At 70.3% G+C, this 56,269-nt stretch carries 59 protein-coding genes (1 of these 59 cut by a window edge); 41 read left to right on the top strand and 18 right to left on the bottom strand.

From position 1 onward, the window contains the following. The 3 genes from ACWDU4_RS18575 to ACWDU4_RS18565 form a co-directional block, all read left to right on the top strand. Positions 1–175 carry the end of an HIT family protein gene (locus ACWDU4_RS18575; RefSeq protein WP_450115388.1) on the top strand. It extends 278 nt beyond the left edge of the window, so the window shows 175 of its 453 coding nt (coding positions 279–453); the start codon falls outside the window, past its left edge; the stop codon is at positions 173–175. A gap of 58 nt (positions 176–233) precedes the next feature. Beyond that, entirely contained in the window at positions 234–914 is a 681-nt protein-coding gene (locus tag ACWDU4_RS18570; RefSeq protein WP_450115387.1) for a PaaI family thioesterase, read from the top strand. A gap of 101 nt (positions 915–1,015) precedes the next feature. Next, a complete protein-coding gene (locus ACWDU4_RS18565) occupies positions 1,016–2,005 on the top strand; it encodes a pyridoxal-phosphate dependent enzyme (protein ID WP_450115386.1) in 990 nt (329 codons plus the stop codon). 10 nt (positions 2,006–2,015) lie between these two features. Here the strand turns inward: ACWDU4_RS18565 and ACWDU4_RS18560 are convergent, their stop codons facing one another. Together ACWDU4_RS18560 and ACWDU4_RS18555 are read right to left on the bottom strand one after the other, a co-directional pair. Next, positions 2,016–2,360, bottom strand: a complete 345-nt coding sequence (locus ACWDU4_RS18560; protein ID WP_450115385.1) for a SelT/SelW/SelH family protein — start codon at positions 2,358–2,360, stop codon at positions 2,016–2,018. 5 nt (positions 2,361–2,365) lie between these two features. Continuing rightward, the gene (locus tag ACWDU4_RS18555) at positions 2,366–3,787 is read right to left on the bottom strand and encodes an MDR family MFS transporter (RefSeq protein WP_450115384.1); all 1,422 of its coding nucleotides are present in this window, start codon (positions 3,785–3,787) and stop codon (positions 2,366–2,368) included. A 37-nt stretch (positions 3,788–3,824) separates the two neighbouring features. On the opposite strand from ACWDU4_RS18555, the gene ACWDU4_RS18550 reads away from it, so the two are divergent. The 6 genes from ACWDU4_RS18550 (at position 3,825) to ACWDU4_RS18525 (ending at position 9,391) form a co-directional block, all read left to right on the top strand. Further along, positions 3,825–4,706 carry a phosphoribosylaminoimidazolesuccinocarboxamide synthase gene (locus tag ACWDU4_RS18550; RefSeq protein ID WP_450115383.1) on the top strand — a complete coding sequence of 294 codons (882 nt, stop codon included), beginning with the start codon at positions 3,825–3,827 and terminating at the stop codon, positions 4,704–4,706. A 78-nt stretch (positions 4,707–4,784) separates the two neighbouring features. Beyond that, positions 4,785–6,905 carry a S9 family peptidase gene (locus ACWDU4_RS18545; protein WP_450115382.1) on the top strand — a complete coding sequence of 707 codons (2,121 nt, stop codon included), beginning with the start codon at positions 4,785–4,787 and terminating at the stop codon, positions 6,903–6,905. Between the two features lie 61 nt (positions 6,906–6,966). Then, positions 6,967–7,932, top strand: a complete 966-nt coding sequence (gene nrdF / locus ACWDU4_RS18540) for a class 1b ribonucleoside-diphosphate reductase subunit beta (RefSeq protein WP_450115381.1) — start codon at positions 6,967–6,969, stop codon at positions 7,930–7,932. Then, positions 7,929–8,081 carry a hypothetical protein gene (locus tag ACWDU4_RS18535; RefSeq protein ID WP_450115380.1) on the top strand — a complete coding sequence of 51 codons (153 nt, stop codon included), beginning with the start codon at positions 7,929–7,931 and terminating at the stop codon, positions 8,079–8,081. The genes nrdF and ACWDU4_RS18535 overlap by 4 nt, the downstream gene beginning before the upstream one ends. 20 nt (positions 8,082–8,101) lie before the next feature. Beyond that, a complete protein-coding gene (locus ACWDU4_RS18530) occupies positions 8,102–8,587 on the top strand; it encodes a glutathione peroxidase (protein ID WP_450115379.1) in 486 nt (161 codons plus the stop codon). Positions 8,588–8,686: 99 nt separating this feature from the next. Beyond that, entirely contained in the window at positions 8,687–9,391 is a 705-nt protein-coding gene (locus tag ACWDU4_RS18525) for a DUF2334 domain-containing protein (RefSeq protein WP_450115378.1), read from the top strand. Between the two features lie 6 nt (positions 9,392–9,397). On the opposite strand, the gene ACWDU4_RS18520 is transcribed toward ACWDU4_RS18525, so the two are convergent. Together ACWDU4_RS18520 and ACWDU4_RS18515 are read right to left on the bottom strand one after the other, a co-directional pair. Next, entirely contained in the window at positions 9,398–9,985 is a 588-nt protein-coding gene (locus ACWDU4_RS18520; protein WP_450115377.1) for a TetR/AcrR family transcriptional regulator, read from the bottom strand. Positions 9,986–10,104: 119 nt separating this feature from the next. Continuing rightward, on the bottom strand, positions 10,105–10,836 hold the full coding sequence (locus ACWDU4_RS18515) for a TetR/AcrR family transcriptional regulator (RefSeq protein WP_450115376.1): 732 nt from the start codon (positions 10,834–10,836) through the stop codon (positions 10,105–10,107). An 80-nt stretch (positions 10,837–10,916) separates the two neighbouring features. On the opposite strand from ACWDU4_RS18515, the gene ACWDU4_RS18510 reads away from it, so the two are divergent. After that, complete coding sequence (locus tag ACWDU4_RS18510; RefSeq protein ID WP_450115375.1) at positions 10,917–11,294, top strand: VOC family protein; 378 nt, start codon at positions 10,917–10,919, stop codon at positions 11,292–11,294. Positions 11,295–11,319: 25 nt separating this feature from the next. Here the strand turns inward: ACWDU4_RS18510 and ACWDU4_RS18505 are convergent, their stop codons facing one another. Continuing rightward, on the bottom strand, positions 11,320–11,967 hold the full coding sequence (locus ACWDU4_RS18505) for an MBL fold metallo-hydrolase (RefSeq protein WP_450115374.1): 648 nt from the start codon (positions 11,965–11,967) through the stop codon (positions 11,320–11,322). A gap of 206 nt (positions 11,968–12,173) precedes the next feature. Here ACWDU4_RS18505 and purS point away from each other — a divergent pair, with 206 nt between their 5' ends. From purS to ACWDU4_RS18480, 5 genes are all read left to right on the top strand, one after another. Then, entirely contained in the window at positions 12,174–12,419 is a 246-nt protein-coding gene (gene purS / locus ACWDU4_RS18500; RefSeq protein ID WP_007529998.1) for a phosphoribosylformylglycinamidine synthase subunit PurS, read from the top strand. Then, positions 12,416–13,093: a phosphoribosylformylglycinamidine synthase subunit PurQ gene (gene purQ, locus ACWDU4_RS18495; RefSeq protein WP_450115373.1), complete on the top strand. Its 678-nt coding sequence runs from the start codon at positions 12,416–12,418 to the stop codon at positions 13,091–13,093. The genes purS and purQ overlap by 4 nt, the downstream gene beginning before the upstream one ends. A 216-nt stretch (positions 13,094–13,309) precedes the next feature. Further along, positions 13,310–14,341: an NAD(P)H-dependent amine dehydrogenase family protein gene (locus tag ACWDU4_RS18490; RefSeq protein ID WP_450115372.1), complete on the top strand. Its 1,032-nt coding sequence runs from the start codon at positions 13,310–13,312 to the stop codon at positions 14,339–14,341. Positions 14,342–14,383: 42 nt separating this feature from the next. After that, positions 14,384–15,493 (top strand): NAD(P)H-dependent amine dehydrogenase family protein, encoded by a 1,110-nt coding sequence (locus tag ACWDU4_RS18485; protein WP_450115371.1) that lies wholly within the window; start codon positions 14,384–14,386, stop codon positions 15,491–15,493. Next, positions 15,490–15,969, top strand: coding sequence for a carboxymuconolactone decarboxylase family protein (locus ACWDU4_RS18480; RefSeq protein ID WP_450115370.1), 480 nt, complete (start codon positions 15,490–15,492; stop codon positions 15,967–15,969). The genes ACWDU4_RS18485 and ACWDU4_RS18480 overlap by 4 nt, the downstream gene beginning before the upstream one ends. 69 nt (positions 15,970–16,038) lie before the next feature. Here the strand turns inward: ACWDU4_RS18480 and ACWDU4_RS18475 are convergent, their stop codons facing one another. Further along, a complete protein-coding gene (locus ACWDU4_RS18475) occupies positions 16,039–17,007 on the bottom strand; it encodes a Dyp-type peroxidase (protein WP_450115369.1) in 969 nt (322 codons plus the stop codon). A gap of 112 nt (positions 17,008–17,119) precedes the next feature. Between ACWDU4_RS18475 and ACWDU4_RS18470 the strand changes: the two genes are divergently transcribed. After that, complete coding sequence (locus ACWDU4_RS18470; RefSeq protein WP_450115368.1) at positions 17,120–17,473, top strand: VOC family protein; 354 nt, start codon at positions 17,120–17,122, stop codon at positions 17,471–17,473. A 52-nt stretch (positions 17,474–17,525) separates the two neighbouring features. Here ACWDU4_RS18470 and ACWDU4_RS18465 read toward each other — a convergent pair whose 3' ends face one another. Continuing rightward, a complete protein-coding gene (locus ACWDU4_RS18465; RefSeq protein WP_450115367.1) occupies positions 17,526–18,470 on the bottom strand; it encodes a helix-turn-helix transcriptional regulator in 945 nt (314 codons plus the stop codon). A 92-nt stretch (positions 18,471–18,562) separates the two neighbouring features. Between ACWDU4_RS18465 and ACWDU4_RS18460 the strand changes: the two genes are divergently transcribed. The 5 genes from ACWDU4_RS18460 (at position 18,563) to ACWDU4_RS18440 (ending at position 23,430) form a co-directional block, all read left to right on the top strand. Beyond that, positions 18,563–18,940 (top strand): VOC family protein, encoded by a 378-nt coding sequence (locus tag ACWDU4_RS18460; RefSeq protein ID WP_450115366.1) that lies wholly within the window; start codon positions 18,563–18,565, stop codon positions 18,938–18,940. Next, entirely contained in the window at positions 18,937–19,089 is a 153-nt protein-coding gene (locus ACWDU4_RS18455) for a hypothetical protein (protein ID WP_450115365.1), read from the top strand. Before ACWDU4_RS18460 ends, ACWDU4_RS18455 begins: the two co-directional genes overlap by 4 nt. 271 nt (positions 19,090–19,360) lie before the next feature. Further along, on the top strand, positions 19,361–20,647 hold the full coding sequence (locus ACWDU4_RS18450) for a M18 family aminopeptidase (protein ID WP_450115364.1): 1,287 nt from the start codon (positions 19,361–19,363) through the stop codon (positions 20,645–20,647). 221 nt (positions 20,648–20,868) lie between these two features. Then, the gene (locus tag ACWDU4_RS18445) at positions 20,869–22,224 is read left to right on the top strand and encodes a DUF4185 domain-containing protein (protein WP_450115363.1); all 1,356 of its coding nucleotides are present in this window, start codon (positions 20,869–20,871) and stop codon (positions 22,222–22,224) included. A 108-nt stretch (positions 22,225–22,332) separates the two neighbouring features. Continuing rightward, positions 22,333–23,430: an inorganic phosphate transporter gene (locus ACWDU4_RS18440; RefSeq protein WP_450115362.1), complete on the top strand. Its 1,098-nt coding sequence runs from the start codon at positions 22,333–22,335 to the stop codon at positions 23,428–23,430. 86 nt (positions 23,431–23,516) lie between these two features. Here the strand turns inward: ACWDU4_RS18440 and ACWDU4_RS18435 are convergent, their stop codons facing one another. After that, entirely contained in the window at positions 23,517–23,735 is a 219-nt protein-coding gene (locus ACWDU4_RS18435) for a S4 domain-containing protein (RefSeq protein ID WP_450115361.1), read from the bottom strand. 356 nt (positions 23,736–24,091) lie between these two features. Between ACWDU4_RS18435 and ACWDU4_RS18430 the strand changes: the two genes are divergently transcribed. The 7 genes from ACWDU4_RS18430 (at position 24,092) to purM (ending at position 33,451) form a co-directional block, all read left to right on the top strand. Continuing rightward, positions 24,092–25,111 (top strand): hypothetical protein, encoded by a 1,020-nt coding sequence (locus tag ACWDU4_RS18430; protein ID WP_450115360.1) that lies wholly within the window; start codon positions 24,092–24,094, stop codon positions 25,109–25,111. A gap of 183 nt (positions 25,112–25,294) precedes the next feature. Continuing rightward, positions 25,295–27,574, top strand: coding sequence for a phosphoribosylformylglycinamidine synthase subunit PurL (gene purL, locus ACWDU4_RS18425; RefSeq protein ID WP_450115359.1), 2,280 nt, complete (start codon positions 25,295–25,297; stop codon positions 27,572–27,574). Between the two features lie 115 nt (positions 27,575–27,689). Continuing rightward, complete coding sequence (locus tag ACWDU4_RS18420; RefSeq protein WP_450115406.1) at positions 27,690–29,426, top strand: alpha/beta hydrolase; 1,737 nt, start codon at positions 27,690–27,692, stop codon at positions 29,424–29,426. 77 nt (positions 29,427–29,503) lie between these two features. Then, positions 29,504–30,118 (top strand): CPBP family intramembrane glutamic endopeptidase, encoded by a 615-nt coding sequence (locus ACWDU4_RS18415; protein WP_450115358.1) that lies wholly within the window; start codon positions 29,504–29,506, stop codon positions 30,116–30,118. Positions 30,119–30,149: 31 nt separating this feature from the next. Then, complete coding sequence (locus ACWDU4_RS18410) at positions 30,150–30,536, top strand: sterol carrier family protein (RefSeq protein ID WP_450115357.1); 387 nt, start codon at positions 30,150–30,152, stop codon at positions 30,534–30,536. A gap of 136 nt (positions 30,537–30,672) precedes the next feature. Further along, positions 30,673–32,262 carry an amidophosphoribosyltransferase gene (gene purF / locus ACWDU4_RS18405; RefSeq protein WP_450115356.1) on the top strand — a complete coding sequence of 530 codons (1,590 nt, stop codon included), beginning with the start codon at positions 30,673–30,675 and terminating at the stop codon, positions 32,260–32,262. Positions 32,263–32,365: 103 nt separating this feature from the next. Then, complete coding sequence (gene purM, locus ACWDU4_RS18400; protein ID WP_450115355.1) at positions 32,366–33,451, top strand: phosphoribosylformylglycinamidine cyclo-ligase; 1,086 nt, start codon at positions 32,366–32,368, stop codon at positions 33,449–33,451. 165 nt (positions 33,452–33,616) lie between these two features. Here the strand turns inward: purM and ACWDU4_RS18395 are convergent, their stop codons facing one another. From ACWDU4_RS18395 to ygfZ, 4 genes are all read right to left on the bottom strand, one after another. Then, entirely contained in the window at positions 33,617–33,823 is a 207-nt protein-coding gene (locus tag ACWDU4_RS18395) for a DUF3073 domain-containing protein (protein WP_450115354.1), read from the bottom strand. A 139-nt stretch (positions 33,824–33,962) separates the two neighbouring features. Beyond that, entirely contained in the window at positions 33,963–34,919 is a 957-nt protein-coding gene (locus tag ACWDU4_RS18390) for an asparaginase (RefSeq protein WP_450115353.1), read from the bottom strand. Continuing rightward, complete coding sequence (locus ACWDU4_RS18385; RefSeq protein WP_450115352.1) at positions 34,916–35,569, bottom strand: MOSC domain-containing protein; 654 nt, start codon at positions 35,567–35,569, stop codon at positions 34,916–34,918. Before ACWDU4_RS18385 ends, ACWDU4_RS18390 begins: the two co-directional genes overlap by 4 nt. Beyond that, positions 35,566–36,693, bottom strand: coding sequence for a CAF17-like 4Fe-4S cluster assembly/insertion protein YgfZ (ygfZ, locus tag ACWDU4_RS18380; RefSeq protein WP_450115351.1), 1,128 nt, complete (start codon positions 36,691–36,693; stop codon positions 35,566–35,568). Before ygfZ ends, ACWDU4_RS18385 begins: the two co-directional genes overlap by 4 nt. 66 nt (positions 36,694–36,759) lie before the next feature. Here ygfZ and ACWDU4_RS18375 point away from each other — a divergent pair, with 66 nt between their 5' ends. From ACWDU4_RS18375 to ACWDU4_RS18350, 6 genes are all read left to right on the top strand, one after another. Next, positions 36,760–37,632, top strand: a complete 873-nt coding sequence (locus ACWDU4_RS18375; protein ID WP_450115350.1) for an aminodeoxychorismate lyase — start codon at positions 36,760–36,762, stop codon at positions 37,630–37,632. 192 nt (positions 37,633–37,824) lie between these two features. After that, positions 37,825–39,318 carry a cytochrome ubiquinol oxidase subunit I gene (locus tag ACWDU4_RS18370; RefSeq protein ID WP_450115349.1) on the top strand — a complete coding sequence of 498 codons (1,494 nt, stop codon included), beginning with the start codon at positions 37,825–37,827 and terminating at the stop codon, positions 39,316–39,318. A 10-nt stretch (positions 39,319–39,328) separates the two neighbouring features. After that, on the top strand, positions 39,329–40,372 hold the full coding sequence (gene cydB, locus ACWDU4_RS18365; protein WP_450115348.1) for a cytochrome d ubiquinol oxidase subunit II: 1,044 nt from the start codon (positions 39,329–39,331) through the stop codon (positions 40,370–40,372). Next, positions 40,373–42,079 carry a thiol reductant ABC exporter subunit CydD gene (cydD, locus tag ACWDU4_RS18360; protein WP_450115347.1) on the top strand — a complete coding sequence of 569 codons (1,707 nt, stop codon included), beginning with the start codon at positions 40,373–40,375 and terminating at the stop codon, positions 42,077–42,079. It abuts the gene before it with no gap. Positions 42,080–42,123: 44 nt separating this feature from the next. After that, complete coding sequence (cydC, locus tag ACWDU4_RS18355) at positions 42,124–43,839, top strand: thiol reductant ABC exporter subunit CydC (RefSeq protein WP_450115405.1); 1,716 nt, start codon at positions 42,124–42,126, stop codon at positions 43,837–43,839. An 89-nt stretch (positions 43,840–43,928) separates the two neighbouring features. After that, positions 43,929–45,146 (top strand): lipase family protein, encoded by a 1,218-nt coding sequence (locus ACWDU4_RS18350; protein WP_450115346.1) that lies wholly within the window; start codon positions 43,929–43,931, stop codon positions 45,144–45,146. 274 nt (positions 45,147–45,420) lie between these two features. Here ACWDU4_RS18350 and ACWDU4_RS18345 read toward each other — a convergent pair whose 3' ends face one another. The 6 genes from ACWDU4_RS18345 to ACWDU4_RS18320 all read right to left on the bottom strand — a co-directional run bounded on the left by ACWDU4_RS18345 (position 45,421) and on the right by ACWDU4_RS18320 (position 49,528). Next, a complete protein-coding gene (locus ACWDU4_RS18345; protein WP_450115404.1) occupies positions 45,421–46,062 on the bottom strand; it encodes an FABP family protein in 642 nt (213 codons plus the stop codon). A 314-nt stretch (positions 46,063–46,376) separates the two neighbouring features. Continuing rightward, positions 46,377–46,682, bottom strand: a complete 306-nt coding sequence (locus ACWDU4_RS18340; RefSeq protein WP_450115345.1) for a DUF1416 domain-containing protein — start codon at positions 46,680–46,682, stop codon at positions 46,377–46,379. Between the two features lie 5 nt (positions 46,683–46,687). Then, positions 46,688–47,521: a sulfurtransferase gene (locus ACWDU4_RS18335; RefSeq protein ID WP_450115344.1), complete on the bottom strand. Its 834-nt coding sequence runs from the start codon at positions 47,519–47,521 to the stop codon at positions 46,688–46,690. Between the two features lie 46 nt (positions 47,522–47,567). Further along, the gene (locus tag ACWDU4_RS18330; protein ID WP_450115343.1) at positions 47,568–48,059 is read right to left on the bottom strand and encodes a DUF4395 domain-containing protein; all 492 of its coding nucleotides are present in this window, start codon (positions 48,057–48,059) and stop codon (positions 47,568–47,570) included. A 213-nt stretch (positions 48,060–48,272) separates the two neighbouring features. Next, positions 48,273–48,752, bottom strand: coding sequence for a thioredoxin family protein (locus ACWDU4_RS18325; RefSeq protein WP_450115342.1), 480 nt, complete (start codon positions 48,750–48,752; stop codon positions 48,273–48,275). Continuing rightward, complete coding sequence (locus tag ACWDU4_RS18320; protein WP_450115341.1) at positions 48,749–49,528, bottom strand: LmeA family phospholipid-binding protein; 780 nt, start codon at positions 49,526–49,528, stop codon at positions 48,749–48,751. The genes ACWDU4_RS18325 and ACWDU4_RS18320 overlap by 4 nt, the downstream gene beginning before the upstream one ends. A 149-nt stretch (positions 49,529–49,677) precedes the next feature. Between ACWDU4_RS18320 and ACWDU4_RS18315 the strand changes: the two genes are divergently transcribed. From ACWDU4_RS18315 to pstB, 7 genes are all read left to right on the top strand, one after another. After that, positions 49,678–50,442 carry a winged helix-turn-helix transcriptional regulator gene (locus tag ACWDU4_RS18315; RefSeq protein ID WP_450115340.1) on the top strand — a complete coding sequence of 255 codons (765 nt, stop codon included), beginning with the start codon at positions 49,678–49,680 and terminating at the stop codon, positions 50,440–50,442. Next, a complete protein-coding gene (gene mshD / locus ACWDU4_RS18310) occupies positions 50,443–51,357 on the top strand; it encodes a mycothiol synthase (RefSeq protein WP_450115339.1) in 915 nt (304 codons plus the stop codon). It abuts the gene before it with no gap. A gap of 2 nt (positions 51,358–51,359) precedes the next feature. Continuing rightward, the gene (locus ACWDU4_RS18305) at positions 51,360–52,085 is read left to right on the top strand and encodes a lysophospholipid acyltransferase family protein (RefSeq protein WP_450115338.1); all 726 of its coding nucleotides are present in this window, start codon (positions 51,360–51,362) and stop codon (positions 52,083–52,085) included. Positions 52,086–52,267: 182 nt separating this feature from the next. Further along, entirely contained in the window at positions 52,268–53,392 is a 1,125-nt protein-coding gene (gene pstS / locus ACWDU4_RS18300) for a phosphate ABC transporter substrate-binding protein PstS (RefSeq protein WP_450115337.1), read from the top strand. Between the two features lie 55 nt (positions 53,393–53,447). Continuing rightward, positions 53,448–54,497: a phosphate ABC transporter permease subunit PstC gene (pstC, locus tag ACWDU4_RS18295; RefSeq protein WP_450115336.1), complete on the top strand. Its 1,050-nt coding sequence runs from the start codon at positions 53,448–53,450 to the stop codon at positions 54,495–54,497. 1 nt (position 54,498) lies between these two features. Next, positions 54,499–55,401 carry a phosphate ABC transporter permease PstA gene (pstA, locus tag ACWDU4_RS18290; RefSeq protein ID WP_450115335.1) on the top strand — a complete coding sequence of 301 codons (903 nt, stop codon included), beginning with the start codon at positions 54,499–54,501 and terminating at the stop codon, positions 55,399–55,401. A gap of 48 nt (positions 55,402–55,449) precedes the next feature. Next, positions 55,450–56,226 (top strand): phosphate ABC transporter ATP-binding protein PstB, encoded by a 777-nt coding sequence (gene pstB / locus ACWDU4_RS18285; protein WP_450115334.1) that lies wholly within the window; start codon positions 55,450–55,452, stop codon positions 56,224–56,226. Positions 56,227–56,269: the final 43 nt, after the last annotated feature.

Genomic DNA, 56,269 nt, shown 5'->3' with positions numbered 1-56,269 from the left:
CCTCTTCCTCGCCGACGGCGTCGCCGCGGGGCAGGAGGTGTTCCACGTGCACCTGCACGTCATCCCGCGCAGCGGCGGTGACGGCTTCGGGTTGCGGGGTCGCCCGACGATGCCGCGCCGCGACGACCTCGACTATCTCGCCGGCACCATCCGGCGACGCCTCGCGGACGGTTGACGATCCGCACGTATGTAGCATGCACATTGCGTGTAGTGCGGAACCAGAGCGAGGCAACGTGACCGAATCGATTCCCGACCAGCGACTTCTCTACGTCAGCGACAACCTGTCCGACGAGGAGATCCAGCGCCAGGTCGACCTCTACGGTCCGCTGACCGACAGTGTCCGCGCCCTGATCGCGGCCACCGTGCAAACCGAGGTCGACGACCCGGACGTCCGGCGCGCCCGCGAACTCGTCGAGGAGGCCACGGCGCTGTTGCGCCGCAAGGCGATCCCCGGCCCCTACGGCGTCCGCTGGGGCGCCTCGGGCTGGAAGCGGGGCTGGGGCAACGCCGCCGACGGCCTGCGTAACCCCGTCGCGCCGCCGCTCGAACTCCACTACGACGCGGACGGCCGCGTCTGGGCCGACTTCCGCCTCGGACCGCAGTACGAGGGCCCGGCCGGGCTCACCCACGGCGGCGTCAGCGCGCTGATCCTCGACCAGCTCCTCGGGGACACCGCGGTCGCCGCAGGCCGCCCCGGCATGACCGGGACACTCACGCTGCGTTACCGGCGCCCGACACCACTGGGCGACCTGCACGCCGAGGCCCGCTTCGATCGGATCGAAGGCGTCAAGGCGTTCGTGAGGGGACACATCGCCGACGCCGAGGGCGTCACCGTCGAGGCCGAGGGCATCTTCATCCTGCCGCGCTGGGCGCGCGAGGCGGTTACGGATCAGACCGCGTCGACCGCAGGCTGAACCGCCGACGTCGGCGCGGCGGGTTGCGTAATCTGCGCGGATGCACGGACCGCGAATGCTCGGACCTCGAATGCACGGACGACGAGAAGCGCGCCGACGTCATGGGTGACGCTCGCCCCGAACTGCATCGCCGCTACCCGGAGCTCGCCGCGACGCTGCCGCACCTGCGGCTCGGATCGCGGCCGACACCGCTGACCCGGCTGGACGGTCTCGGTGACCGAAACCGCTTGTGGTGCAAGGACGACAGTGGGTTCGGCGACGGCGGCTGGGGCGGCAACAAGATACGCAAGCTGGAATGGATCCTGCCCGACGTCGCGGCCCGGGGTTCGCGCCGGATCCTCACCGTCGGGGCGCTGGGCACCAACTGGGGGCTCGCGACGGCGCTGTACGCGCGCGAGCAGGGCGTCGACACCGCGCTGGCCCTCGTCGACCAGCCGGTGGACGAGCACGTTCGGGCACAGCTCGCGCGTCTGCACGCCTCCGGGGCGACGGTGCACCGGACCCACACCAAGGCCCGCACGATCGCGGCCGCCCCCTGGCTGTTCGCCCGGAACGGGCTCCCGTACTACCTGCCCGCCGGCGGATCGACCCCGATCGGGACCCTGGGCTACGTCGACGCCGCGCTGGAACTGGTCGCGCAGGTCGACCGCGGCGAGATGCCGGAGCCCGCGGCCGTGGTCACCGCGGTCGGGTCCGGTGGCACCGCGGCCGGGTTGCTGCTTGGCCTGCGGCTCGCCGGCCTGCACACCCGGGTGGTCGCGGTCGTGGTCAATGACACCCTGCCGCTGGCGGAGGGCAATCTGATCGGGCTCGCGCGCCGCACCGAGCGGCTGCTGCGCAGCCGCGGCGCCCGGCTCGGTGCGGTCGACTTCGCGCCCGGATCGTTGGTCGTCACCCGGCGTTGGCTCGGGCCGGGATACGGCCACCCGACGGTCGAGGCTGCCGCCGCCGAGCGGGCCGCGGCCGCGGCCGGGCTCACACTCGATCCGGTGTACACCGCCAAGGCCTTCGCCGCCGCGATCGCCCTCGACCGGCACCCGATGTTCGGGGACGCGCCGATCGTGTTCGTCGACACGTACGGACCGCGCTGAGCGTCGTCGCTCAGCCCTGCGGGTCCGGCAGTCCCGTCGCGGCGCGACCCGTGCGCGGGTCCCGCGGGCGGTCGGCGTGGCCGAGGTCCCGGCCCGGATCGATGACGTCACGGACCCGCTGCTTGAGGACCTTCGCCTCCGGGAAGCCGCCGTCGCGGGACCGGTCCCACACGACGGCGCCGTCGACCTCGACCAGGAAGACGCCGCCCGTGCCGGGGACCAGGGCCACCTCGCCGAGGTCGGCGCCGAACGTGCTCAGCAGTTCCTGCGCCATCCACGCCGCCCGCAGCAGCCACTGGCACTGCGTGCAGTACGTGATGCGCACCCTCGCCCGATGTGCCTCCGGGGATCCCATGACCCTCAGCCTGCCAAATCGGGGGAGCGCACACGACTCGGCATGAACGCCGCCGCCACCAGAATCACCGCCGCGGTCGCGGTCACGGCCAGGAACACCAGGTGCAGTGCGCCCGACAACTGTTCCGGTGCCGGGGTGTCGGTTCCGTCCAGCCGGGCGTTGACGATCGCGCCGAACGCCGCCACCCCGACCGCGCTGCCGATCGACCGGGCGAACATGTTCGTCGAGGTGACGACACCGCGCTGCGACCAGTCCACGCTGGACTGCGCGGCGATCAGCGTCGGGCTCGACACCAGGCCCATGCCCGCGCCGATCACGAAGCAGATCACCGCCACCTCCCATACCCGCGACCCGGCGTCCAGGCCGGTCGTCAGCGCCATACCCGCGACTGCCGCGGCCGCGCCGATCAGCGCGGTGACGCGGAAACCGACGCGCAGATACAGCCGGCCTGCGAGTGAGGCGGAGATGGGCCAGCCGATCGTCAGGGTGGCGAGCGCGAATCCGGCGACCAGCGCGCCGGTACCGAGCACACCCTGCACGAACGTCGGCACGTACGACGTCAGGCCCATGATGATCGCGCCGACCGCGGCCGAGATCGTGCTGCTGACCACCAGCACCCGGCGGGTGAGCACCCACGGCGGCAGGATCGGGTCCGCGGCGCGCCGCTCGACCACCGCGAACGCCACCAGCAGCGCCGCACCGCTCCCGAACACCGCGATCGACGCCGGCGCCCCCCACGCCCACGCCTGCCCGCCCTCGAGCAGGCCGAGGATCACCAGGGCCGCGCCGCCGGTCAGCAGCACCGCGCCGAGATAGTCGATCCGGGGCCGGTCGCGGCGCGGCTGCTCGGAGAAGTGCCGCTGCAGCGCCCACGCGGCGACCGCGCACAGCGGCACGTTGACCAGGAAAATCCACCGCCACGACAGGTACTCGGAGAACACCCCGCCGAGCGTCGGCCCGACCACCGCGGAGATGCCCCACACACTGGCGAGGTAGCCCTGGGCCTTCGCGCGTTCGGCGAGGGTGTAGATGTCGCCGGCGATGGTCAGGCTCATCGGCTGCACCGCGCCGGCGCCGAGACCCTGGATCGCCCGGAACGCGATCAGCGCCGGCATCGACCACGCCAGGCCGCACAGCACCGAACCCAGGCAGAACGACGCGATGCCGAACAGCATCACCGGCTTGCGGCCGAACAGGTCGGCGAGCTTGCCGTAGATCGGCACCGAGACCGCCTGCGCGAGCAGATAGATCGAGAACAGCCACGGGAACTGGCCGAAGCCGCCGAGGTCGCGGACGATGGTCAGCACCGCGGTCGCGATGACCGTGGAGTCCAGCGCGACCAGCGCGGTGGTCAGCATCAGCGACGCCAGGACGGGGCCGCGTTCCGAACGCAGCCCGATGTCGCGTCTGTCGATCTCGATTGCCATCTGATCGAGTATCGGGCAGACCCGATAGGGTTGGCCCGTGCGCCCCTCACTCTCCGACTACACCCACCTGGCCGGCGGCAAGGTCCGCGACCTCTACACCATCGACGACGAGCACCTGCTGCTCGTCGCCAGCGACCGGATCTCCGCCTACGACCACATCCTGAGCACCCCGATCCCCGACAAGGGCCGGGTGCTCACCGCGATGAGCGTGTTCTTCTTCAACCGGCTGACCGCGCACAACCACCTGGCCGGGCCGCCGGACGACGAGCGCATCCCCGAGGAGGTGCTCGGCCGCGCGCTGGTGGTCAAGAAGCTGAACATGGTGCCCGTCGAGTGCGTGGCCCGCGGCTACCTCACCGGGTCGGGGCTGGCGGACTACCAGCGCACCGGCGCGGTGTGCGGCGTCGAGCTGCCCGAGGGCCTCGTCGAGGCGTCGCAGCTGCCCGAGCCGATCTTCACCCCCGCGACCAAGGCCGCGCTCGGTGACCACGACGAGAACGTCGACTTCGCCACCATCGTCGATCAGCTCGGTCAGAACCTCGCGTTCAAGCTGCGCGAGGACACCCTCGACATCTACTCCCGCGCCGCGATCTTCGCCGGTGAGCGGGGAATCATCCTGGCGGACACCAAGTTCGAGTTCGGCATCGACGCCGACGGCAACCTGGTGCTCGCCGACGAGGTGCTCACCCCCGACTCCTCGCGGTACTGGCCCGCGGAGGGCTACGAGGCGGGCAAGGTGCAGCCCAGCTTCGACAAGCAGTTCGTCCGGGACTGGCTCACCGGGCCGGACTCCGGCTGGGACCGCGCCTCCGACACGCCCCCGCCGCCGCTGCCGCAGGACATCATCGACGCCACCCGCTCCCGCTACATCGAGGCATACGAGCGGATCTCCGGACTGTCCTTCGCCGACTGGCTCTAAAGGACAGTCCCGGCCGCACTCGGGGCGCGCCCGGGGCGCGCCCACGGCGACCGGGGGACAGCGCATAGGGTGGGCGGCATGAGTTCGCCCGTCGCTGCGCCTCCGGTCGCGAAGAAGGTTCCCCAGCCGCGCACCCACCACGGCGACACGTTCGTCGACAACTACGAGTGGTTGCGGGACAAGAGCGACCCCGAGGTCGTCGCATATCTCGAGGCCGAGAACGCCCACACCGAGGCGCAGACCGAGCACCTGGCGCCGCTGCGGGAGTCGATCTTCGGGGAGATCAAGTCCCGCACCCAGGAGACCGACCTGTCGGTGCCGTCCCGGATGGGACAGTGGTGGTACTACGCCCGTTCGTTCGAGGGCAAGCAGTACGGGGTGCACTGCCGCTGCCCGATCGCCGGGCCCGACGACTGGACGCCGCCGGTCCTCTCCGCGGACACCGACATCGAGGGCGAGCAGGTGCTGCTCGACGGCAACGAGCTCGCCGAGGGGCACGACTTCTTCGCGCTCGGCGCGATGTCGGTGACCCTGGACGGCACCCTGCTCGCGTACTCCGTCGACACCGCAGGCGACGAGCGCTACCTGCTGAGGTTCAAGAACCTCGACACCGGCGAGCTGCTCGCCGACGAGATCCCCGGCACCGCGCCCGGTGCGACCTGGTCGATGGACAACCGGCACGTCTTCTACCTGACCGTGGACGACGCGTGGCGGCCGGACACCGTCTGGCGGCACGAGCTGGGCACGCCGCAGTCCGCGGACGTGCGCGTCTTCCACGAGCCCGACGAGCGGTACTGGGTCGGCTTCGGATCCACCCGGAGCGAGAAGTACCTGACCGTGTGGCTCGGCTCGAAGATCACCTCCGAGATCTGGTACCTCGAATCCGCGAACCCCGAGGGCGAATTCACCGTCGTACTGCCCCGCGAGGAGGGCGTCGAGTACGCCGTCGAGCACGCCGTGGTCGGCGGTCAGGACCGGTTCCTGATCCTGCACAACGGGATCGTGGACGGGGTCAAGGCGGAGAACTTCACCCTCGTCGACGCCCCGGTCGCCGATCCGACCGAGCAGCGAACCCTGATCGCCCACCGCGCCGACGTCCGCCTCGAGGACGTCGACGCGTTCGCCGGTCACCTGGTGGTCAGCTATCGGCGGGAGGCGCTGACCCGACTCGCGGTGTGGCCGCTCACCGACTCCGGGTACGGCGATCTGCGTGAGCTCGAGTTCGGCGAGGAGCTGTACTCGGTCGGCGCCGGGTCCAACCCGGAGTGGGAAAGCCCGCTGCTGCGAATGGGATACACGTCCTTCATCACGCCGAGCCGGGTCTACGACTACGAGATCGCGACCGGGACGCTGCTGCTGCGGAAGGAGCAGCCGGTGCTGGGCGGGTACGACCCCGCCGACTACGAGCAGCACCGCGACTGGGCCACCGCGGAGGACGGCACCCGGGTCCCGATCTCGCTGGTGCGGCGCCGCGGCGGCGATGACCCCGCGCCGCTGCTGCTGTACGGGTACGGCTCCTACGAGGCCAGCACCGACCCCGGATTCTCGGTGGCCCGGCTGTCGCTGCTCGACCGCGGCGTGGTGTTCGCGGTGGCGCACGTGCGCGGAGGCGGCGAGATGGGCCGGCACTGGTACGACAACGGCAAGATGCTGTCGAAGAAGAACACCTTCACCGACTTCGTCGCCTGCGCACGGCATCTCGTCGACACCGGGCGCACGACGCCGCAGCAGATGGTGGCCGACGGCGGCAGCGCGGGCGGGTTGCTGGTGGGCGCGGTGGCGAACCTGGCGCCCGAGCTGTTCGCCGGGATCCTGGCGAACGTGCCGTTCGTGGACCCGCTCACCTCGATCCTCGATCCGTCCCTGCCGCTGACCGTCATCGAATGGGACGAGTGGGGAAACCCCCTCGCGGACAAGGACGTCTACGACTACATGCGCTCGTACAGCCCGTACGAGAACGTCGGCGCCCACGACTACCCGGCGATCCTCGCGATCACCAGCATCAACGACACGCGGGTGCTGTACGTGGAGCCGGCCAAGTGGGTGGCGCAGCTGCGCGCCACCAAGACCGGCGACTCGCCGCTCCTGCTCAAGACGGAGATGAGCGCCGGCCACGGCGGCGTCAGCGGCCGGTACGAGAAGTGGCGGGAGGTCGCGTTCGAGTACGCCTGGGTGCTCGACACCGTCGGCGCGAGCTGACCGCCGGGCCGACCGGGTCCCTCGACGTCCCCCGGCCACCCCGTCGGGGGACAATGGGGACGTGGCCGCAGGCGCGGGTCGCGCGCACGCGATCGACTGGACCCGGCCGCCCGACCCCACGGACGTGCGGGTGTGGGACCGGCTGACCGGCAACTTCTGGTTGCCCGAACGGGTGGCGCTGTCGAACGACGTGCCCTCGTGGCGGGCCCTCACCGAGACCGAACGCCGGCTGACCATCCGGGTCTTCACCGGCCTGACCCTGCTCGACACCGCACAGGCCACCGTCGGCGCGGTCGCGATGATCGCCGACGCCGGCACCGCACAGGAGGCGGCGGTGCTGACCAACATGGCGTTCATGGAGTCGGTACACGCCAAGAGCTACAGCGCGGTCTTCTCCACACTGTGTTCGAGCAGGGAGATCGACGAGGCGTTCGACTGGTCCGAACGCAACCTCCACCTGCAGCGCAAGGCGGGCATCGTGCTGGACCACTACCGCGGCGACGACCCGCTGGCCAGGAAGGCCGCCTCCGTCCTGCTGGAGTCGTTCCTGTTCTACTCGGGCTTCTACCTGCCGCTGCGTTTCGTCTCCCGCGGCGTGCTCACCAACACCGGCGATCTGATTCGGCTGATCATGCGAGACGAGGCCGTGCACGGGTTCTACATCGGTCACACCTGCCGGCGGGCGCTGGACCGGGCCGACGGCCGCGTGCGCGCCCGGCACCGCACCTACACCCACGAGTTGCTGCAGGCGCTGTACGACAACGAGGTCGGGTACGCGCACGACCTGTACGACGGAGTCGGCTGGACCGGCGAGGTGCTCCCGTTCATGCGCTTCAACGCGAACCGGGCCCTGGCCAACCTCGGTTACGGCCCGCGGTTCGCGGCGGCCGAGTGCATCGTCCGCCCGGAGATCCTGGCGGCTCTCGACCCGGGGGCGGGAGAGACTCACGACTTCTTCTCCGGCGCGGGCAGTGCGTACGCCCTGCCCACCCCCGAGCCCACGGAGGACTCCGACTGGGAGCGGTGATTCGTCCGGGCCTGCTCGGTCGCGCCGTACGAAGCCCGGGCAACGTCGTCGCGGTGAAGTTCGGCAACGCCGCCACCCATCGCGCCGCACTGGCCTCCCTCGACTCCATCGACGCGGGCCTGGCGGCACTGCCCGCCGCCCGGGGCTGAGCGCACGTACGGTGGTCGCCATGACGAATCTCCTCGACATCGACATCGACACCCTTGCCGGCGAGGCGACCTCGCTGCGCGCCCTCGGCGGCAAGGCGATCCTGCTGGTCAACGTCGCCTCCAAGTGCGGTCTCACCCCGCAGTACACCGCCCTCGAGCAGCTGGCGAAGGACTACGCCGACCGCGGTCTGACCGTCGTGGGGGTGCCGTGCAACCAGTTCATGGGCCAGGAGCCGGGCACCGCCGAGGAGATCCAGGAGTTCTGCTCGACCACCTACGGCGTCACCTTCCCGCTGCTGGAGAAGATCGACGTCAACGGCGACGACCGGCACCCGCTGTACACGCAGTTGACTCAGGCCGTCGACGCCGAGGGCGCTGCCGGTGACATCCAGTGGAACTTCGAGAAGTTCCTGATCACCGCCGACGGCACCGTCGCGAACCGCTTCCGCCCGCGCACCGAGCCGGACGCCCCCGAGGTCGTGTCGGCCATCGACGCCCTGTTGTAGGCGGCTCCGCCGCTCGTGCGCGGTTCACGGGTCCAGGGACCCACAAACCGCTCACGAGCGCGTCAGCGCCTGTTCATCTTCGGCTGCCAGGCTGACCGCATGGCCGCAACGCTGATCGTGTCGGTGTCGGGGATCAGGGACGAGACCCGGGAACTCGCAGCCGGGTTCGCGGACGAGATGGACGCGCGGGGTGTACCGCTGTCGCTGCTGGTCGCCCCGCGGCTCAAGGACAAATACCGACTCGTACGGGACGAACCGACCCAGGACTGGTTGCGTACCCGCCGGGACGGCGGCGACGCGATCGTGCTGCACGGCTACGACCAGGCCGCCACCAAGAAGCGCCGCGCCGAGTTCGCGGCCCTGCCGCAGCACGAGGCGACGCTGCGCCTGCTCGCCGCCGACCGGGTGATGGAGGAGACGGGACTGCGGACCCGGGCGTTCGCGGCGCCCCGCTGGCAGGCGTCGCAGGGCGCGGTGACGGCGTTGCCGCACAACGGATTCCGGCTGCTCGCCGGGCTCACCGGCATTCACGACCTCGACCGCGGCACCGTCGTGAAGGCGCGGGTGCTCGGCATCGGCGACGGATTCCGTTCGGAACCGTGGCGGTGTCGCGCGCTGGTGCTCGGAGCCGGTCGGACCGCTCGTCGCGGTGGCATCGTCCGGCTCGCGATCTCCGCCAAGCAGCTCGCGCAACCCGGTCCGCGGCAGGCCGTGCTCGACGCGGTCGACCTCGCCCTGCACCACGAGGCCCGCGCCGACACCTATCGCTGGCGGTCGCGCCGGGACGACCTCGAGGTTGCGTAGCCGGGTCTACCCGGCGAGCGAGTCGAGATGCTCGGTGACCATCCGCAGCGCACTCTCCGGGCTGTCCGTCTCGCCGAGCACGGCGTGCATCGCCGCGCCGTCGATCAACGCGTGCAGATGCATCGCCTCGGCGTCGATGTCCCGCGACGCGGCGACCAGACCGTGCCGTGCCAGGTCGGCGAGGATCTTCCCGCATCCGAGCCGCATGTCCCGCTGCGCGTCCAGCGCGATCGCCCCGAGCTCGGGATGTGCCGGCGCCTCGGCCACCAGGGCGAGGTTGACCTCCATCTCACAGCGCCGGACGTCGTCGAGGGGGAGCAGCTCGGACAGCATCGCCAGCGCGCGGGCCCGCGGCTCCGCGACGGTCACGTGTGTGAGGATCCGGTACCGCGCGCGGACGTGGACCAGTCGCATCGAGTAGGCGAGCAGGTCGGCCTTGCTCGCGAACGTGTGCCTCAGCGATCCGGTCGACAGGTCGGCCTCCGCGGCGACGTCGCGCACCGAGACCGCGGTGATGCCGTGGCGCAGGATCAGGCGCCACACCGCCTCGGCGATCTCCTGCTTTCGTTGGTCGTGGTCGATCAGTTTCGGCACCGCACCATTTTAGGTACGTCCGCGGTCGGCCTCGATCGCCGAGGTGTGACGGTGCCGACACACCGGACGTGCCGCGACCTGCCTCGCTCGACAGTGACAGTCGCGCACGCTCGACCGCGTCACGAGCGGTCCGGCTCGATCAGGACGGACAACGAGTCCAGGACGCGGTCGAGCCCGAAACTCCAGGCGGCGTCCGGACTGTACGACGTGTTCATCGCCGCGCCGGCGGCGGCGCCGACCCGTCGCGCGAGGCCGAAGTCCGCGCCGAGGTAGGTGGCCAGCCGTTCGTTCCAGTTCGACCACGCCTCGGCGATGTCGGCGGCCCGCGGGTCGGGCCAACGAGCACGTGCCGCGGACCGGACGAAGTCCGTGACGAACGTCAGTGCGGCGTCGCGGGTGACGTCGTCCAAGGGCGTCGGGTCGAAGGCCTGCAGGTCGTGGTCGTAGTGCGCGATCGTGCCGGGGCCGAACGACGTGCGCTGGTCGGTGACGTCGATCAGCCACCGGTGCGCGGCGTGCAGCGCCAGCTCCTCCTCGGCGACCTGGCGTACCCGGTCGCGCCAGGCGTCGCTCCGGTACGGCGCCCGCGGCCGACGCGCGCGGACGGCGTCGGCCATGAGCACGAGCAGATCGTCGAGGGACCCGACATGCGTGTAGAGCGCCATCGTGGAGATCCCGAGGTCGGCCGCGATCCGTCGGACGGTCAGGGCGTCCAGACCCTCGGCGTCGGCGACGGCGAGCGCGGCGTCGACGGTCTGTGTCGTGGTGACCTTCGACCGCGGCCCCCGGGTGCCGCCCTTCGGTGCGGCGGGGTGGTCTCGCCACAGCAGGTCGATCAGGTCCAGCGCCATCGGGCACCTCCGGTGGGAACAATCCGAAGTGGGAAATACGTTGTACGTTGCATAAGGTTTTCTCGTCCAGTGGAGGTCACATGAAGATCGCAGGCACCGCGCTTTCCCTGAATGTCGCGGACCCCGCCGCATCCGCGGAGTTCGCCAAGACCCACTTCGGCTTCACCGAGGCCATGGCCGACGACGGCTTCGTCTCCCTCGCGCACCCGGACGCCGGCGTCAACGTGATCTTCCTGCGCACCGGACTGGGCACGTTCAAGCCGGCGTCGATCGCGGGATCGGCAGGTCAGGGCCTGCTGATCGTGTTCGTCGTCGACGACATCGACGCCGAGTTCGCCCGCATCGCCGCAACAGGTGTCACCGTCGTCACCGAACCCGAGACCGAGCCCTGGGGTGAGCGCTACTGCCAGTTCTCGGACCCCAACGGCATCGTCTGGCAACTGGTGCAGTGGCTGTGAGCGGAACCCGTGTGCGCGGTCCGGCTCAGGACACCTCGGTGCCCGACTCCTCGTTCAGCACCCGGAACTCGGTGCCGTCCGGGGCCATGTCCGTGTAGCGGCCGTAGAAGATGCCGGTCGCCTGGTCCGCGAGGATCGCCTGGTGGATCGGCACCGCCACCCGCGGCGCCACCGCGCGCAGGTAGTCGATGGCCTCCGAGATCTTCAGCCACGGCGCGGCCGCGGGCAGCGCGAGCACGTCGACCTTCTCGTGTGGGATGTACAGCGAGTCGCCCGGGTGCAGCAGCCGGGCCGGGTGCTCGTCGTCGCCGAGCAGGAACGCGGTGTTGTCGATGACCGCGAGGTCGGGGTGGATCACCGCGTGCCTGCCGCCGGTGCCGCGCAGGTGCGCCCGCCCGACGTCGAACGCGTCGCCCGGACGCACCGCCGTCCAGCCGTCGCCGAGCTGCGCCGCCGTCTGCGGGTCCGCGTACAGCGCCGCGTCCGGGTTGGCCTCGACCAGCGCCGGCAACCGGGCCGGGTCGGCGTGGTCGGGATGCTGGTGGGTGATCGCGATCGCGTCCAGACCGGTGATGCCCTCGAAGCCGTGCGAGAAGTTGCCGGGGTCGAAGAGGATCTTCGAACCGAGGTGCTCGACGAGCAGGCAGGAATGGCCGAAGTGGGTGAGCTGCATGCCCTCGAGTATGCGCTGGTTCACACCGGGCCAGCGGTTCCGGTGATCGAGTGAACGGAAGCATTCGGTCGATCCGATCGACTGAACGGTTCCGTTCACTCGGCGGTGGTCGGGCGGTGCGGAGGGTGGGCGGGTGGACCGGTAAACTGCCAGTTGCCCGCGTGATTCTCCCGGGCACAAACGCAGCACCAAGCGAGGAGCAGCACGTGGCCCGTGTCGTTGTCGAAGTCATGCCCAAGGCCGAGATCCTCGACCCGCAGGGGCAGGCCATCGTCGGGGCGCTGTCCCGGCTGGGCTTCGCCGGCGTGTCCGACGTCCGCCAGGGCAAGCGGTTCGAGCTCGAGATCGACGGCAGCGTCGAGGACGCCGAGCTCGAGAAGATCGCCGAAGGCCTGCTCGCCAACACAGTGATCGAGGACTGGGCCGTGCGGCGAATCGACGTCGAGGCATGAGCGCCCGTATCGGAGTCATCACCTTCCCGGGCACCCTCGACGACGTCGACGCCGCCCGCGCGGTGACCCTGTCCGGTGGCGAGGCCGTCAGCCTGTGGCACGGCGACGCCGACCTCAAGGGTGTCGACGCCGTCATCGTCCCAGGTGGTTTCTCCTACGGCGACTACCTGCGCTGCGGCGCGATCGCCCGGTTCGCGCCGGTGATGGGCAAGGTCGTGGAGGCCGCCAAGGGTGGCATGCCCGTCCTCGGCATCTGCAACGGCTTCCAGGTGCTCTGCGAGGCCGGTCTGCTGCCCGGCGCGCTGACCCGCAACGAGGGCCTGCACTTCATCTGCCGCGACGAGTGGCTCAAGGTCGAGTCCGCCTCGACCGCGTGGACCACCCGCTACGAGACCGGCGCCGAAATCCTGATCCCGCTCAAGTCGGGTGAGGGCCGCTACCAGGCGTCGGAGAAGGTGCTCGACGAGCTCGAGGGGGAGGGCCGCGTGGTGTTCCGCTACGCCGGCGACAACCCGAACGGTTCGCAGCGCGGCATCGCGGGCATCGCGTCCGCGAACGGCCGCGTCGTCGGCCTGATGCCGCACCCCGAGCACGCCACCGAGCCGCTCACCGGCCCGAGCGACGACGGGCTCGGCATGTTCTACTCCGTCCTCGAGAGCGTCGTCTCCGCCTGACGTCGGACGCACCAGACGGCCCCGGGACTCCCGGGGCCGTCGTTCGTCACGCCGTGCCCACCCCGCGCAGAACCCGCGTGCACACACCCGTTCCCACCTTGCACACGGGAGATGTCCGCCGAACACCCGTGTGCAGGCGCGGAAAGCCCTGTGCACGCGGCTTTTCCCGGGACGTGCCCGGCGGCGGAGTGCGCCCCGTCCTGCTACCGTCCGGCCATGATCTCGACCATCGTGTGGGGCGCCGGCAGCATCGCGCGGGACGCGATCCGCGCCGTCGACGCGCATCCGGCGCTGGACCTGACCGCCGTCCTCGTGCCGGCCGGGGACCGCGTCGGACGCGACGCCGGCCACCTCGCCGGCCTCGGGCGCACGCTCGGGATCGTCGCCACGGACGATGCCGCCGCGGTGCTCGCGACGCGTCCGGGTGCGGTGGTCTACGCCGGCTCCGGCACCACCCGGTCCCGCGATGCGGTCGCCGACCTCGTCGCGGCGCTGCGGACCGGTGCCGTGGTGGTGACGCCGCCGATCTACCCGCTGCACGACCACCGCGCCGCCGAACCCGCGGTCCGCGAGGAGATCCGGTCCGCCATCGTGGCCGGTGGCGGTTCCCTGTACGTGGGTGACGTCGACCCGGACTGGGCCAACCACGTGCTGCCGCTGGTGCTCGGCGGCCTCGACGCCGGCGCGCGGTCGATCCGCTGCCGGGAGATCGTCGACTACTCGGGCTACGACCTCCCCGGATCGGTCCGCTACCTGATGGGCATGGGAGAGCCGCTGTCCTACCTGCCGCCGATGCTGGCGCCGCGGATGCCGACGATGGTGTGGGGTGACCGGGTGCGGCTGCTGGCGCGCGCCCTCGGCGTAGAACTCGACGAGATCCGGGAATCCGTGGACCGAGTGCAGATCGAGGTGACCGTCGAAACCGACACCATGGGCAAGTTCGAGGCGGGCGGTCAGGGCGCGGTGCGGTTCGAGGTGCAGGGCATCGTGGACGGTGAGCCCCGGATCGTCATCGAACACATCGGCCGGATCCACCCCGACTGCGCGCCCGACTGGCCGACCGTGCCCGCGGGCGGGACCGTGCACCTGGTGGTCGTCGAGGGGGATCCGCGGGTGGAGGTCACGATCGAGCCGGGGTCCCGGGACGGCGCCGCGGCCGCCGTCGACCGGCTTGTCGACGCGATCGCGGTGCTGGCGGGCCGGCCGCCGGGCGTGCACGACGCGCTCGACGTCGCGCGAAGCGCCTGATTCCGCCGCGAGAACCTGTTCCATGTCGTAGCGTGCGCAGCCATGATCACCACGGTCGTCTGGGGCACCGGAAATGTCGGCCGCGCGGCGATCCGCGCCGTCGACGCGCATCCCGAACTGGAACTCGCCGCCGTCCTCGTCCACAACCCCGACAAGGTCGGCCGCGACGCCGGTGACCTCGGCGACGTCGGCCGCGAGCTCGGAGTCGCGGCCACCGCCGACGTCGACGCCGTGCTGGCGTCGAAGCCCGACGCCGTCGTGTACGCGGCGTCCGGCGACATCCGACCCGACGACGCGCTCGCCGACATCGTCGCCGCGATCCGGGCCGGCGCCGTCGTCGTGACCACATCCCTGTATCCGCTGTACGACCACCGCAGCGCGCCCGCCGAGATGCGTCAGGCGATCCAGGACGCGATCGACGAGGGTGGTGGATCGCTGTTCGCCTCCGGCATCGACCCCGGTTGGGGCAACGACGTCCTGCCGCTGCTGCTCAGCGGTCTGGCGACCACCGTCGACGTGATCCGCTGCCAGGAGATCTTCGACTACTCCACCTACGACCAGCCCGATTCCGTCCGGTGGCTGGTCGGCATGGGGCAGCCCATGGACTACGCGCCGCCGATGGTCGCGCCCGGCATTCCGACGATGGTGTGGGGCGGTCAGGTCCGGATGATGGCGCGGGCGCTCGGTGTCGAACTCGACGAGATCCGCGAGACCCTCCTGCGCAGGCCCCTGGAATCCACCGTCACCACCGCGACCATGGGCGACTTCGAGGAGGGCACCCAGGGCGCGTTGCGGTTCGAGGTACAGGGCATCGTCGGCGGCGAGCCGCGAATCGTGATCGAGCACGTCACCCGCATCCACCCGTCCTGCGCGCCCGATTGGCCCAGCCCCGCGGACGGCGGCGCCGGCGCCCACAAGGTGATCATCGAGGGCAGGCCGCGGATCGAGGTCGCCGTCGAGGCCACCGACGAGGGCGGCAACCGGTCGGCCGGCGGCAACGCGACCGCGGTCGGGCGCCTGGTCGGTGCCATCGACTGGCTCGTGGCCGCCGAGCCGGGTCTCTACGACGCGCTCGACGTGCCGCTGCGCCCTGGCGTCGGCAAGCTCACCGCATCGGACAGGTTCACGACATCGGAAAGGACGACGGTATGAACATCGACATCCCCGAGGGCAAGGACCCGATCGGCTACGTGTGGGGTGAGATGGTCCCCGGCATCGGGATCGCCGCCTCGCAGTTCTCGCTGTCGGTGTACGAGCACTCGAGCATCGACCTGCGCGCGTTCGAGGCGGCCCGGCTTCGGATCGCCCAGATCAACGGCTGCATCTTCTGCCAGGACTGGCGCACCGACCGCGACGGCGTCAAGGTCGAGATCGGCTTCGACGAGGATGTCGAGAACTGGCGCACCACCGAGGCCTTCGACGACCGCACCCGCCTCGCCGCCGAGTACGCCGAGCGGTACGCCCTCGACCACCACGGACTCGACGACGAGTTCTGGGACCGGATGACTGCGCACTACACGCAGGCCGAGATCGTCGAACTGTCGATGAGCATCGGGTCGTGGCTGGCGTTCGGCCGGCTCAACCACGTCCTCGGCCTGGACACCACCTGCGTGCTGCCCGGGCACTGAGCGGGAGCCGGTGCACGGAACGGCCCGTGCGCCGGCATCGGTGGTCGGCCCAGCGGCCCGACCGGTCCGCTAGGCGACGGGGGCCGGCGGGGCGGGCAGCGCGTCGAAGAAGTCGGCGCTCGGGGTGAAGAACGCGGAGCCCGTCACCGGCGTCGAAAAGTCCAGCAGCCGGTCGTAGTTGCCGCGCGGGTTTCCGAGGAACATGTTCTCCAGCATCCGCTCGGTGATGTCCGGGGTACGGCAGTAGCCGATGAAGAAGGTGCCCATCTCACCGTCGCCGACGCGGCCGTACGGCATGTTGGCGCGCAGGATCTCCATCGAGTTGCCCTCCTCGTCCTTGATCGCGTTGAGCGCGACGTGCGAGTTGGCCGGTTTGACGTCGTCGCCCATCTCGATGTCGTCGAGCTTGGTGCGGCCGATCACGTTCTCCTGCTCCGGAACCGGCAGCGCCTCCCACGCGTCCATGTCGTGCACGTACCGCTGCACGTGCACGTAGGAGCCGCCGCTGAACGCGTGGTCCTCGTCGCCGACGGTGACGGCGGCCACCGCCTCCTTCCCGCTCGGGTTCTCGGTACCGTCCACGAACCCGATCAGGTCACGGTTCTCGAAGTACTGGAAGCCGTGCACCTCGTCGACGACCGTCGCCGCGCCCGACAGTCGCTTGATGAGGTGGTGGGCGAGCTCGAAGCAGGCGTCCATACTCATCGCGCGGAGGTGGAACAGCAGGTCACCCGGCGTGGACGGGGCCTGATGCCTGGCGCCGCGCAGCACCGGGAACGGGTGCAACTGCGCCGGCCGGGGCCCGGTGAACAGTCGGTCCCACGCCGCGGACCCGATGCTCACGATCAGCTCCAGTCCCGCGCCGGGCAGTCGCAGCCCCACCGACCGCCGCAGGCCGGCCGCGTCCGCGAGCACCTGCCGCGTCACCGATTCGCCGCCCTGGTCGATCGTCGCGACCAGGAAGATCGCCGCCGGAGTCAACGGGCTCGCCACCGTCTGGGACTCGGAAGCGGCTGCAGCGGGAAAGATTTCGGGCATTCGTTTTCACTCCGTGATCGGTCTGTGCAGGCAGTGGCTGTCCTGGGCGACAACCGTAGCGGAGCGAACCGGCGCCGGCGCACATGTCGGTGCCCGGCAGTACCGTGCCGCCATGACGATGACACTGGCGATGATCACGTTCGACAGCGCTGAGCCCGGTCCGCTGGCGACCTGGTGGGCGGAGCAGACCGGCGGCCGGGTCGAGGCGGACAACGACGGCTGGTTCTACCTGGTCGGGATCCCGGGGGCACCCTACAAGCTGGCGTTCCAGAAGGTGTCGGACCCGACGCCCGGCAAGAACCGGGTGCACCTGGACCTGTCGTCGACCGACCTCGACGCGGAGGTGGCGCGGCTGGTCGACGCCGGCGCGAGCGAGTACGAGCGGCACGACATGGACGGTTTCCGCTGGGTGACGCTGACCGACCCGGACGGCAATCGCTTCTGCGTGTCGGGGCAGCCGCACTGACGACCTGGGGCAGCACTGACGATCTGGGACAGGGCGCCTCGCACACCGACCATCAGCGGGTCCGCTCGTGGATCCTGCCGAGCTGATCCTTCAGCTCCTGAGGCCCGTGCACGACGAAGCGGCAGTCCAGAATGAGCAGCCGTAACGCCAGCCACTCCACGGTGTCCGACGCGGTGCGCCATCTGGTCGTATCGCCTTCAGCCGTGAGCTCACCGTCACCGAGGTGATCACGCAAACGCATGCGGGCGAGCGCGAGCGGGAGGTGCAGTGTCACATCCGCCCGGTGTGTCGGCGCCATCGCGAGCTCGGCGCGCTCGAGGTGCGCGAGCACTTCCTCGTCGGGCATGAGTTCCCGCGCCCGGGCTCCTGTGCCTCGCGGAACCGAGATCCGATCCGCCCGGAACCGGCGCCAATCGTCGCGATCGATGTCGAACGCGACGAGGTACCAACGCTGATTCATGTTGACCAGCCGCTGTGGTTCGAGGTGTCGGGCGCTGAGATGGCCGCTGCGATCCTCGTACTCCAGGCGGACTCGTTCCCGATTCGCGATCGAGGCGGAGAGCACGGTGAGGACGTCCGCGTCGACGGTGTTCCCCGACGCCCGCGCCCGGGGAATGGCAGCAATGCCCAAGGTGCGCACACGCTGTCGCAGCCGGGCGGGGAGCGACTGGCTCAGCTTGGTGAGCGCGCGGACGCCGGCGTCCGCGAGCTCGGGCAGGCCGTGGACGGCGACCGTGCGCAGCCCGAGTGCGACGGCGATGGCCTCGTCGTCTTCGAGAAGCAGTGGCGGCATCGACGTGCCCGCCGCCAGGCGATAGCCGCCGTGGGCGCCGAGGTCGGCGTCGATGGGATAGCCCATCTCACGCAGCCGGTCGACATCTCGCCGCACCGTGCGTCGCGTGACCGCCAACCGTTCGGCGAGTTCGCTGCCGGACCACGTGCGCGAAGTCTGGAGCAGCGACAGCAGCGTGAGCAGGCGTGAGGTGGGTCCGGCCATTCCTCGATCTTCCTCGCATCCAGGACAGAAACAGTCCTATTTCGCGTCTAGCTTGGGCAGCGACAGTTGAACGTCCTCGAAAGGAACCGAGAATGTCCGATCTGCACAACGCCAACCCGACCGGCTACACGAGCGTCGCCCCCTGGGTCGTCACCGACGACACCGGCGCGTTCCTCGACTTCGTCTCACACGTGTTCGACGGCACGGAGCTCGCGCGCGTGGCGACCGAGGACGGATCGATCGGCCACGGCGAGATCCGGGTCGGCGATACCGTCGTACTCGCCTTCGATCGACGCCCGGAGTGGCCGATCATGCCGAGCCTGCTGCGCGTATTCGTCGCGAACGCGGACGAGACCTTTGCGAAGTCGGCCGCCGCCGGTGCCGAGGTGGTCACCGAGTTGGGCGACAGCGCGTTCGGACAGCGTGGAGGGCGCGCATCAGGGACCCATTCGGCAACATCTGGTGGGTGACGAGCCAGGTCGAGGACGTGCCCGAGGATGTGATGTGGCGGCGGCTGCAGGACCCCGTGCACGCCGAGCAGATGCGCGTGGCGCAGGCGACACTCGACGCCGAGCTGAGCGGGCGGGCGCAGGGACGCAGCAGCGCACCGGTGCGCTGACCTGTCCGGCTCCTGTTCGGTGAACGGCCGGCAGCACCGGGTCGGGCGGGCCTGGGAGAAATGTCGGCGCCGATGGGTCGAACCGTGGACCCTGTCGCCGCAGACGCCCTTCCGTGGTCTTCACCGTGAAAACGATCTGGAGCGTGCCGAGAATGCCCTGGAGTCGGGAAAAACCATCGTCCGCGACCGGGCGACGCGAATTGCTCCGGACGATGATCGTCTCGCCAGGTGCATCCGAGGGGGAGCGGGAGACACGCCCTAGGATTCGGTCATGGCCCCACTGACCGACGCCACCGCCTCCGGACTCTGCTCGTTCGTCGACGCCTCACCGTCACCCTTCCACGTGTGCGCGACGGTGGCCGGCGACCTGATCGCCGCCGGGTTCGTCGAACTGCGTGAGACCGACGGCTGGCCGACGGCGCCGGGGCGCTACTTCCTGGTGCGCGCCGGGTCGCTGGTCGCGTGGAGCACCGAAGGAGCGGGCCACGAGGCCGTGCCGTTCCGGATCGTCGGTGGCCACACCGACAGCCCGAACCTGCGGGTCAAGCAGCATCCCGACGTCGAGTCCGCGGGCTGGCAGATGGTCGGGCTCGAGCCCTACGGCGGTGCGTGGCTGAACTCGTGGCTCGACCGCGACCTCGGCATCTCCGGTCGGCTCAGTGTCCGGGAGGGAAACAGCCTGCGGGAGCACCTGATTCGGGTGGACCGGCCGATCCTGCGGGTGCCGCAGCTGGCGATTCACCTGTCCGACGACCGCAAGGGTGTCGCCCTCGACCCGCAGCGGCACGTGAACGCGATCTGGGGCGTGGGGACGTCGCCGCGCAGCTTCCTCGGGTTCCTCGCCGCCGAGGCCGGTGTCGACGCGGACGCGGTCCTCGGCTGGGAGCTGATGACCCACGACCTCGCGCCGAGCACCGTGGTGGGACTGCACGACGAACTGGTCTCAGCGCCGCGGCTGGACAACCAGGGCACCTGCTACGCCGGCAGCCGGGCGCTGCTCGCGGCGACCGAGAACCCGGGGGAGGCGATCCCGGTGCTCGCCCTGTTCGACCACGAGGAGGTCGGGTCGATGTCCGACCGGGGCGCCTTCTCGGACCTGCTGAACTCGGTCCTGGAACGGATCGTGCTCGGCCGCGGCGGCGGTCGCGAGGACTTCCTGCGCGCGATGGCGGGATCGGTGTGCGCATCGGGCGACATGGCGCACGCCACCCACCCGAACTACCCGGACCGGCACGAGCCCGCCCACCGGATCGAGGTGAACGGGGGTCCGGTGCTCAAGGTGAACCAGAACCTGCGCTACGCCACCGACGCCGCCGGGGCGGGCGCGTTCGCGCTGGCCTGCGACCAGGCCGGGGTGCCGCTGCAGCGGTACGTGCACCGGGCCGACCTGCCGTGCGGGTCGACGATCGGGCCGATCACCGCGTCCCGGACCGGGCTGTCGACCGTCGACGTCGGGGCACCGCAGCTGGCGATGCACTCGGCGCGGGAGCTGATGGGCGCCGCGGACGTGACCTCGTACGCGGAGGCTCTCGCCGCGTTCCTGACGCCGCAGGAGTGAGGCCGGGTCGCGTCCGGGCCCTGGGTTGCCGTCGTTCGAACATCGGATGGCGGCCCCGCTCCGTCCTCGGCGAGGATGCCCGAGAACCGATTTGCTCCGAGGTAACAATTTCCTCACCAGACTCGGCAGTCACACCGTTCTCGTGGTTGTCTGGGTCGCGCCGGGCCGTCAGGGTTCGCGCAGGGGCGGGTCGTCGGGGCTCGAACCGTCAAGGGGAGGACATGCTCGTGCACGCTCGCAAGTACCCGTCCGCAGCCGGCCGCGCGCGGGCTGCCTTCGTCGCGGCCGGTTCGGCCGCGCTTCTCGTGACCGCCGCCGCGGTGCCGGCCACGGCACAGTCCTTCGGATCGTCCGGCGACGCGCCCGGTGGGCCGTGCGGGCAGAACTCGGGCAGTTCGACGGGCTCCATCGGCAAGGCACTGCCGTGGATCACCGGGTCCCCGGACGGCGGCCTGCCGCAGCTGACCGGCCGGACGAAGGCGATCGAGATGGTCACCGGTCCCGGCAGCCCGAACGACACCGTCGACCGGTTCAACGTCTCGGGCACCGACCTGGGCATCATGTGGGACAACGGCATCGCGGGCAGCGGGCACAACGTGCTCATGGCCTTCGGCGACACGGTCGGCAAGTGCGGCTCCGACGGCGACGACTGGCGCTCGAATGTGCTGTTCCGTAGCTCGGACACCGCCCTCGCCGACGGCATGCGCATCGACAGCTCACCACTGGACGCGCCGAACCACTCGAAGGAGATCGTCCCCGGCTTCGGCATCCCCGGGGAGTACACCGTCATCCCCACCGCAGGTGTCTCGGTCGGCGGCGTCCAGTACATGCGCGTCATGGGCGTCAGGTCGTGGGACTCGCCGGGCAACTGGACGACGCTGTACTCCGCGCTCGCGTCGTCGACGGACGACGGCGAGAACTGGACCCTGGACCCGCTGACGGTCCGCGCGAACGTGGCCGCGCTCGACATCCCCGGCATCCCGCAGTTCGACTCGAACAACGCGAATTTCCAGCAGAGCGCGTTCGTCGAGCGCGACGGCTACGTCTACGAGTTCGGCACCCCATCGGGGCGCAGCGGTGGTGCGCTGCTCGCGCGCGTGCCCGACGCGCAGATCAGCAACCTCGCCGCCTACGAGTACTGGAACGGGTCCGCCTGGGTGACCGATCTGTCGGCGGCCGTGCCGGTGATCGAGTCGCCGGTCAGCGAGCTGTCGGTGCAGTGGAACAGCTACCTGAACAAGTACGTCGCGATGTACACCGACGCGACGAACTCGTTGGTGATCCGGCAGGCCGATCGGCTCGAGGGCCCGTGGAGTGGCACGCAGACCATCCTGTCGGGAGTGCTGGTGCCGTCGCTGTACGGCGGGTTCATGCACCCGTGGGCCGGCGGCCGGTACCTCGAGTTCGTGGCGACCACCTGGGATCGTTACAACGTCATCTACTTCCGCACCGACCTGAACGGGCTGCAGATGGCCGCACAGGACCAGGCGGACCGTCCGGACCCGGCGACCACCGGTGAGGCGCAGCGCATCGGTACCGAGTTCCCCGAGGGACAGGAACCCGCGGCAGGGGAGTGACGCCGCGGCCCGGATCGGCAGGCCGAACACCCGCGTACCGCAGGCGCGGTACGCGGGTTCACCCGGGCGGGGGACGCGGGGCATGACGCGACGGGCGAAGCTGAACGCGTGACGCGCGTCGGGTTACCTGCCATGCCGTTCCACATGGCGATGCCCTGGATCGGCCACGTCGTCGTCACGGCCGTGGTGGTGTCGGGTGGCGCTCTGTCCGACGATCCCGGCGCCGGTTTCGTGTGGTCCACCGACACCGTGCTCGTCGACGCGGCGGCGGCCGCGATCCTGCTCGCCCGGCACCGGGCGCCCTTCGTGGTGTTGCCCGCGGTCGTTGCTCTTGTCGCAGTCGGAGTCTCCATCGGGGTGTTCAACCCGGGGCTCCCCGTGGCAGTGGCCGTCGCCGTGTACACGGCGGTGTTGAACACGAGCAGGCGGAAGGGCATGACGATCGCCGCGGTTGTCGCGGCACTCATGCTCGTCGCGGTCGCCGTCGACGGTTACAACGGGTTCCAGAGCGTCCTGACCGTCCTGCTCGGCGGCGCGGTCGGCGAGGCCGTCCGAACTCAGCGCGGCTATGTCGCGGCCGTCACCGAACGGGCCGAACGGGCCGAACGCACCCGCGAGGCGCCGGCCCGCCAGCGGGTCGCCGAAACGCGGCTGGCGATCGCCCGCGATCTGAACGACGTTGTCGCCCACCAGATCTCGGTGATCAACCTGCACGCCGGTGTCGCGGCGTCGGCGCTGCGCGATCGGCCGGCCGCCGCCGAGAAGTCACTGGCGATCGTCCGCCGAGCCTCGCGCACCGTGTTGGCCGAGATCGGCGATCTGATGGCGACACTGCGCGACCCCGACGCCGGCACCGGTCCGCCCGGCCTCGCCCAACTCGACGACGTCGTGCGGGCGTTCGCGACCGGTGGGATGCGCATCATGCGCACTCTCGGACGCAAGATCATCGAGCTGGACCCGCCGCAGGGATTCGCGGCCGAGGCCACTGCCGCCTCGGTCCTCTACGTCGCGTCGATGGGGCTGGGCGCACCGGTTTCCACAACGCACGTCATCTCCTCCGCGATCATGGGCGTCGGGTCCACCAAACGCCTGACCGCGGTGCGCTGGGGAACGGCGGGCAACATGGTCGTCGCGTGGATCACGACCTTCCCCGCCGTCGCGATCATCGCGGCAGTCACACTGTTCGCCTTGGGCGCCTTCGCATGACCGGCTGCTGCGGCGCGTTGGTACCGGGTCGGCCAACGTGGCCCGTCGTGTCCATCGCCGTGTCACGCGACGAGATCACCGGTCGGTCAGGCGACAACCACGAGGCGCGGCCGCCCGGGAACCGGGTAACCGTCGACGGTCACCTGATCGGTCGGGCGGACGAGCTGACCCGGGTGCCGAGCGGGCCGGCCGTTCACCAGGACGAGTCCCTCCATGGCCAGCGCCACCGCCTGTGCGCGAGTGAGATGCGGGTTCTGTTCGACGAGCGTGTCGCAGACCGGCCTGCAGTCGAATTCGTCGTTCATGGTCGCAGCGTGCGCGGCCTGGATGAACGGCCCGGCAACCGCGCCGGGCACGCTGCGTACACCTACGTGAACAGAGTGTGTGACGGGTCCAGCCGTCGCGTGATGCGACCTCTGTCGGGTCGCACCTGCCCGTGCGGGGCGGCGACTGCCAGTCTATTGCCAGGCCCACCCGGGCTTGTTGACAGAATTCGTTGCGACACTGATGAAGTCGGCCGGAGCCGAGGGTTGTGGCCCCGACCCGGAGCGGGTGGAACCCGCTCGCTTCGTCGCGGGCCCGGTGTGAGCAGCCGGCCGACGCCTCCGCCGCCCGGGCGGCGCGAGCGCGTACGGTGCCGTCCCCGACGAAAGGGATCCCGGTGACGCTCGGTAGATGCGTGCTTGTTGCCGCCGCGATCTGCGTCGCGACGGCGGGGTCCGCTGCCGCCGCGACAGCAGCCGACCTCCGCGGAGAGTCGCCGGCCCTGTCCGTCCACTGCACACCGACCGACACGGCTCTCGAGGAGTTGTCCGGCCTGGCCTGGTCCGGTGACGGCGGCTACGCGATCGCCGACAGTGGCAGTGACGATCGACTGGCGGTGCTCGACTCCCGATGCCGAGTCGTCCGCTGGATCGAACTCGATTTTCCCACCACCGATGTGGAGGATCTGGCCCTCGCGGGGGATGGCACCGTCTGGCTGGCGGACACCGGCGACAACGACGTCGAGCGGGAGTCGATCGCGCTGATCGGTGTGGACCCGTCGACCGGACGGCAGGAACGGATACCGCTGACGTTCGCTGACGGCGCCCACGACGTCGAAGCCCTGCTGATCGCCGGGACCGGGACGCCCGTCCTCGTCACCAAGGTCAAAGGCGAGGCGGCGACCGTCTACACCACGTCCGGCGGGGAGAGCGTCCACACCATGTCCGCCGACACCCCTACCGTTCTCGTTGCCGCCGGAACGGTGCCGGCGCGGGGCCACGACGACGAGGTGAGGCCGATCACCGGTGCGGCCCTGTCGGCCGACGGCTCGACCGCCGCACTGCGCACCAAGAAGGACGTCTTCCTCTACCGGGTCCGGGTCGCGGACATCGTCGCCGCGCTCACCGCAGCGCCGGCGGTCGTGCTCGAATCGCCGGACCAGCCGCAGGGCGAAGCCGTCACCTTCACCGACACCGGCGATCTGCTGCTCGCCTCCGAGGCGAGCGGCGAGCCGATGCCGCCCATTCACGAAGTCGCGAGAGCGGCCGAGCTCGCCCGGACGGCAGATGATCCTTCGTCGAGCTTCCACGTGCCCATGCCCCTCCTCGTCGCGGGTTTCGCCGTGAGCGGAGTTGCCGCGGCGTTGTGGATTCGCCGACACAACCGGACGGGTTCGGCCGCCGGACCCCCTCGCTGATCGCGCCCACCCGAATCGACGGTGACCCGCTGCGTTGGCGTGACAATTCGGAAGCCGTGCGTGACCGAGCGCACCCGCCGCCGACCAGTGCGGCCCCGGCGCAGCCGCCCGGTTAGACTTTGCGCTGGCAGTACCCCACGGGGCTGCCCATTCGATTCCTCCAGGGAAGGGACCCGACTCCTCGTGTCATCGCAGGTCGATACCGTCACCCACGCCACCGCGACCCCCGATGTTGCCCAGCCCTACCGGGAGCTGGGACTCAAGGACGACGAGTACGCCCGCATCCGGGAGATCCTCGGCCGCCGTCCCACGGATGCCGAGCTGGCGATGTACTCGGTGATGTGGTCCGAGCACTGCTCCTACAAGTCCTCCAAGGTGCACCTGAAGTACTTCGGCGAGACCACCACCGACGAGATGCGGTCGTCGATGCTCGCCGGTATCGGTGAGAACGCCGGAGTCGTGGACATCGGCGACGGCTGGGCGGTCACCTTCAAGGTCGAGTCCCACAACCACCCGTCGTACATCGAGCCGTACCAGGGCGCCGCGACCGGCGTCGGCGGCATCGTCCGCGACATCATGGCGATGGGCGCCCGCCCGATCGCGGTGATGGACCAGCTGCGGTTCGGCGCGGCCGACCACCCCGACACCCGTCGCGTCGTCGACGGCGTGGTCCGCGGCGTCGGTGGATACGGCAACTCCCTCGGCCTGCCCAATGTCGGCGGCGAGACCGTCTTCGACGCCTCGTACCAGGGCAACCCGCTGGTCAACGCGCTGTGCGCGGGTGCGATGCGGGTCGAGGACCTGCACCTGGCGTTCGCGTCCGGCGCAGGCAACAAGATCATCCTGTTCGGTGCGCGCACCGGCCTCGACGGCATCGGCGGCGTGTCCGTCCTCGCCTCCGAGACCTTCGACGAGAGCGCAGGCGGCCGGCCGAAGAAGCTGCCCAGCGTCCAGGTCGGCGACCCGTTCACCGAGAAGGTGCTCATCGAGTGCTGTCTCGACCTGTACCGCGACCGGCTGGTCGTCGGCATCCAGGACCTCGGCGGCGCCGGGCTGTCCTGCGCGACGTCGGAGCTTGCCGCGGCCGGTGACGGCGGCATGCACATCAACCTCGACCGCGTCCCGACCCGCGCCAAGGGCATGACCGCCGCGGAGGTGCTCTCCAGCGAGTCCCAGGAGCGCATGTGCGCCGTGGTGACCCCGGAGAACGTCGACGCGTTCATGGCCGTCTGCAAGAAGTGGGACGTCCTGGCCACCGTCATCGGTGAGGTCACCGACGGCGAGCACCTCGTCATCGACTGGCACGGCGAGACCGTCGTCGACGCCCCGGCTCGCACCATCGCCCACGAGGGCCCGGTCTACGAGCGTCCCGTCCAGCGTCCGGACAGTCAGGACGCGCTGGTCGCGAACACCACCGCCGGCCTGAAGCGCCCGGAGTCCGACGCCGAACTCGAGGCCACCCTGCTCAAGATGGTCGGCTCCCCGCAGCTGGCCAGCCGCAAGTGGATCACCGAGCAGTACGACCGCTACGTGCGCGGCAACACCGTGCTCGCCGAGAACGCCGACGGCGGCGTGATCCGCGTCGACGAGAAGACCGGCCGCGGCATCGCCCTGGCCACCGACGCGTCCGGCCGCTACACCGCCCTCGACCCGTACGCGGGCGCGCAGCTGGCCCTCGCCGAGGCGTACCGCAACGTCGCCGTCACCGGCTCCACCCCGAAGGCCGTCTCCAACTGCCTGAACTTCGGTTCCCCCGAGGACCCGGGCGTGATGTGGCAGTTCCAGCAGGCCGTGCGCGGCCTCGCGGACGGCTGCGCGCAGCTGGGCATCCCGGTCACCGGCGGCAACGTCAGCTTCTACAACCAGACCGGCGCCACGGCGATCCTGCCGACCCCGGTCGTCGCCGTGCTCGGTGTGATCGACGACGTGCACCGCCGGATCCCGACCGGGCTGGGCCTCGAGCCCGGCGAGACCCTGATCCTGCTCGGCGACACCCGCGACGAGTTCGACGGCTCGATCTGGGCGCAGGTCGAGCACGACCACCTCGGCGGCGTCCCGCCGAAGGTCGACCTCGAGCGTGAACGCCTGCTCGCCGACATCCTGCTCGCCGGCTCCCGGGACGGGCTGATCTCCGCCGCGCACGACCTGTCCGAGGGTGGCCTCGCGCAGGCCGTCGTCGAGGCCGCGCTGGCGGGGGAGACCGGCTGCCGGATCCTGCTGCCGGAGGGCGCCGACCCGTTCGTCACGCTGTTCTCCGAGTCCGCGGGGCGCGTGCTGGTCGCGGTGCCGCGCACCGAGGAGACCCGCTTCACCGGCATGTGCACCGCCCGCAACCTGCCGTGGGTGCGGATCGGCGTCGTCGACGAGGGCTCCGACTCCGTCGAGGTCCAGGGCCACTTCTCCGTCACCCTCGACACGCTGCGCGAGACGTCCGAAGGAACGCTGCCCGCGCTGTTTGGATAGCCATGTGACCGACACGGCAGCGACCCCGGAACCCGGGACGGATCAGGCACCCGCCGGACCGTCCCGGGTTTCCGCGCGTCCGGGGGTCGGCGCGTCCGGCCGCTGGGTCGACCGACTGCGGGAGTGGAGCGCCCCCTGGTCCACCGAACGACTCGCCGACAAGCACCCGTTCGTGGCGTGGGCGTGGGGTCTGCTCAAACTCGACTTCACCGGCATCGCGTTCGGTGCGTTGTTCTTCTGCTGGTCGCTGACACCGTCGCTGCTGCCGCGCGACTGGCTCTTTCAAGGGCTGATCGGGGGCATCACCGCCGCGTTCGGCTACGCGGTCGGCTGCGCCCTCGGCTGGGCCGCGCACCGGTACTGGCTGTCGAAGCTGTCCTGGTGGCCGCCGCCGGCGCGCGTGACCACCCCGATCAAGGTGGCGGTGCCGATCCTGTCGGTCGTCGCGGCGCTGGTGATGCTGGTGTACTCGGCGGGCTGGCAGCGCGAGCTGGCGGCGCTGATGGGCGCCGAGGGCACCACCACGACCGGCTACCTGCGCACCCTGCTGCTGAGCATGGCCGTCGCGGCGCTGCTCATCTCGATCTGGCGGGTGCTGCGGGATCTGGTGCGGCTGATCGCCCGGTACCTGATCAAGTGGCTGCGGGTGCCGCGGTCCGCGGCCGCGCCGATCGGGTTCGTGGTGGTCGCGTTCCTGAGCTACACCCTCGTCACCGACGTGCTCTTCAACGGCGTGTACTCGTTCGTGAACTCGGCCTTCAGCCTGCAGAACGACGAGACCCGGGCCGGTGTCGTGCGGCCGATCCGCCCGGAACGCTCGGGCAGTCCGGAGTCGTACGCGCCGTGGGAGACCCTCGGGTACGAGGGCCGCGAGTTCGTCTACCGCGGCCTGCACGCCGACCAGCTCGCCGGTTACAACGGCGCGCCCGCTCGGGAACCGATCCGCGTGTACGCCGGGCTGGGGACCGCCGAGGACACCAACGCCCGCCTCGACGTGGTGATCCGGGAGCTCGAACGCACCGGCGCCTTCCAGCGCAAGGCGCTCGTCGTGATCCCGACGACCGGCACCGGCTGGGTCAACCCGACCGCCGCCGATGCCGTCGAGTTGATGTTCAACGGTGACACCGCACTGGTCGCCAGCCAGTACTCGTACCTGCCGAGCTGGCTCTCCTTCCTCGCCGACCGAGAGAAGGCGGCCGAGGCGGGCCGGGCCCTGGTGCACCGGGTGCACGAGCGATGGTTGCAGGAGCCGGCGGAGACCCGGCCCAAGCTGCTGGTCTACGGCGAATCGCTGGGCACCCAGGCGGGGGAGGCCGCGTTCGACGGGCTCTCCGACATCCGCGAGATGGTCGACGGGGTGCTGTGGGTGGGCCCGCCCAACGCGAACCCGTTGTGGAGCACCCTCGTAGCGCGTCGTGATCCCGGCAGCCCCGAGGTCCAGCCCGAGTACTCGGACGGCCTGGTTGTCCGATTCGCGGACACCGCCGCCGCGATCGACGCGCAGCCGGGCCCCTGGCTGTACCCGCGGGTGCTCTACATCCAGCACCCGTCCGACCCGGTGGTGTGGTGGAACCCGGACCTGATCTTCAACCGCCCCGACTGGCTGTCCGAGCCGCCCGGCTACGACCGGCTGCCGTCGATGCGCTGGTTCCCCTTCGTCACGTTCTGGCAGGTGGCCGCCGACCTGGCGAACGCGGCGGGGGTGCCGGACGGCCACGGACACAACTACGGCACCAGCGTGCTGGACGGCTGGGTCGCGGTCGCCGCCCCCGACGGCTGGACGACCGCCGACACCGAACGGGTGCGGGGTGTGCTGGACGCGATCGCAGGCACCCAGGGCCCCGAAAAGTGACCTCCGCTGCCCGCATGAACGGAAGCGTTCAGTCGACTACATCGAATGAATGGTTCCGTTCATGCCATCGGGGGTGGGTGGCGCTCGGGTGCGCGGCCGGGCTGGTCGGGTGGAACAACTGGGTGCTGCCGCGGCTCGGGCTCGGCGCCCGGGGACGGGCGGCGGCGAACGCGGCGGCGGCGACGGGGCTGGCGGCGGCGGTCCGTGCCGCCGGTGTCCCGGCCACCGAACTGGGCTGGCGGGCGCCGGGGGCCGGGCTGCGGTGGGGGCTGGCGGCGTCCGCGCTGCCTGCGGTCGCGTATCCGACGATGCTCGCGATCCCGTGGGCGCGGGCGCGGATGGCGTCCGGTGCCCGGCGCGCCGACCACACGGAGTGGGTGTTCGTGCACATCCCGTTCGGGACGGTGCTCGCCGAGGAACTGGCGTTCCGGTCGGTGCTGTACGCGCTGGCGCGGCGCGCGTCGACCCGTTGGGCGCCGGTGCTCGGCGCCGTCACGTTCGGCCTGTGGCACGTGGCGCCCGCGCGGCACGCTGGGGACTCGGTGCCCGGCACCGTCGCGCTGACGGCGACCGCGTCCCTGTTGTTCGACCTGCTCCGGGACCGCAGCGGCAGCGTGCTCGCGCCTGCGGTGCTGCACCTGGCTGTCAATGCCGGTGGGGCAGTGGCCGCCGAGGCCGCGGCCGACCGCTAGTGGTGCCGTCGCGCGTTGATAGGTTGGCGCGGTGCCCCAACGCCGAAGGATCGACCCCGCCGAGATGCGGGCCGCGGTCGTGGCGGTGCGGGACTGGCTCGCCGACGAGGACGCTCCGGCGCCCGCTCGTCCGGTCGTCGCGGCCGCTGTGCGGCTGAGCGCCCGCACCCTGGAGGACGTCGCGCCCGGTTCGTCGGTGGAGGTTCGGGTGCCCCCGTTCGTGGCGGTGCAGTGCGTCGAGGGTCCCCGGCACACCCGCGGCACGCCGCCGAATGTCGTCGAGACCGATCCGCGCACCTGGCTGCGACTGGTGACCGGCCGGACCACCTTCGCCGACGCGGTGGCGGCAGGAACCGCGACCGCATCCGGCACGCGGGCCGCGGAAATCGGGCACTGGCTGCCGCTGCTCCGGACGTGACGCCTCCGCGTCGCTCCGGGTGGCGACACGTCCGTGTGACCGCCGCGACAGCCGTGAGCCCCGTGGTGGGAGCACCCCCTCGGTGGCCGTAGACTGAGCGTGCCCCCCGCACCCACCCCCAAAGGGAGCAACCCCGGTGACTTCAGCCGATTTGTCGGTCAACAGCCCGAATCTTCTCGCACCCGCAGACCTGTCCGATCAGGACGAGCAGCCGCCCCGCGAGGAGTGTGGCGTCTTCGGCGTCTGGGCTCCGGGCGAGGATGTGGCCAAGCTCACCTACTACGGTCTCTACGCGCTGCAGCACCGCGGCCAGGAGGCGGCCGGCATCGCCGTCGCCGACGGCTCGCAGGTCCTGGTGTTCAAGGACCTCGGCCTGGTCAGCCAGGTGTTCGACGAGCAGACCCTCGGCGCGATGCCGGGGCACGTCGCCGTCGGGCACTGCCGCTACTCGACCACCGGCTCCACCACCTGGGAGAACGCCCAGCCGATCTTCCGCACCACCACCGCGGGCACCGGCATCGCGCTCGGGCACAACGGCAACCTCGTCAACACCGCCGAGCTCGCGGAGCGGGCCCGGGCCGCGGGCCTGATGAACAGCAAGCGGCCCGGTGGCGCCACCTCGGACTCCGACATCGTCGGCGCCCTGCTCGCCCACGCGGCCGGCGACACCACCATCGAGCAGGCCGCGATGGAACTGCTGCCGACGTTGCGCGGCGCGTTCTGCCTGACCTTCATGGACGAGCACACCCTCTACGCCGCCCGCGACCCGCACGGGGTGCGGCCGCTGGTGCTCGGCCGGCTCGACCGCGGCTGGGTCGTCGCCTCCGAGACCGCCGCCCTCGACATCGTCGGCGCGTCGTTCGTCCGGGAGATCGAACCCGGTGAGCTGCTCGCGATCGACGCGGATGGGGTGCGTTCCTCCCGGTTCGCGGCACCCACCCCGAAGGGCTGCGTGTTCGAGTACGTGTACCTGGCGCGGCCCGACACTGCGATCGCCGGCCGGTCCGTACACGCCACCCGCGTCGACATCGGACGCCGGCTCGCGAAGGAGCACCCCGTCGAGGGTGATCTGGTGATCCCGGTTCCCGAGTCCGGCACGCCTGCGGCCGTCGGCTACGCGCAGGGTTCGGGCATCCCGTACGGCCAGGGGCTGATGAAGAACGCCTACGTGGGGCGCACCTTCATCCAGCCGTCGCAGACCATCCGCCAGCTCGGCATCCGGCTCAAGCTCAACCCGCTCCGGGACGTGATCCGCGGCAAGCGCCTGATCGTCGTCGACGACTCCATCGTCCGTGGCAACACCCAGCGCGCGCTGATCCGGATGTTGCGTGAGGCCGGTGCGCTCGAGATCCACGTGCGGATCGCGTCGCCGCCGGTGAAGTGGCCGTGCTTCTACGGCATCGACTTCGCGTCGCCCGCGGAGCTGATCGCCAACGGGGCCGGCGGCACCAGCCACGAGGCCGGCAGCGTCGAGGAGATGGTCGAGGGGGTGCGCCGCTCGATCGGGGCCGACTCGCTCGGCTACATCTCGATCGACGGCATGGTCGCGGCGACCGAGCAGCCCGCGTCCCGGCTGTGCATGGCGTGCTTCGACGGCGACTACCCGATCGCGCTGCCGACCGAGTCGTCGATCGGCAAGAACGTGCTCGAAGGCATGCTCGACAACACCGCGGGCGCGGCGCCCAGGGCCGACAACGACAACGCGAGTGCGTTGAGTCGCCCCTGAGTGGCCACCGAGGCCGCATACTTGCGCCGGTGTAACCGACATCACGTAGAACCCAGACAGTGCCAGGTGCACTGGCGAGATCACAGCTGGAGCTGAAAACCCGATGACCGACGACCAGAACCCTCGCCCCGCCGGCGCCTCCTACGCTGCGGCGGGGGTGGACATCGCCGCAGGTGACCGGGCGGTGGAGCTGTTCGCCCCGCTCGCGAAGAAGGCCAGCCGCCCCGAGGTGCTCGGTGGCCTCGGCGGGTTCGCCGGCCTGTTCGCCCTCAAGGGTGGCTACAAGGAGCCGCTGCTCGCGGCGTCCACGGACGGCGTCGGGACCAAGCTCGCGATCGCGCAGGCGCTGGACAAGCACGACACCGTCGGCCTCGACCTGGTCGCGATGGTCGTCGACGACCTCGTGGTGTGCGGTGCCGAGCCGCTGTTCCTGCAGGACTACATCGCGGTCGGCAAGGTCGTCCCGGAGCGGGTCGCGGAGATCGTCGGCGGTATCGCGCAGGGCTGCATCCAGGCCGGCTGCGCGCTCCTCGGCGGCGAGACCGCCGAGCACCCCGGTGTGATGGCGGACGGCGACTACGACCTGTCGGCCACCGGTGTCGGTGTCGTCGAGGCGGACGCGGTGCTCGGCCCGGACCGGGTGCGCCCCGGTGACGTGGTCATCGGCATGGGGTCGTCGGGTCTGCACTCGAACGGCTACTCGCTGGCCCGCAAGGTTCTGCTCGACATCGACCGGATGTCGCTGACCGGGCACGTCGAGGAGTTCGGCCGCACCCTCGGCGAGGAACTGCTCGAGCCGACCAAGATCTACGCCAAGGACTGCCTCGCGCTGATCGCCGAGACGGACGTGCGGACCTTCTGCCACGTCACCGGCGGCGGACTGGCGAACAACCTGGCCCGCGTGATGCCGAAGGGTCTGGTCGCCGAACTGGACCGTGGAACGTGGAGCCCCGCGCCGGTGTTCGCGATGATCGCGCAGCGTGGCCGCGTCGAGCGCGCCGAGATGGAGGCGACCTTCAACATGGGTGTCGGCATGGTCGCGATCGTCGCGCCCGAGGACGTCGACCGCGCGCTCGCCGTGCTCACCGCCCGGCACATCGACTGCTGGACCCTCGGTACCGTCGCCAAGGCGTCGGACAAGCAGGAGGGCGAGCTGGTTCGCCTCGTCGGCGATCACCCGCGTTTCTGAGCCCGACGTAACAGACCAACGAACCGCCCGGGTCCGCAAGGACCCGGGCGGTTCGTCGTTCGTGTCGAACCCGAACTCGGCGCCGCCGTCGTGAACCCTTCCGGGTGCACATGCTGAAATGAGGGGGAGCCCCGGGGCTCCCCCTCATTTCATTGCTCAGCTGTGTCAGCGGCGCCAGTCGTCGGTGTCCTCGTCGTCCCAGCGCGAAGCGCTGTCCTCGGAACTCTGGTCGGAGAAGGACCCGTTCCGGTGGGAGGTCGACGAGCCACCCGACAGTTCTCGTTGGAGGCTGTCGAAGTTCGTGGTGGGCGAACTGTACTTGAGCTCGCGTGCAACCTTGGTCTGCTTTGCCTTAGCCCGGCCGCGGCCCATGGCCAACCCCCTCGCGCTTTAAGCGGGGCGGCCTGGGAATTTTTGGCGGCCCCGTTTGAGTGTTTATGTCTTCCTGACAGACACTCTAGCGTGCGAACGCATCTCGCGCTCCTTCCCCTGCACAGGAGGGGTGTCTGATTCATCTCAGCGCGCCGGGAACGGCGCGGACCGTGCCGACCCGAAGGTCCCCGCCGAGCACGGGCTGCGACGCGAGTTCGGCGAGTTCCTCGGTCCACTCGACCCCGATCCGGTGCAGCAACGCCGCGGTCAGCGGCAGCCGTGCCCGTTCGTGACCGTCGTCGATCTTGAGGGCGAAGGCAGTCCCGTCCGGGAGTGCGCCGGCGTGCACACCGTCCGCACCCGCCTTGCACAGCAGGCCGGGAACCGCGGACATCAGCAGCTCGTCGTCCTTCCCGGTGCCCGAGAGCAGCCAGGGATGCTCGCGGACCGCGTCGGCGACCGTCCGCTCCGGACTGCCCGGGGCGGCCGCGACGAGCGCGGAGAACGACCGGGCGAGGGCGGTGAGCGACAGCGGCACGATCGGCAGGCCGCACCCGTCGATGCCGACCTCGTACTCGTCCTCCCCGGACAGGTCCGCGATCGTCGCCAGGACCTCCTGCTGCAGCGGATGCGTGGGGTCGAGGTAGGTGTCCGCGGGCCAGCCGCGGGCCGCGCACACGGCGAGCATCGCGGCGTGTTTGCCGGAACAGTTCATGAAGACCCGGCGCGGCCGCCCGGCGGCCGCGAGCACGCGCGCGCGGGCGCCCTCGTTCGCGGGCAGGTCCGCCGGGCACAGCAGCTGCCGCTCGGACAGCCCGACACGGGCGAGGAGGCCCAGCACCACGGCGACGTGTTCCGGTTCGCCCTCGTGGGAGGCGGCGGCGATGGCGACCTCGCGCCCGTCGGCCGGGGCGAACCCGTTGCGCAGCATCGCCACGACCTGGAGCGGCTTGTTCGCCGAGCGGGGGTAGATCGGGGTGTTCACCTCGCCGAGCGCGAGGCGGGTCTCACCGGCCGGGTCCAGGACGACCAGGGAACCGCGGTGCACACACTCGCGGAAGCCCGAGCGGACCACCTCGACCAGTTCGACGCTCAATACTCCACCTGCACCTTCAGCCCGGCGATCCGCCTGCGTGCCTTGTCTTCGACACTAGGCGACAGATCCGGCTGGCGCGCGAGCAACTCGGCCAGACCGGCGGGGTTGCGCCCGGTGAACAGGTCGCGCACCGTGACACCGTGGTCGGGCAGGTGGACGACGGTGATCGGGTCGCCCGCGGACACCGGCCCGGGACGGGTCACCTTCAGGTAGGCGCCGGTGTCGCCGCGCTGCGCGAACCGTTTCACCCAGCCCGGCTCGCCCGACCACACCCCGAAGGTGCCGCACGGGGTCCGCGGCCCGGTGACCTCGAGTTCGAGGGTGGCGCCGATGCGCCACCGGGCGCCGATCACGGCGTCGCTCGTCTCGACGCCGTGCACCCGCAGGTTCTCGCCGAACCACCCGGCGGGCAGGTCGCGTCCGAGTTCGTCCGCCCAGCGCCGCGCCTCGTCCTCCTGATACGCGTACACCGCCTTGAACACCCCGCCGTGGTGCTCGGTGTCGCAGACGTGGTCGCCGGTCAGGCCGTGCACGCCGACGGCCACCTGGCCGGTGACGGCCCGCTTGTCGATCGCGGTCCGCGGCACCCGCCGGGTGCCGCTGTCGCGCTCGGCGTGGACGACGCAGACGGCGGTGACGCCGGCGGTCACCGGCCGCGCAACCGATCGACCGCGGCCCGGCCGGCCTGGTACTCGTCGTGGCGGGGCACGGAGTCGGGATCGATCGCGGCGGCGGTGCCGCCTGCCGCCAGCGGGGTGTCGGCGGGGACCGTCCGTTTCACCAGCGCCAGGGCGATCGGCCCGAGCTCGTGGTGATCGATCACGGTGCCGAGATGTCCGACGGCGCGGCCCTCGGCGGTGACGGTGTCGCCCGGTTCGGGGCGGGTGTCGGCGGACCCGTCGAGGTGCAGCAGCACCAGGTGTCGCGGCGGCTTGCCCAGGTTGTGCACCCGCGCGACGGTCTCCTGCCCGCGGTAGCAGCCCTTGTCCAGGTGCACCGCACCGTGCTCGGTGACCCCGCCGATCCAGCGGACCTCGTGCGGGATGGTGCGTTCGTCGGTGTCCAGCCCGAGGCGCGGGCGCAGCGCCGCGACCCGCAGCGCCTCGAACGCCCAGGTGCCCGCCGGTGTGGCACCGGCCTCCGTCAACGCCTGCCACCAGTGGGTCAGGCGGTCGCGGGGGACGACCAGGTCCCAGGCGTGCTCACCGGGCCACGGCATGGTGCGCAGGAACCCGCCGCCGGGCAGCGCGACCGCGCCGTACACCGGAGGCAGTTCCGGAACGCCCAGCGCGGCCAGCAGCTTCGGGCGGCGCACGTCGGGGCCGAGGAGGCTGAGCACGGCCATGTCGGGGGCGGGCTTCGGCTCGGCCTTCGCCCAGAACACCATCTTCTGCAGGAACGCGAGCAGGTCGGGGCCGTAGGGCGCCTCGGTGTCCACCCAGGTGACCTCGCCGAGGTCGGTCAGGACGAAGTGGTGCTCCACCCGGCCGTTGACGTCGAGGCTGAGGTTCTCCGCGCTGCCGCCGTCCGGGAGGTTCGCGACGTGCTGGCTGGAGATGGTGTGCAGCCAGGTCAGTCGTTCGGCGCCGGCGATGGAGAGCACGAAGCGGTGCGAGCGGTCCACGACGGCGGCGGTGCGTTCGGCGTTGCGTTGCTCGCGCAGCGGGTCGCCGTAGTGCCAGGCGACGCCGGCGTCGGGGGAGTCGTCCGGATTGGGAACGGCCCCGGGGGCGGTGAGCAGCGGACTCGGGTTGATGCGCACGGACTCGGACACGCTTCCAGTGTAGGAGTCTCGCGCGTGGTCCCCGGCTGTCGCGGTCCGCCGCCGTACTGTGGAGGCATGGCTGATCAGGTGCTGGTGACCTTGGACGGCGTGGTGCACGACCCGGAGGTTCCGCTCCTGCACGCCGACGACCTGGCCGCGGTGCGCGGCGACGGCGTCTTCGAGACGGTACTGGTTCGGGACGGTGTCGCCCGCACGGTCGAGCTGCACCTGGCGCGGCTCGCCAATTCGGCGGCGGCACTGGACCTGGCGCGGCCCGACCTCGATGCCTGGCGATCGGCGATCGCGGTGGCCGTCGCCGAGTGGGACGCCGAGCGTGAGGGTGCGATGCGGTTGGTGCTCAGCCGCGGCCGTGAGTCCGGCGGCGAGCCGACCGCGTACCTGACCATCGGACCGCTCGCGGATCGGGTGGAGTCCGCACGCCGTGACGGGATTTCGGTGTGCACGCTGGAGCGGGGATTCTCGGCGGATGTCGCCGCGGTGGCGCCGTGGCTGCTGCTCGGTGCGAAGACGCTGTCCTACGCGACGAACATGGCGGCCCTGCGGCACGCCCACTCCACCGGTTTCGACGACGTGATCTTCACCAGCAGTGAGGGTCTGGTGCTCGAGGGTCCGCGTTCCACGGTCCTGATTTCCCGGGGGCGCACGCTGATCACCCCGCCGGTCGAGCACGGCATTCTGCCGGGCACCACGCAGCAGGCGCTCTTCGAAGTGGCGGGGTCGCGCCGGTTCCGGTGCGAGACGGCGGCGCTGCGGCCGGTCGATCTGATTGCCGCGGACGGTATCTGGTTGCTGTCGAGCGTGACGCTCGCGGCGCGGGTGCACACGCTCGACGGGCTCACGCTCCCGGAGCCGGAGATCGCCGAGGAGCTGGCCGGGCTGGTCGATCTCGCTGTGGACACGGTCGGCGTCGAGGAGGACGCGGCGTGACGTCGTTGTGAGTCGCGGCACGGTTGCTACCGGAGAGTAGGCGAACGGGAGATTGTTTACTACTGTCCGTCGTAGACGAAGGGCTGCGGTCTGGTGCCGCGGGGGTTACCTTCTGAACCGGGACTTCTGGCGTCAGCCCACGTCCGAAATCCCGGCAAGCGAAGTCCCACGGGCCCTGTACCGGGAGTAGCCATGGACGCACTGGATGTCTCGCGATGGCAGTTCGGCATCACGACGGTCTACCACTTCATTCTCGTTCCGCTGACCATCGGTCTCGCACCGCTGATCGCGATCATGCAGACGATGTGGGTGGTCACGAAGAAGGACCACTGGTACCGGCTGACGAAATTCTTCGGGAAGCTCTTCCTGATCAACTTCGCCCTCGGCGTCGCGACCGGCATCGTGCAGGAATTCCAGTTCGGCATGAACTGGAGCGAGTACTCCCGCTTCGTCGGTGACGTCTTCGGCGCCCCGCTCGCGCTCGAGGGCCTGGTGGCGTTCTTCCTGGAGTCCACCTTCCTCGGCCTCTGGATCTTCGGCTGGGGCCGCCTGCCGAAACTCGTTCACCTGGCCACCATCTGGCTGGTCGCGATCGGCGTGAACGCCTCCGCGTACTTCATCATCTCGGCCAACTCCTTCATGCAGCACCCGGTCGGGGCGATCTACAACGAGGAGACCGGCCGCGCCGAGCTGACCAGCATCTGGACGTTGCTCACCAACAACACTGCACTGGCAGCGTTCCCGCACGTCGTCGCCGGCGCGCTACTGACCGCGGCCACCTTCGTCGCCGGTATCGCGGGCTGGTGGATGGTCCGGAACATGCGCCGCGCCAAGACGGCCGCCCCGGCCGAAGCCGAGCGGATGGAGTCCGAGGCGCGCACCATGTTCCGGCCCGCCGCCCGGCTCGGCATGCTGGTCATGATCATCTCCGGCATCGGGCTGTTCATCACCGGCGACATCCAGGCCAAACTGATGTTCGAGCAGCAGCCGATGAAGATGGCATCCGCGGAATCGTTGTGCCATACCGAGACCGACCCGAAGTTCTCGATCCTCACCGTGGGCACCCACAACAACTGTGACGGCGTCACCCGTGTCCTCGAGGTGCCCTACGTCCTGCCGTTCCTCGCGGAGGGACAGTTCACCGGCGTCACCCTGCAGGGCGTCGAGGACCTGCAGGTGCAGTACGAGGAGCAGTTCGGTCCCGGCAACTACCGGCCCAACCTGTTCGTCACCTACTGGTCGTTCCGCGCGATGATCGGTCTCGCCGCCGGTTCCGCCGCCCTGGCGCTGGCCGGACTGTGGGTCACCCGCGGAGGCCGTGTCCCGGACCAGAAGTGGTACTCGTGGCTGAGCCTGATCGCGATCCCGACACCGTTCCTCGCGAACAGTGCAGGCTGGATCTTCACCGAGATGGGCCGTCAGCCGTGGGTGGTGCACCCGAACCCCACCGGCGTCGACATGATCCGGCTGACCGTCGACCAGGGCGTCTCCAACCACGCACCGGCCACGGTGTGGACCTCGCTGATCGTGTTCACGCTCCTCTACGCGGCGCTCGGCGTGGTGTGGTTCTGGCTGATCCGCCGCTACACGATCGAGGGGCCGCTGCCGCACGACGCGCACCCACCGGGCGAAGGCCCCGAGCCGGATGACACCGGCAAGCCCGAGCAACTGTCGTTCGCGTACTAGGAGAGCCGACATGGGACTTCAGGAACTCTGGTTCATCCTCATCGCGGTGCTGTTCGTCGGCTACTTCGTGCTGGAGGGTTTCGACTTCGGCGTCGGCATGCTGATGCCGGTCCTCGGCCGCAGCAAGAACGGGTCCGCCGACAACGACACCCGACGCCGTGTCGTGCTCAACACGATCGGCCCCGTCTGGGACGGCAACGAGGTGTGGCTGCTCACCGCCGGCGGCGCCCTGTTCGCCGCGTTCCCCGAGTGGTACGCGACGTTGTTCTCCGGCTTCTACCTGCCGCTGCTGCTGATCCTCGTGGCACTGATCGTGCGCGTCTGCGCGATCGAGTACCGCGGCAAGATCGACGATGCGACGTGGCGGTCGAGGTGGGACTGGGGCATCATCCTCGGCTCCTGGGTGCCGGCGATCCTGTGGGGCGTCGCGTTCGCGAACATCGTCCGCGGCGTCGCGATCGACGAGAACCGTCAGGTGGTCTCCGGGTTCTTCGACCTGCTCAACCCGTACGCACTGCTCGGCGGCGTCACCACCGCACTGGTCTTCGCGCTGCACGGCGCGGTGTTCATCGCACTCAAGACCGCGGACGAGGTCCGCGAGGACGCGGTGAAACTGGCGGCCCGGCTGTCGATCCCGGCGGTCGTCGTCGCCGGCGTGTTCGTGCTCTGGACCCAGCTGGCCTACGGCAAGGGCTGGACCTGGATCCTGGTCGGCATCGCGGCAGCCGCCCTGCTCGGGGTCGTGGGCCTGACCGCGGTCGCCCGCGAGGGCTGGGCGTTCGCCCTGACCTGCATCGCGGTGATCGCCACGGTGGCACTGCTGTTCGCCAGCCTGTACCCGAACGTGATGCCGTCGACGATCTCCGACGCGTACAGCCTCACCATCCACAACGCCTCGTCGAGCCCCTACACGCTCAAGGTGATGACCTGGGCGGCCGCGATCGTCACCCCGGTGGTGCTGATCTACCAGGGCTGGACGTACTGGGTGTTCCGGCAGCGGATCTCGACCAAGCACATCCCGCCGTCCATCGGGCTGCCGATCAGAAACCGCTAGATGACGATCGACACACCGGCCGCGCCTGCACCGATTACCCCGTCTGGACCGGACACTCGCAGGCGCGGTCCGGTCGATCCACGGCTGTGGCGTTACTCGCGGTCCGCGCGCGGGTATCTGCTTCTGACGGTGGCACTTGCGCTGGTGATCGCCGCGGCGGTGATCGTCTCGGCGGTCATGATCGGCACCGTGCTCGCCGGGGTGATCACCGATCCCGGTGCCCGCACCGTCGGTCACTGGTCCGGGGAACTCGCCGTCCTCGCAGGCGCGGTGGTGGTGCGCACCCTGGCCACGTGGGTGCAGGCGCGCTACGCACACCGGTCCGCGTCCCGGGTGATCGGGGAGCTGCGGGGCGAGGTGCTCGCCGCGGCGACCGCACGCCCGCCGCGCGAGCTGGACCCTCTGCGGAACGAGACGGCGACCGTCCTCACCCGAGGCATCGAGGGCCTGCGCGCCTATCTGACCGGCTATCTGCCTGCGTTGCTGCTCGCGGTCACCGTCACCCCGCTGACACTGCTCGTCATCCTGTTCACCGACCTGACCTCGGCGGTGATCGTGGTGATCACCCTGCCGCTGATCCCGGTCTTCATGATCCTGATCGGCCTGCTCACCAAGGGCAAGGCGGCCGCATCGCTGCGGACCATGACCATACTGTCGGCGCAGCTGCTCGACCTGATCGCGGGACTGCCGACGCTGCGGGCCCTGGGACGCGAACGCGGACCGGCGGCTCGGGTACGCGAGCTGGGCGACGAGCACCGGCGCACCGCGATGGCCTCGCTGCGAATCGCGTTCCTGTCCTCGATGGTTCTCGAGCTCCTGGCGACGCTGTCGGTGGCGTTGATCGCCGTCAGCATCGGCCTGCGGCTGGTGTTCGGCGAGATGGGCCTGCGTGCCGGGGTGATCGCACTCGTGCTCGCGCCGGAGGTGTACCTGCCGCTGCGTACCGTCGGTGCGCAGTTCCACGCCGCCGAGGACGGAATGGCCGCCGCGGACAAGGCATTCGGTGTGCTGGACGACCGGGCGGATTCGACGGTGACGGGTGGAACGGCGGTACCGGCAGGCCCGGTCACGCTGCACGGTGTCGGAATGCGCAGCCGGGTCGGCTGGGCCCCGCGCGGTGTGGACCTGTCCGTCGAACCCGGGCGGGTGACCGCACTGACCGGGCCGAACGGAGCCGGGAAGTCGACCGTGCTGCAGGCGATCCTCGGGCTGGCCGACCCCGACGAGGGGCGGGTGCTGGTCGGCGGCACCGATGTTCGCGACCTCGACCTGCGTCGGTGGTGGCGGTCGGTGGCGTGGCTGCCGCAGCATCCCGTGCTGATCCCCGGCACCCTCCGCGAGAACCTGGACCTCACCGGGCCCGTCACCGTGGATCCTCAGGACCTGGAGAAGGCCTGCACCGCAACCGGGTTCGACGAGGTGTTGCGCGATCTCCCCGCCGGCTGGGAGACGGCGGTCGGCGTCGGCGGGACCGGGCTCTCGCTCGGCCAGCGGCAACGCCTCGCGCTGACCCGGGTGCTGCTGACCGACAGCCCGCTCGTCCTGCTGGACGAACCGACCGCACACCTGGACCCGGAGACCGAACAGCGGGTCCTCGCGGCGATCCGCGGCCTGGCCGCGTCCGGGCGGGGCGTGCTGCTCATCGGGCACCGGGCGCCGGTCCTGGCGGCCGCGGACAGCGTGGTCACGGTCGGGGCGTCGAAGTGAGCAGAGGTGTCGAAGTGAGTGGCGTCGAAGTGAGTGGCGCCGGGGTGGGCCGGGATCCGTTGCGGCGTGCGCTGCCCCTGCTTGAGCTGAGCCCGCGGCGGGTGGTGCTGGCGGTCGCGGCCGGTGTCGCGACCCTGGGCAGCGCGCTGGCCCTCGCTGCCCTGTCGGCCTGGTTGATCACCCGCGCCTGGCAGATGCCGCCGGTCCTCGACCTGACGGTGGCCGTTGTCGCCGTTCGGGCCCTGGGAATCTCGCGCGGGTTGTTCCGGTACCTGGAGCGCCTCGCCACCCACGACGCCGCGCTGCGCGGCACCGTGTCCGCCCGGGAGAACCTCTACCGCCGGCTCGCCACCGGTGATCCGGCCGCGCCGGCCGGGTTGCGGCGCGGCGACCTGCTCGCCCGCACCGGCGCCGACGTCGATGCCCTCGGTGACGTGGTGATCCGCGCGCTCGTGCCGATGGCCGTTGCGCTGGTGCTGTCGGTGGCGGCGGTCGTCGGGTTGGCGCTGATCTCGCCCGCGGCGGCAATGGTGCTCGCGATCGCCCTCGTCGTTGCCGGGGTGCTGGCCCCGATGTTGTCGGCGCGGGCCGCCCGGATGGCCGAGACGGCCGGATCCGAGGCGACGGCGCGCTACTCGGAGACGGCGGTGCTCGCCCTCGACCACGCCGCCGAACTCCGAGTCGCGGGCCGCCTCGACGAGGTGGTCCGGCGGGCAGACGGATACGACGACGAGGCCGTGCGGGCCACCGACCGGGCCGCGGCGCCGTCCGCGTTCGCGGCCGCGGCGACGCCGCTCGCGGTCGGCGCGAGCGTGCTCGGTGCGCTCCTCATCGGCATCACCCTGTACGGGCCCGACGGTGGCACCGTGGGAGCGATGACCCCGATGGCCCTCGGCATCCTGGTGCTGCTGCCGTTGTCGGCGTTCGAGGCCACCGCGGCGCTGCCTGCTGCCGCCGTGGCCCTGACCCGCGGCCGAGTGGCGTCCGCCCGGATCATGGACCTGCTGGACCGGTCCGGGGACGAAGCGGCGGCAGGCACAGCCGAGGTCCGGCCCCCGGTGCGGCTGCGGGCCTCCGGGTTGCGCTCCGGCTGGCCCGGTTCGGCGGGGTCGGACCGCCCGGTCGACCTGGATCTGCAGCCGGGATCGCGGACCGTGGTCGTCGGGCCGTCCGGGGCGGGGAAGACCACCCTGCTGATGACCCTGGCCGGGTTGCTGCCGCCGGTTGCAGGCACGGTGACGGTGAACGGCACCCCGATCGCCGACACGGACCCGCAGTTGCTGCGCCGGGAGGTCGGATTCTTCGCCGAGGACGCGCACCTGTTCGACACGTCGCTGCTGGAGAACCTGCGGGTGGCCCGCGGCGACCTCGACGAACAGCGGGCACTGGAGGTGCTCGATGCGGTCGGCCTGGGGGAGTGGGTGGCGACGCTGCCGGACGGTGTCCACACCGCACTGGAGGCGGGAGGTCGGTCCGTCTCGGGTGGTCAGCGCCGCCGGATCCTCCTGGCCCGGGCTCTGATCTCGCCTGCCCGGGTGCTGCTCCTCGACGAGCCGACCGAGCACCTCGACGCCGCCGCCGGGGCGGACGTCCTTCGTCGCCTGCTGGACCGCTCCGGTGGTCTGGTCGACCCGGGCCGCACCGTGGTCGTGGTGACCCACCACCTGCCCGCCGGCACCCGGGAGGACCGGGTCCTCGTGGTCGGGACGGGGCGTGATCGATTCGATACCGAATCAGAGGAGGTCGAAACCAACCGGTGACATGAATTGCGCCGAGAGGTCACGGCGGCCTGGCATAGTGGGCCGTCGCGTTGCTCGGTCACACGTCCATACGACTCTGGGAGTTGTTGATGGGTACGATGATTCGCAAGCTTGTCGCCGGCGCCGGGGTCACCCTCCTCGCGGTCGCCGCCTCGATCACGGGGGCCGCGGCCGTGTCCGCCCTCCCGGTGTACCCGGCCTCCGATCCCGACCCGTTCTTCAGCGCGCCACCGGATGTCGCCGAACACCAGCCCGGCGACGTCCTCAAGATCCGTCAGATGCCACCCAACCTGTACTTTCCGGGCAGTCAGGTGTGGGAATTGCTCTTCCGTACAACGGATTCCGAAGGCAAGCCGATCGCGGCGAACACGACGTTCCTGATGCCGCCGAACCACGTGCCGGACAGTCCGCTGGTGTCGTACCAGCACATCATCAACGCGCTCGGACACAAGTGCAAGATCGCGACCGAGCTGTACACCACCGACCCGCTCACCCAGATCCGCGAGGCGCCGGGCCTGAACATCGCGCTCGCCCGGGGCTGGGCGGTGGCGCTGCCCGACCACCTGGGGCCCCGAATGGCATACGGGGCAGCGAAACTCGGTGGCCAAGTCACCCTCGACGGGATCCGTGCCGTCAAGAAGATCCCCGAACTGCAGGTGACGAACAGTCCCGTCGGGCTCGGCGGCTACTCCGGCGGCGGAATGGCGACATCGTGGGCGGCGGCGCTGGCCCCGACCTACGCCCCGGAGTTGAACATCGTCGGCGCGGCCGAGGGTGGGGCGCCGATGAACATCGCGAAGATGGCGACCGCACTGGGCACGAACCCGCATCCGGCGTTCGGTCTGGCGATGGCCGCGGCACTCGGGCTCGAACGCGAGTACCCGGACCGGATGAACGTCACCGACCAGCTCAACGACAACGGCCGCTGGCTGCTGTCGATGATCAAGAACGGCTGCACCAACGAAATCATGTTCTGGGGAATCGGCCGCGCCGCCAGCCAGATGACCGACAACGTCAACTTCATGGACGACCCGTCCGCGTGGAAGGTGATGGAGGAGAACAGCCTCGAGCTGTACCCGGGCATTCCGACCGTCCCGATCTTCGAGTGGCACAGCCCGACCGACACCCTCGTGCCCGTCGACGCGATCGAGAACACCATGCGCCGATACTGCGGGGCCGGAGTTCCGGTGCAGACGCTGCTGACCCCGAGCCCCGATCACCTGTCCGCCGCGGTGCTCGGCCTGCCTCAGGCGCTGGACTGGCTCGACGCCCGGTTCCGCGGCGACCCGGCCCCCTCGACCTGCTGAGTTCGCCACCCGAATAATCCGTTGCTCATGTTTCGGGACGGGCGTACGTTCGGCGGTACACGAGGAAGGAGGTGGTCTGAAGTTGAAGAACTACAGGACGCGTGAGGTGGCTGTCCGCTAGCCGACGATGCTGAAGGGTTTCACCAACCGCATCCGCGGCCGGCGAATCCCAGCAGTCACCCGGCCCCCGAGTCCCCGACCCAGTCCGGTCGGGATCCCACGACGACAAGCGTCCATCGTGGGACATGGCTCGGGGGTCGTTCTGCGTGTGGTGTCAGCCGATGTAGCGGGACAGGCGCGCGGAGAGGTGGGGCTTGAGGTCGCCGTCGGCGAGGACACGTTCCTCGACGTAGGCGAGGTCGCCGCCTTCGACGATGCCGTACAGCCGCTTCGCGCCGCCGACCACGGCGCCGTGCTTGCTGCGGATCACGACGTCGGTGGCGAGTTCCCAGCTCGACTGGGTCAGCGCGGTGCCGTAGTACAACTCCACGACGCCGGATGCGTGGGTGAGCAGCAGTTCGACGGTTTCCTCGTCGACGCTGCCGGGAATGCCGTCGCCACCGACCCGCCAGTATCCGCTCTCGCGCAGACCCGGCCGGACGTAGTTGCCGTCGGCGTCGAGCACCCACGACTGGGACTCCCAGTGCAGGTAGTTGCCGCCGTCGTGGGACACGACAATCTGCTGACCGAAGGGGTAGTCGCCGGTCTCGGGATCGTGCCCCTCGCCCTCACCGCGCCACACGCCGACCAGCGGCAGCACCGCGAGCAGCTCCGGGTTCAGTTCCGGGCCGAGTCGCAGGTTCGCGGTGTCCTCGGGCAGCGGCAGTCCGGGTAGGACCGGGATGTTCAGTCCGGCGGTGTCCTTGGCGCGTTCGATCGCGTCGGCCACGGCACGATCGCCGCTGCCTCGATTGATCGACGGAGCGGGGGACTCGTCCTGGGGGCCGGCGGTGTCGTCGGCACCGTCGCCGGGCTGGTTCACGACTTGTCGGTGACCAGTCGGTACACGACGTAGAGCGAGAACCAGGCAATGAGAATGGCTGCGAGAACCAGCAGCACCTCGAAGAAGATGACCACGAGGACAGTGTAGACGGAGGCCTCGGCACCGGTGACGGCGGGATGCCGTCGCGCCGGACCGCCCAGCGGACGACGGCGGCCCCGCACCTACGTGAGGTGCGGGGCCGCGATGTGCATGGCGGCTGTGCCACTGGTGGCCGACGCCGGGTGTGCCTACTTGCTGACGGTGATGTCCACGTTGTGGATGCCGTTGGCCTCGGGGCTGATGGTGCTGTCGCCGTTGCCGGTGCTCGACAGGGCCCGCACGGTCCACGTGCCGGGCGCGGCGAAGAACCGGAAGTCGCCGGTGCCGGACGCCACGACCTCGGCGGTGAACTCACCGGTGCCGTCGAGCAGGCGGACGAACGCGCCGCCGACCGGCTGACCGTCCGTGGCCAGCACGCGGCCGGTGATCACGGTCTCCTTCGACGCGTCGACGCCGGCGGGCAGGGTCTGACCCTGAACAGGTGCTCCACACATGATTCTTACGCTCCCAGTTCGATCGGTGCACCGACGAGCGAGCCGTACTCGACCCAGCTGCCGTCGTAGTTCTTGACGTTCTGCTTGCCGAGGATCTCCTGCAGCACGAACCAGGTGTGGCTCGACCGCTCGCCGATGCGGCAGTACGCGATGGTCTCGCGGCTGTCGTCGAAGCCCTTGTCGGCGTACAGCTTGGTGAGGTCCTCGTCGGACTTGAAGGTGCCGTCCTCGTTGGCGGTGGTGCTCCACGGGATGTTGATGGCACCGGGGACGTGGCCGCGCTGCTGCGCCTGCTCTTGCGGCAGGTGCGCCGGGGCGAGGATCTTGCCGGCGAACTCGTCGGGGGAGCGGACGTCGACCAGGTTCTTCGACCCGATCGCGCCGATGACCTCGTCGCGGAAGGCGCGGATCGAGGTGTCGGCCTCCTCGGCCTTGTAGTCGGTGGCCGGGCGGACGACCTCGGCGGCCGACAGCGGGCGGCCGTCGAGCTCCCACTTCTTGCGGCCACCGTCGATGAGCTTGACGTCCTTGTGGCCGTAGATCTTGAAGTACCAGTACGCGTAGGCGGCGAACCAGTTGTTGTTGCCGCCGTACAGGATCACGGTGTCGTCGTTGGCGACACCCTTCGCGGACAGCAGCGCCGAGAACTGCTCCCGGTCGAGGAAGTCGCGACGGACCCCGTCCTGGAGGTCCTTGCGCCAGTCGAGGCGGATGGCGCCCTCGATGTGGCCGATGTCGTACGCCGAGGTGTCTTCGTCGACCTCGATGAACACCGTCTTCGGCGCATCGAGGTTCTGCTCGGCCCAGTCGACAGAGACCAGAACGTCGGAGCGTGCCATGGGTTTCCTTTCGGTACTTGAACTGTGTGGAACGGGTGGGGTGCGGCTAGGCCGCGATCGGGGTCGACCTGCGCAAGCGGGCCACGAGCGGGTAGATCTGGCAGCCGAGGCAGAAGCCGACGGCGGCGTTGAGCAGGGCCGCGAACAGCGCGAACCCGGTGGCGACGGTGCCGAGCAGGGGCAGACCGGTGAGGAAGCCGACGACGCCGACGCTCGCGAAGATGCCGCCGACGAGCTGGGCGAACTTCAGCGGCGCGACCGGCTCGCGTTCGGTGACCGGCCCCAGTCGCGGGGCGACGACCTGTGCGAACAGGCGGCCGTACGGGCTGCGGCGCGGCCCGAGGGCGGCCCCGATCGCGAACACGACGGCCTGCACGGCGAGCAGCAGTCCGGCGGCGATCGGGGAGAAGGTGGACACCAGCAGTACGACGATCAGTACCGCGGTGGTGATCCAGGCCGCGAACCGGGGTCCGCGGACGTCGACCTGCAGGTCGGGGGCGACACCGGCCGAGACGGGTGTCGTGGTGTGGCTGGGCATGACGTGGTGCTCCTGCGTTCATGCGCCGTGGACAGCTGGAATCCAGGGCACGGAGATGTCGGATCGATCACGGGCTCGAGCCGGTCAGGCCGGGGTGAGCCGAGGGAGCGTGAGGATCAACAGCAGGGACAGCAACAACCGCCGAGGCGGCACAGATCTACTGCGCGGCGTCGGGTGAGCAGCAGCTCCTGGGCGGTGTGCACGTCGGCGAGCTTACCGGTTTTCGCTGGGATTTGAACCCTTCGGTTCGCACAGGGGGACCAGCGCGGTCTCGAGGTCTGCCGTGGTCGGCACCCCCGACACCCGGAAGCGCTGTTCACCGTCACGGTCGAAGATGAACGTCGTCGGCAGCGACAGCACGCCGAGTTCGCGTGCCAGGACGGGGTTTTCGTCGATGTCGAGTTCGAGGTCGAGCGGCCGCGGCGTGCCGGGCTCGAGCCGGCCGTCGAGGGCGGTGAGGGTCTGCGCGACCACTCGGCGCACCGCCGCGCAGGGTCCGCACCAGTCGGCGGAGAAGTGCACGACCGTCGGACCTGCACCGGGCACCCCGACCTCGGCGAGCAGCGCCCGCCGGGTGTCGGTGGGCGCCGCGGACGTCCCGGTGGCGCGCACCTTCCCGGACCGCGCGTTCAGGGCGACTGCCGCGACACCCGCCGCGACCAGCACCACCACGAGCACCACGATCCCGGTCACGGCGCCATCATCTCGTCGAGGTTGATCACCACGTTTTCTCCCGACCCTTCGATCGCGACCTGCGACCCCTCCGCGTACACCTTCGTCGGCCGCACCCCGAACGGCAGCTGCCGGACGTCGACCTGCCTGCTGAACAGGCCGAGCACCACCGGTTTCAGCGGCCCGGGCACGGTGAAGTCGGCGTTGCCCTCCGGCCCGAAGTACAGGTCCGTGGCGACGATCGTGACGTTGTCGCCGTCGAGGCGGAGGTCGGCGGTCACGCTGACCGTCGCGCGCACCGGCCCCACGGGCACGGTGCCGGTGAGCACGATGCCGCCGCCGGTGCTCATTCCGGAGCCACCCGTGCCGCCGGTCCCGTCGGAACGGTCGGCGGGGGGAGCCGACACCTGGAGGTCGGGGATGCCGAGGTAGGCGCCGAGGCTGGTGGCCTCGATCTTCACGCGTCCGTCGAGGTGCTCGACGGGGATGGTGCGGACGGAACCGCCGAACAGGTCGGCCGCCTCGACCTGAACGCCGTGCAGGTCCGCCTCGACGGAGACGTCTCCGAGTTCGGCGCTCGGCACGCCCCGGGCCCGGATCTCGACGTGCTGGTAGCGGCCGGCCGCCACCTGCGTCAGGAACGGGAACCCGGTGATCGTGACGTCGGGGTCGGCGGTGAGGCCGGCGCCCTCGCGCAGGCTCCGGGACACCCGGAACTCCGAATACGCGGCGGCTCCGAAGTCGACGACCACGGCCAGGGCCAGCAGGCACGCCACGGCGAGAATCAGTTTGCGCACCCACACATTGTGACGGACCGGGATCCTCCGACCGTGCCCGTGGGGGCTGGCGGCGGCGACGTCAGCACGGGGCACGCTAGTCTGTACTGCGTACTTGGCGTCACTGTCGGCCGTGCTCAGGCACCTGAACGGCAAGAAGGGGAGGCTGCGTGGAGCTGCTCCTGCTGACCTCCGACCCGAATCCGGAGTCGGTCATGCCATCCCTTGCGCTGCTCGCGCACACCGTTCGCCCCGCACCGACCGAGGTCTCCTCGCTGCTCGACGCCGGTTCCGCGGACGTCGCGCTGGTCGACGCCCGAACCGACCTGGCCGCCGCGCGCGGACTGTGCCGCCTGCTCGGCAGCACCGGATCCGCGATCCCGGTGGTCGCGGTGCTCACCGAGGGTGGCCTCGTCGCGGTGAACTCCGACTGGGGACTGGACGACATCCTGCTGCCCGGCACCGGCCCCGCCGAACTGGACGCGCGGCTGCGCCTGCTCGTCGGCCGCAGCGGAGGCATCGCGAGCCCGGAGTCCACCGGCAAGATCACGCTCGGCGAGCTGATGATCGACGAAGGCACCTACACGGCGCGGCTGCGCGGCCGTCCCCTCGACCTGACGTACAAGGAATTCGAGCTGCTCAAGTACCTCGCGCAGCACGCAGGTCGGGTCTTCACCCGCGCGCAGCTGCTGCAGGAGGTGTGGGGCTACGACTTCTTCGGCGGCACCCGGACCGTGGACGTGCACGTGCGACGGCTGCGCGCCAAGCTCGGCCCCGAGTACGAGTCGCTGATCGGCACCGTCCGCAACGTCGGCTACAAGGCGGTGCGGCCCAGCCGCAAGGCCGGAGCGGGGCAGGCGCGTCCCGACGAGGACGAACTCGGCGACGACCCGGACGACACCGCGCTCACCACCACCAACGGTTCGGCCCTCTAGATGACCGACGCGGGGTTGGGCGAGTCCACGCTGCTGAGTGAGGAACAGGAACTCCAGATCCGTGCCCTGCTGACGCGGGCGACCGCGGCCGACGGGACCGAGCCGCTCTCGGAACAGGCGGTGCACCGGCTGTCCGGGCGGTCCGACTCCGAACACCTGCTGTGGACGGTCGACGGCACCGTCGTCGGATATGCCGGCCTGGAGCCCGCGCACGGCGAGCACCCGGCGATGGTCGAGGCCGCCGTCCATCCCGAGCATCGCGGCCGCGGCATCGGCCGCGAACTGGTGTCGGCGGCCCTGCGCCGTGGTGGTCCCGGCACCCGCGTCTGGGCCCACGGAGACCTGCCCGCCGCGCGCGCCGTGGCGGCCCGGCTGGGACTGACCCCGGCGCGGGAGCTGCTGCAGCTGCGCCGCCGTCTCGACGCTCCCGCGCTGCCCGAGGTGCCGGTGCCGGACGGCGTCATCCTGCGCACCTACGCCGGCGCGAGCGACGACCCCGAACTGCTGCGCGTCAACGCGGCCGCGTTCGACTGGCATCCCGAGCAGGGCTCGTGGACGCAGCGGGAGATCGACGAGCGGGTGGCCGAGTCGTGGTTCGACCCGGCGGGCCTGTTCGTGGCCGAGGACACCGCGACCGGTGAGATGCTCGGATTCCACTGGACGAAGGTGCACGCGGAGAAGGACACCGACCCGGCGATCGGCGAGGTGTACGTCGTTGCGATCGCGCCTGCCGCACAGGGTCGAGGACTGGGCCGGCTGCTGACGGTCGCCGGACTGCGCTACATGCGGGACCGCGGGCTCGGCGCGGTGCTGCTGTACACCGAGGCGGACAACGAGTCCGCGCTGCACACCTACGACCGTCTCGCGTTCGAGCGGTATCACGTCGACGTCGCATACGCGGGGGGCGAAGGGTAAGAATGTTCTACTGGCTGCTGAAGTACGTGTTCGTCGGGCCTTTCATTCGCTTTTACAACCGACCGAAAGTCGAAGGGGTGGAGAACATCCCGGTGTCCGGGCCGGCAATTCTGGCGGGCAACCACCTGTCGATCGCGGACTGGTTGTTCACGCCGCTGTCGTCCCCGCGGCGCATCACCTACCTCGCCAAGAGCGAGTACTTCACCACCCCCGGTTTCAAGGGTGCGCTGCAGAAGGCGTTCTACTCCGGCGCCGGTCAGGTGCCGATCGACCGCAGCGGTGCGGACGCCGCGAACGCGGCGCTCACGACGGCGCGCCGGCTCCTCGACGAGGGCAAGCTGGTCGGGCTGTTCCCCGAGGGCACCCGTTCGCCCGACGGCCGGCTGTACAAGGGCAAGACCGGTGCGGCCAGGATCGCGTTGACCACCGGGGTCCCGGTGATCCCGGTCGCGGTGATCGGCACCGACGAGATCTGCCCGCCCGGCCCGTTCCGGTGGCGTCGCCGCCGGGTGCAGATCAAGTTCGGCAAGCCGCTCGACTTCGCGCGATTCGAGGGCATGGCCGGCAATCGGTGGGTCGAGCGGACCGTCACCGACGAGATCATGTACGAGCTGATGAAGATGTCCGGGCAGGAGTACGTGGACGTCTACGCCGCCAGCCTGAAGAACGCGCCCGCCGACGCGGACATCGTCCGCGGCTTCCGGGAACCGGAGTCGAAGGCCGGATAGACCCGGCCGTCCACGACCGACACCCCGCTGGTGGTGGAGATCACGTACGCGTGACCCGGTCGCGCGCACCTGTTCATTTTCCGTTCACCCTCATGGGACCGGCTGTCCATTCCTCGCCCCTACCTTTCACGGCAGGGCGGCGCGGTGCTGCCCGGACTTGAGAGTCTCCCGGAGGGAACAGCGTGAACTTCAAGCGCAATGCTGCCGTGCTCGGTGTGGTGGCGGTCGGTGCCGTGACCCTGGCCGCCTGCGGCAGCGACGACAACTCCTCGTCGTCCGGCACCACCGTCAACAGCGCCGCGTCGAGCGCGACCTGCGAGGGCAAGGAGTCGCTGTCCGCGGCGGGCTCCTCCGCGCAGAAGAACGCGATGGACAACTTCATCGCCACCTACATCGCGGTGTGCAAGGACAAGGGCAAGGACGTCAAGATCGCGTACAACCCGACGGGTTCCGGCGACGGGCGCACCCAGTTCATCGCGAAGCAGATCGACTTCGCCGGTTCGGACTCGGCGATCAAGGGCGAGCAGGCCGCCGCCGCGAATCAGCGGTGCGCCGCCAACGACGCGTGGAACCTGCCGCTGGTGTTCGGCCCGGTCGCGATCGCCTACAACCTCGACGGCGTCGAGGGCTTGACCCTGAACGGCGAGGTGCTGGCGAAGATCTTCACCGGCGCGATCACCAACTGGAACGACCCGGCGATCGCGGCGCTCAACCCCGGCGTCACCCTGCCGGACCAGAAGGTCACCCCGGTGGTGCGTTCGGACTCCTCCGGCACCACCGACAACTTCCAGCAGTACCTGACCGCCGCCTCGAAGGGCGTGTGGACCAAGGGCGCCGGCTCCGACTTCGTCGGCGGCGTGGGTGAGGGCGCGAAGGGGTCGGCGGGCGTCTCGCAGGCCGTCGCCGGCGCACCGGGCTCGATCACCTACGTCGAGAAGTCGTTCGCCGACCAGAACAAGCTGGCCATCGCGAAGATCGACTCCGGCGCCGGTGCCGTCGAGCTGACCGAGGCGACCGCGGGCAAGGCCATCGAGGGCGCGAAGTTCAAGACCGAGGGCGTCGGCGACCTGACGCTCGACCTGAACTCGATCTTCGGCACCTCCGAAGCCGGCGCGTACCCGATCGTGCTCGCGACCTACTCGATCGTCTGCTCCAAGGGCTACGACGCGGACACCTCCGCCGCGGTGAAGTCGTTCCTGACCAGCGCCGCGAACGAGGGCCAGGCCGGACTCTCCGAGCAGGGCTACGTGACGCTGCCGGGCACGGTGCAGGACAAGCTGAACGCCTCGATCGCCGCGATCGGCTGAGTGCGGTCCACCGCGGCACCGCTCTATATTCGGACCTAACAGAATGCGAGCGCAGATGAGCGACGCGCCAACCCAGTCGGCGCCTTCCGCACCCGGCTCCGGTGAACCCGGGGCCGGGACGGGTGGTCCGCTCGGAGCACCGGAGGCACCGATTCGCACCCAGTCCGCCACCCCCGGCAAGGCGGTGGTCCGTCCGGGCGACCGGATCTTCACCACCCTGGCGAAGGGTTCGGCGGTCTTCATCTCGGTGCTGATCGGCGCGATCGGGATCTTCCTGATCTGGCGGGCGGTCCCCGCGCTCTCCCGCAACGAGGTCAACTTCCTCACCAGCCGCTCGTGGGTGACGACGGACATCAACCACCTGGCATTCGGTGTCCTGGACCTGCTCCAGGTCACCGTGCTGGTGTCGCTGTTCGCCCTGGTGCTCGCAATGCCGGTCGCGCTGGGTATCGCGATCTTCCTCACCCAGTACGCACCGCCGCGGCTGGCGCGGCCGCTCGCGTACGTGATCGACCTGCTGGCCGCGGTGCCGTCGATCGTCTACGGCCTGTGGGGTCTGCTGATCTTCGCCCCGGCGATCCGGCCGCTGGCGATGTGGCTGAACGAGCACCTCGCGTGGATCCCGCTGTTCGGCGACGGGTCGGGGTCCATCCAGGGTGGCGGCACGATCTTCACCGCGGGCATCGTGCTCGCGGTGATGATCCTGCCGATGATCACCGCCGTCACCCGGGAGGTGTTCAACCAGACGCCGGTCTCGCACGTCGAGGCGGCCCTGGCCCTCGGCGCCACCAAGTGGGAGGTCGTCAAGACGGCGGTCCTGCCGTTCGGCAAGTCCGGATACATCAGCGGCTCGATGCTCGGCCTCGGCCGGGCGCTCGGCGAGACGATGGCGCTGTACATGATCCTGCGCACCACCTCCGCCGCCGCCACGTGGTCGCTGTTCGACGGTGGGGCGACGATCGCCTCGAAGATCGCCCTCGGGTACGCCGAGTTCAACAACGACATCCAGGCGGGCGCCTACATCGCCGCCGGTCTGGTGCTGTTCGTGCTGACCTTCGTGGTCAACGCCGCGGCCCGCGCCGCGGTCGCCGGGAAGAAGGACTGACATGACGACCACCATGGACCGGCCGGTCAAGGCCCCGACATTCCAGGGCGTCAGCGCGCGCCGCCGCACCAGCGACCTCGTCGCGCGGGTGCTCGTGACCGGGTCGGTGCTGCTCGCCCTGGTGCCGCTGGTGTGGGTGCTGTTCACCGTCATCCAGAAGGGCTTCGCGGCGATCACCAGCCCGACCTGGTTCACGAACTCGCTCAACGGATTGTCCGCGTCGTCACCGGGCGGCGGCATCTATCACGCGCTGATCGGCACCATCCTGCAGGGACTGGTGTGCGCGGTCATCTCCATCCCGCTGGGCCTGTTCGTCGCCATCTACCTCGTCGAGTACGCGGGGCGTTCGAAGCTCGGCAAGGTCACCACCTTCATGGTCGACATCCTGTCCGGTGTGCCGTCGATCGTGGCGGCCCTGTTCATCTTCGCGCTGTGGATCGCGACCTTCGGCTTCCCGAAGTCGGCGTTCGCGGTCTCGCTCGCGCTGGTGCTGCTGATGGTGCCGGTCGTGATCCGCAGCACCGAGGAGATGCTGCGGATCGTGCCGCAGGACCTGCGCGAGGCGTCCTACGCGCTGGGCGTGCCGAAGTGGAAGACGATCATGCGGATCGTCGTCCCGACCGCCCTGCCCGGCATCATCACCGGTGTCATGCTGGCCCTGGCCCGCGTGCTCGGTGAGACGGCGCCGCTGCTGATCCTGGTCGGCTACGCGTCCTTCATCAACTTCGACCTGTTCAACGGCGAGATGGGCTCGCTGCCCGGTGTGATGGTCGCGGAGATGAACAACCCCACCGAGGCCGGCTCCAACCGGATCTGGGGCGCCGCCCTCACCCTGATCCTGCTCATCGCGGTGCTCAACATCGTCGCGAAGCTGATCGGCCACCTGTCGCGGGTCCGCAAGTGACCCCGCAGATTCCAGACATTCGAGTCACCACCACGCAAGGGAGCCACCATGGCCAAGCGTCTTGATCTCAAGGACGTCAACATCTACTACGGCAAGTTCCACGCCGTCGCGGACGTCGGCCTGTCGGTGCACCCGCGCAGCGTGACCGCGTTCATCGGCCCGTCCGGCTGTGGCAAGTCGACGGTGCTGCGGTCCATCAACCGCATGCACGAGGTGACGCCCGGCGCCCGCGTCGAGGGCGCGATCCTGCTCGACGGCGAGGACATCTACGGTTCCCAGGTCGACCCGGTCGGCGTCCGCAAGACCATCGGCATGGTGTTCCAGCGTCCGAACCCGTTCCCGACCATGTCCATTCGCGACAACGTGGTCGCCGGCCTGAAGTTGCAGGGCGTGCGGAACAAGAAGGAGCTCGACGAGGTCGCCGAGAAGTCGCTGCGCGGCGCGAACCTGTGGAACGAGGTCAAGGACCGGCTCGACAAGCCCGGCGGTGGGCTGTCCGGCGGTCAGCAGCAGCGACTGTGCATCGCCCGCGCCATTGCGGTTTCGCCCGACGTGTTGCTGATGGACGAGCCCTGCTCGGCCCTGGACCCGATCTCCACACTGGCGATCGAGGACCTGATCACCGAACTGAAGCAGGACTTCACCATTGTGATCGTCACGCACAACATGCAGCAGGCCGCGCGTGTCAGCGACCAGACCGCCTTCTTCAACCTCGAGGCCACCGGCAAGCCGGGACGGCTCATCGAGATCGACGACACCGAGAAGATCTTCTCCAACCCGTCCCAGAAGGCCACCGAGGACTACATCTCGGGCCGCTTCGGATAGCCGCACACTCGACGGCGCCCCGTCCACACGCTGTGTGGACGGG

It is taken from the genome of Rhodococcus sp. NPDC003348, from assembly GCF_053589375.1.
The sequence above is the reverse complement of the archived record's forward strand: the minus strand, read 5'-3'. Positions and strand labels throughout refer to the sequence as shown.

What these genes read in the sequence shown, in the direction of transcription:
- ACWDU4_RS18480 (WP_450115370.1), top strand. Translation starts at nt 15,490, where the DNA reads ATGAACATCGACATCCCCGAGGGCAAGGACCCGATCGGCTACGTGTGG.
- ACWDU4_RS18560 (WP_450115385.1), bottom strand. Translation starts at nt 2,360, where the DNA reads ATGGGATCCCCGGAGGCACATCGGGCGAGGGTGCGCATCACGTACTGC.
- ACWDU4_RS18340 (WP_450115345.1), bottom strand. Translation starts at nt 46,682, where the DNA reads ATGTGTGGAGCACCTGTTCAGGGTCAGACCCTGCCCGCCGGCGTCGAC.
- purQ (WP_450115373.1), top strand. Translation starts at nt 12,416, where the DNA reads ATGAGCGCCCGTATCGGAGTCATCACCTTCCCGGGCACCCTCGACGAC.
- ACWDU4_RS18335 (WP_450115344.1), bottom strand. Translation starts at nt 47,521, where the DNA reads ATGGCACGCTCCGACGTTCTGGTCTCTGTCGACTGGGCCGAGCAGAAC.
- ACWDU4_RS18450 (WP_450115364.1), top strand. Translation starts at nt 19,361, where the DNA reads ATGGCCCCACTGACCGACGCCACCGCCTCCGGACTCTGCTCGTTCGTC.
- ACWDU4_RS18505 (WP_450115374.1), bottom strand. Translation starts at nt 11,967, where the DNA reads ATGCAGCTCACCCACTTCGGCCATTCCTGCCTGCTCGTCGAGCACCTC.
- pstB (WP_450115334.1), top strand. Translation starts at nt 55,450, where the DNA reads ATGGCCAAGCGTCTTGATCTCAAGGACGTCAACATCTACTACGGCAAG.
- ACWDU4_RS18395 (WP_450115354.1), bottom strand. Translation starts at nt 33,823, where the DNA reads ATGGGCCGCGGCCGGGCTAAGGCAAAGCAGACCAAGGTTGCACGCGAG.
- ACWDU4_RS18460 (WP_450115366.1), top strand. Translation starts at nt 18,563, where the DNA reads ATGTCCGATCTGCACAACGCCAACCCGACCGGCTACACGAGCGTCGCC.
- cydD (WP_450115347.1), top strand. Translation starts at nt 40,373, where the DNA reads ATGACGATCGACACACCGGCCGCGCCTGCACCGATTACCCCGTCTGGA.
- ACWDU4_RS18350 (WP_450115346.1), top strand. Translation starts at nt 43,929, where the DNA reads ATGGGTACGATGATTCGCAAGCTTGTCGCCGGCGCCGGGGTCACCCTC.
- purM (WP_450115355.1), top strand. Translation starts at nt 32,366, where the DNA reads ATGACCGACGACCAGAACCCTCGCCCCGCCGGCGCCTCCTACGCTGCG.
- mshD (WP_450115339.1), top strand. Translation starts at nt 50,443, where the DNA reads ATGACCGACGCGGGGTTGGGCGAGTCCACGCTGCTGAGTGAGGAACAG.
- ACWDU4_RS18545 (WP_450115382.1), top strand. Translation starts at nt 4,785, where the DNA reads ATGAGTTCGCCCGTCGCTGCGCCTCCGGTCGCGAAGAAGGTTCCCCAG.
- ACWDU4_RS18510 (WP_450115375.1), top strand. Translation starts at nt 10,917, where the DNA reads ATGAAGATCGCAGGCACCGCGCTTTCCCTGAATGTCGCGGACCCCGCC.
- ACWDU4_RS18435 (WP_450115361.1), bottom strand. Translation starts at nt 23,735, where the DNA reads ATGAACGACGAATTCGACTGCAGGCCGGTCTGCGACACGCTCGTCGAA.
- pstA (WP_450115335.1), top strand. Translation starts at nt 54,499, where the DNA reads ATGACGACCACCATGGACCGGCCGGTCAAGGCCCCGACATTCCAGGGC.
- ACWDU4_RS18515 (WP_450115376.1), bottom strand. Translation starts at nt 10,836, where the DNA reads ATGGCGCTGGACCTGATCGACCTGCTGTGGCGAGACCACCCCGCCGCA.
- ACWDU4_RS18490 (WP_450115372.1), top strand. Translation starts at nt 13,310, where the DNA reads ATGATCTCGACCATCGTGTGGGGCGCCGGCAGCATCGCGCGGGACGCG.
- ACWDU4_RS18530 (WP_450115379.1), top strand. Translation starts at nt 8,102, where the DNA reads ATGACGAATCTCCTCGACATCGACATCGACACCCTTGCCGGCGAGGCG.
- ACWDU4_RS18370 (WP_450115349.1), top strand. Translation starts at nt 37,825, where the DNA reads ATGGACGCACTGGATGTCTCGCGATGGCAGTTCGGCATCACGACGGTC.
- ACWDU4_RS18305 (WP_450115338.1), top strand. Translation starts at nt 51,360, where the DNA reads ATGTTCTACTGGCTGCTGAAGTACGTGTTCGTCGGGCCTTTCATTCGC.
- ACWDU4_RS18485 (WP_450115371.1), top strand. Translation starts at nt 14,384, where the DNA reads ATGATCACCACGGTCGTCTGGGGCACCGGAAATGTCGGCCGCGCGGCG.
- cydB (WP_450115348.1), top strand. Translation starts at nt 39,329, where the DNA reads ATGGGACTTCAGGAACTCTGGTTCATCCTCATCGCGGTGCTGTTCGTC.
- ACWDU4_RS18470 (WP_450115368.1), top strand. Translation starts at nt 17,120, where the DNA reads ATGACGATGACACTGGCGATGATCACGTTCGACAGCGCTGAGCCCGGT.
- pstC (WP_450115336.1), top strand. Translation starts at nt 53,448, where the DNA reads ATGAGCGACGCGCCAACCCAGTCGGCGCCTTCCGCACCCGGCTCCGGT.
- ACWDU4_RS18445 (WP_450115363.1), top strand. Translation starts at nt 20,869, where the DNA reads ATGCTCGTGCACGCTCGCAAGTACCCGTCCGCAGCCGGCCGCGCGCGG.
- ACWDU4_RS18330 (WP_450115343.1), bottom strand. Translation starts at nt 48,059, where the DNA reads ATGCCCAGCCACACCACGACACCCGTCTCGGCCGGTGTCGCCCCCGAC.
- ACWDU4_RS18375 (WP_450115350.1), top strand. Translation starts at nt 36,760, where the DNA reads ATGGCTGATCAGGTGCTGGTGACCTTGGACGGCGTGGTGCACGACCCG.
- ACWDU4_RS18465 (WP_450115367.1), bottom strand. Translation starts at nt 18,470, where the DNA reads ATGGCCGGACCCACCTCACGCCTGCTCACGCTGCTGTCGCTGCTCCAG.
- ACWDU4_RS18475 (WP_450115369.1), bottom strand. Translation starts at nt 17,007, where the DNA reads ATGCCCGAAATCTTTCCCGCTGCAGCCGCTTCCGAGTCCCAGACGGTG.
- ACWDU4_RS18525 (WP_450115378.1), top strand. Translation starts at nt 8,687, where the DNA reads ATGGCCGCAACGCTGATCGTGTCGGTGTCGGGGATCAGGGACGAGACC.
- ACWDU4_RS18555 (WP_450115384.1), bottom strand. Translation starts at nt 3,787, where the DNA reads ATGGCAATCGAGATCGACAGACGCGACATCGGGCTGCGTTCGGAACGC.
- ACWDU4_RS18565 (WP_450115386.1), top strand. Translation starts at nt 1,016, where the DNA reads ATGGGTGACGCTCGCCCCGAACTGCATCGCCGCTACCCGGAGCTCGCC.